The organism is Thermocatellispora tengchongensis, from assembly GCF_014202315.1.
In the GTDB taxonomy this organism is placed as follows: Bacteria; Actinomycetota; Actinomycetes; order Streptosporangiales; family Streptosporangiaceae; genus Thermocatellispora; species Thermocatellispora tengchongensis.
In genome coordinates this window covers 113,291-168,852 of sequence record NZ_JACHGN010000023.1, presented here as the reverse complement: position 1 = coordinate 168,852, position 55,562 = coordinate 113,291, and the positions used below count along the sequence as shown (strand labels likewise).

The window sequence follows — 55,562 nt, the reverse complement described above, 5'->3', positions numbered from 1 at the left end:
GCCGATGTTGGCCTTGTCGTGTTCGACGGTGACCCACCCGCTGAAGCCGTGGCGTCTCATCGCCCGCATCAGGCGGGGGAAGTCGACGAGCCCGCCGTCGGTGCCCATCTCGTAGAACCAGCGATCGGTCTGCGGCGCCATGAGCTCGGCGTCGGGGGCGTTGGCGTAGGCGCCGGTCGTGTCCACCTGCCGGGTGTCCTTGAAGTGGAAGCCGGTGCAGCGGTCGTGCAGGTCCTCGTACAGCGCGACGGGGTCGATGCCGGCGATGCAGTGCTGCGCGGTGTCGCAGAAGAAGCCGACGTAGCGCGGATCGGTCCACTCGTAGAACTTGCGGATGTCGTCCTCGGTGCGGATGGCGCAGAAGAACTCGTGATGGCACGTCGTGCGCACGCCGAACTCGGCGCTCATCTCACCGACCCGGTTCCAGCACTCGGCGGCCGCCTTGATCTTGTCGTCGGTGACCGGGGCGGCGTCGATGTACAGCCCGGCGGGCATGACGATCAGGCTCTCGATCTGGAGCCCTTCCCACATCCGCAGCATGCGGCGGGTGCTCTCGACGATCTCGTCGTGCGTCTCCCGGACGTGCGGGTCGGCGCGGCGGGGGTCGTACATGATCCCGCGGAACAGGTTGACGATCTTGGTGATCCCGCGTTCGCGCAGGAACTCCTGGTACTTCTCGATCGAGCCGAACATCTGGGTGAGGCCGTAGATCTGGAAGTCGAACATGTCCAGACCCTCGAAGCCGACCGCGCTGATCTGCTTGACGAAGTCGTCCATCCGGCGCGGGGAGGAGTACTGCGTCACGGGGCCGCGCGGGCTGTCCACCCGCCAGTGATCCATGTAACTCCAGCGGAGTGGGCTCATCCGTGATCAACTCCTGGTCGATGTCGAAGGACGACGGGATGGTCGGGGGATGGATGTGACATGACAGCTCGCTGTTGCCGTGGGAGTACCTGGCGGGACGTCATCGGGACCGGCATCCTGCCGCCACGCGTAGGAGACGCTCTCCGGCAGCTTTTCAGAATTGTAGTTTTGATTCTATATCTCGCCTGCGGCTCCCGGCAATAGAGCGGCGACGCTCCGTCGCCCGCGCCCTGGGCGTGGCGCGTCCGGCCCATGCGGAGGCCGGACGCGCCACGGCGATCGGGCCGCCGGTCCCGCTCAGGCGGGCGTCCTCGCCAGATGCGCCGGCAGCAGGTCACGCGCCTGGCGCGGGTCCGTGATCATGCGGGAGCCGGCCCGCTCCGCGGCGGAACGCTGCACGGCCTGCTCACCGGCCACCATGTCGAAGGCGTCGTCCCACGAGTTCCAGTGCCAGCCCTCGTACTCGCTGGAGACCGCGCCCGAGTACCCCGCGCCGACCAGCAGGGCGATGAGCTCGCGCACCGGAACCGACGGCTCCTCGCCGGTGCCGTCGATGCCGAAGAACTTGCCGTGCACGTGCCGCACCCAGGGCTGGATCTCGTGCCAGCCCGCCACCGGGGCCGGGCCGAACAGGCCGGTGCCGTTGACGGCCATGTCGACGCCGAGGTCCGGGCGGCCGTGCCGGGCGGCGAGCTCGATGAAGGCGCTGAAGCGGCCTCCATGCTCGGCCTCGCTGTACGGCGGGCCCTGACGCCGGTACTCCTCCCACAGCTCCACGACGGCGGAGAGGAGTCCGGGCGGGGCGCCGCGCCGCCGATAGGCCTCCAGCAGCGAGGGCGCGAAGCCCGACACGGTCGCGCCCCAGTCGGCGGTGAAGCCGAGCAGAGGAGAGCCCAGCTTGTCGTAGCGGTCGCGCAGCCGCAGGATCGCCGGTGCCTGGGCGTGCTGGTGGGCGTGCACCTCCAGGGCGAGCGTCACGCCGTACCGTTCCGCCACCGGCAGCAGCCGTTCCATGGTGTCGGGGGTGAGCCCGATCTGCACGCGGGCGATCGGGAAGCCGAGCCGGGCCGCGGCCTCGATCTGCCGGCGCATGTACTCGACCAGTTCCTCGTCCGTCATCAGACGGTCGCGCCGGATGCCGACGTCGGTGTTGACCGCCAGCGACGTCGGAACCAGCCCGGTCTCGGCGACGAGCGCCCGGAACCCGTCGATGGTGGCCTCGTCGAGGTGGGGGAAGCCGCGGAAGCTCGAAAAGCCGATGATCTCCAGGCCGGGGCCGAGACCGCGGGCCGCGACCTCGCGGACGAGCCCTTCCAGGTCGTAACGGCGGCCGTGGAAGGCCCGGGTGAAGCTGTAGAGGGTGACGCCCTGGATGGGCGTGCCGAGAGCCGCGCTCATCGCCGGACCTGCGCTTCCATGGTCTTGGTGTCGTGCTCCTCGATCCGCAGCACCCCGTGCGCGGTGACGATGTAGGGGATGTACAGGCGCAGTCCCACGCGCACGGTGTGCTCCCCTCCGGGGGCGAGCGCGAGCGCGCCGGTCACGACGGCGGAGTCGGCCGGGAACCACCACTCCTCGGTGTGCTCGGCGAGCTCGCCGATGCCGAAGGTGCGGCCGTTCATCGTCCAGGTCAGGCTCTCGGGCGGGGCGGTGACCCCGTCCACGGTGAACTCGACGCCGGCGATGCACGAGGCGGGCAGCGCGCGGTACCAGGGGATGCGCACCTCGACCGAGGACCGTGTTCCGTCGGTGGTGAGGGTGTCCTGTTCGATCAGCCGATCCGAGATCACCGGGTGCCTCCCGGTGCGGACGGCGGACGTGTGGTCGTCATCGTTGATGCCTCCTTCGGCCGGCCGGGACCGGCGCGGCGCGGCGCGGGCCCTCGCCGTTGGCAGGGGTGAACTTTGGTCATTTCTACGCCAACTTAGGTAGAAAGTGAACGTATCTTGGCCTCCCGTGCCTCCGGCTCCGGCGTTGACGCGGGCGTCGCGCCTGGTGGCAGACTTGTGCCGGAAAGGGGCAATCTTTCGATTAGAGTAGACATAAGAGAGATTGAGGTGGACGTGCACGTTCCCCCACACGACGACGCGCTCCGTCCGGCGCGGGCCGCCTCGGTCCCGCCCGGCGTCCCGTCCCGGCATCACCGTCCGGCGCCCGAGCCGTCGATCACCAAGCCGTCGATCACCAAGCGGTCGATCACCAAGCCATTGATCTGCAAGGAGCCGCCGGGCGGCGATACGGCGCTCGCTCTCCGCCCGTGCGCGCCCAGAGATGCGGCCGGCCACGCGCCCGGGGATGCGGCCGACATGCCCGGCCGCGCGGCATGATCGAGCAGGAGCCCCGGCAGGCGCCGCGGCTGCGCCTGCTGTTCTGGTCGCTGGTGGCGCTGACCTTCTGCTCGGCGCTCGACCAGACCATCGTCTCGACCGGCCTGCCGACGATCGTCGCGGAGCTCGGCGACGTGCACGCGATGTCGTGGATCCTGGTCAGCTACGTGTGCGCGATGACGATCGCGATGCCGGTCGCCGGGCGGCTGGGCGACCTGCACGGCCGTCGCCGGCTCTTTCTGGGCTGTGTCGTCGTCTACCTGCTGGGCGCCTTGCTGTGCGGCCTCACGCAGGAGGTGTGGCATCTGCTGGCGGCGCGCTTCCTCCAGGGCCTCGGCGGCGGCGGCGTCACGGTGCTGTCGCAGGCCGTGGTCGGCGACGCGCTGAGCCCGCGCGACCGGGGACGCTTCCTCGGCCCGATCGGTTCGGTCTTCGGCGTGGCGACCGTGATCGCGCCGATTGCCGGCGGCGCCGTGACCGACGCCCTCGGCTGGCGCTGGATCTTCTGGGTGAGCCTGCCGGTGGGCGTGGCCGGTCTGATCCTCGCCGCCATCGCGGTGCCGCGGGTGCGTCACCCGCGTCAAGGCGAGCGGTTCGACCATGCCGGGGCGGCGCTCGTCTCGGTCTTCCTGCTCGGCGTCGTCGCCGGCGTGGCGGTGGCCGGCGCCGGAGGGAGCCGGGCGGTCTGGATCCCGTTGCTCGCCGCGGCCGGTACGGCGTTCGCCGCCGCGCTGGTGTGGGAGAGCCGGGCCCCGCATCCCCTGCTCCCGCTGCGGATGTTCGCGAACAGGACCGTGGCGATATCGAGCACTCTCGCCTTCATCGTCGGCGCGGGGCTGTTCGGCCTCATCGGCTACCTGCCGGCCTACTTGCAGGCGACGCTCGGCCTCTCGGCCTCCGGCGCCGGCGTCATGATGCTCCCGTTGATCGCCGGCCTGATGGGCGCGGGCACCTTCGCCGGGGTGCGGATGTCGCGCCACGGCCGCTACCGGCGCTTCCCCGTGATCGGCTGCCTGCTCGCCGCCGGCGGGATGACGGCCCTGGCCCTCGCCGGGGTGTCGAGCCCGCCCGTGGTGTGCGCCGTGGTCGCCGTCATCGGCATCGGCGCCGGGTGCTTCATGCAGGTCCTGACCGTGGCCGTGCAGAACGCCGTGGGGTCACGCGCGCTCGGCACGGGGACGGCGGTCGTCGCGCTCGTACGGGAGATGGGCGTCACGCTCGGCGCGCTGGTCGTCGGATCGCTGCTCGCGAGCCGCCTGGTGGCCGAGTTCGGCTCGGCCGCACCCGTCCTCGCCCCGGACGGCGCCCCGGCCCGCGCCGCCGAGGTGGCCACCGGCTACGCGACCGCGATGGCGCCCATCCTGATCGGCATCGGGCTGCTGTTCGCCGTGGGCGCCGTCATCGCCCGGCTGCTGCCCGATGACCGCCTCCGGCCTTCCGCGACCGGAACCGCGCGGGCCGGCCGCTCCTCCGCCCGCTCCGATCCATCGCTCAACGCACCCGTCGAGTGACGCGAGACCAGAGAGAGAAGACCCCATGCAGCAACCCCGAGTGGTCGTCGTCGGCTCCGGCCCGATCGGAGCGACCTACGCCCGCCACATCATCGAGAACCACCCCACCGCCACGGTGCTGATGGTGGAGCTCGGCCCGCAGCTCACCCCGACCCCCGGCCTCAATGTGCGCAACATCGCCGACCCGGAGGAGAAGGCGCGCGCCCGCATGGCCTCGCAGGGCCCTCAGGCCCACTCGATCGAGGGCCGGTCGCCCCGGCTCGGGATTCCCGCCGGCACGGTGGTGGAGGGCACCTTCACCGCACGGCAGGGCACCCACCTGATCGACTTCGGCGGCCCGGGGTCCGGCCACGCGGCCGGATTCCCGGCCGCGGCGCTGTCCACCTGCGTCGGCGGCCAGGGAGCCCACTGGACCTGTGCCACCCCGCGTCCCGCGTTCAGCGAGAAGATCCCGTTCATCCCCGGCGGGGAATGGGACGGCCTCATCGAGGAGGCGGAGGCGCTGCTGCACACCACGCACAACGCCTTCAGCGGCTCGCAGGTCAGCGGCGCGATCCAGGCCCTGCTCGCCGAGGAGTTCGCCGGCGAACTGCCCGACGGCTTCGGGCCGCAGATCCTCCCGGTGGCCGGTGACGAGCCGGGCGACGGCACGATCAGGTGGACCGGCACCGATGTCGTGTTCGGCCCGCTGCTCGACGCCACCTCGCCGCTCGGCGCCCGCTTCGAGCTCCGCCCGCTCACCCTGGCGCGCGAGATCCTGCATGAGCGCGGCCGTGCCGTCGGAGTGCTCCTGGAGTCCAGGGAGAGCGGGCGGCGGGCGGTGGAGCCGGCGGATCTGGTGATCGTCGCCGCGGACGCCATCCGCACGCCGCAGTTGCTGTGGGCGTCCCGTATCCGGCCGCCGGCGCTCGGCCACTACCTGACCGAACACCCCGCGGTGCTCGGCACCATCGCGCTGCGGGCGGAGTCGATGCGGCGGTTCGCCGATGAGGACGCGCTGGCCGCGGAGCGGGCCCGCCGGGCGCTCACCCCGGGGGATCCCATCTCCGCGGTGAACCGCATCCCGTTCTCCGAGCCCGCGCATCCCTTCGCCGCCCAGATCATGTACACCGACACCCCGCCCATGCCGCTCCCCGCGGGCCACCCGGCGGCCGGCGGCACGTGGGGTTACGTGAACGCGGGCTGGGGCCTGCGCAAGTTCCCCCGCCACGAGGACGCCGTCACCTTCAGCGACGATGAGCTCGACTGGGCCGGGATGCCGGCGCCCAGCATCCGCTACGAGCTGACCGAGCGGGAACACGCGGAGATCGCACAGGCGACCGCGCTGCTGAAGCGCGCCGCCGGCGCCCTCGGCGAGTTCGTTCCGGGTGGGGAGCCCCGATTGATGCCGAACGGCTCCAGCCTGCACTACCAGGGCACGATCCGGATGGGGGAGAGCGACGACGGCACCTCGGTGTGCGACCCCTGGTCACGCGTCTGGGGGTTCCGGAACCTCTTCGTCGGCGGCAACGGCGTCATCCCCACCGCGACGGCGGTGAACCCCACCCTGTTCAGTGTGGCGCTCGCGCTGCGGGGCGCCCGCGAGTGCGTCCGGCGCCTCCGCGAATGATCGCGGACGGGCGGCGGGCCCGGGCGTGCCGCCCGGGCCGCGCGGCCGGCCACCGCTCGCCGTCCCGGACCGGGCGGCCCGCCTCCTCGTGGAAGGGGGCGGCCGCAGCTCAGTTCACGGTCTCCAGCGCGCTCAGCGACGGCTGCCCCTCCGCGAACCACCTGCCGAAGTGGATCTCGAACAGTTGCTCGCGGACCAGCTCGGCGCCCCCTCTGATCGGGTCGTCCTCGTCGTTGATGGATCGCACGAGTACGAGGTCGCGCGTGGCGAGGGGGAGCGACAGCTCGTACACGCGCTGGCGGACCTCGGCGAGGAAGATCTCGCCCGAGGCGCTGATCGCGCCGCCGACCACGATGACCGCGGGATTGAAGACGTTGACGAGGGTGGCCAGCGACTCGCCGACCAGCCGCGCCGAACGCTGCACGAGGCCGATGGAGACGGCGTCGCCGTTCTGCGCCGCGATCGAGATGTCGACCGGGGTGATCTCGCCCGTCCGTTCCCGCACGGCGGCAAGCGCCTGGCTCTCCCCGCGCTCCACCGCCTCCAGCGCGTCGCGTACCAGCGCCCAGCCGCCGGCCGATGCCTCCAGGCACCCGGTCTTGCCGCATCGGCACAGACGGCCCGCATCGTGTATCCGGACATGCCCGATGTCTCCGGCGGCTCCGTTCGCGCCGCGATGGAGATGGCCCTTGCTGAGCAGGCCGACGCCGATACCGCTGCCGACCTTGAAGTAGATCAGGTCGTCCTGGCCGGACTCGCGGCGCCGGCTGCGTTCGCTCAGCGCCAGCAGGTTGACGTCGTTGTCCACCCAGACCGGCGCCCCGAACCGCTCGATGAAGGGACGCCTGACGTCGAAGCCATTCCAGCCGGGCATTATGGGCGGAGCCACCGGTCGCCCGCTCTCGAACTCGACCGGGCCGGGAACGCCCACCCCCACACCCCATATCCGCGACCTCGCGTCCGCGTCGAGGATGTCGTCGAACATCCTCATCGCCATCGCGGTGGTCGCGTCCGGCCCGGAGGCGATGTCCCACACCCGGTGGGAGCGGGCCAGGATGCGGCCGTCCAGGTCGGTGACGCCGACCCGCAGGTGCAGGGCGCCCATGGCGCAGACGAGGATCCGGCCGCGCTCGGCACGGAAGCGCAGGGTGCGGGGCGCGCGGCCTCCGGACGACGGCCCGAAGTCGGCCTCCTCCAGGTACCCGAGGGTGATCGCCTGCTCGACACGCTGCGTGACGACGCCCCGGCCGAGCCCCGTCACCCGGCCGATGTCGGGCTTCGTCGTCGCCTCCCCCTTGCGTACGAGGTTGACGATGGCGAGGAGGCTGGTCGTCGCGTCGGTCTGGGCCGCGAAACGAACCGTCGATGTCGAACTGATCACGGGTCCCGCCACAGGTCGCTCACTTTCGTCAGTTCTATATTGACATATGTAGATTTTCGGCCATAGTGTGCGCGCATCGACTCGGTCGGCTCAGTTCTATCGTGCCGTACGAGCCGAAGGAGGATCATGAGTGTGCACCATGACGGCGGGACGCGCCTCCCGATCGGGAGGCCCGGCGGCCGATCTCTCCTCCGTGGTACGCCGTGCTGACGGGATCAGGCGTCACGCTCGGCGTGCCGGTGCACCGCACGTATGAAAGCGGCATTCCATACGGCGAATCGCCCGTGCGCTCATAAGCAACCCTCAGCACACCCGCGGCCCGCGCTGCCGGGTGTGTTCGGCGTGCACTGAGCCGACATTTGGCGAACATCGTCGTAACTTCTGTTTCTAACTAGTAAAACTTCTGTTGCATACCGACCAAACGACATGTAATAGTGGCCACGGTCGGGACCGGCATCCCGCGACCAACCGGCAGCCGAGGAGCATGCAAGAAAGGCTGACCATGATCCAGCACCGCAAAGCCTTCCGCCGCGGCGTCGTCCTCGCCCTCCCCGTCGCCGGCGTCCTCGCGCTGACCGCCTGCTCCGCGGCCGGCTCGGGGGATGGGGATGCCAACGGCTTCACCTTCACCTACCAGACGAGCAACAACCTGGAGAGCCCGTACGCCACGCTCGCCAAGGAGTACATGAAGTCGCACCCGGGCGTCACGATCACTCTCAACCCCCAGCCGAACGACCGCTACGGCCAGACCCTGCGCACCCAGCTCCAGGGCGGCAACGCCTCGGACCTGATCCAGACCGCGCCCGGCACCGGTCAGCCGCACTCGGCCCTCACCCTCGCCCAGGCCGGGTTCCTGGAGCCCCTCGGCAAGTCCGCGGCCTCCCTGATCCCCAAGGGGAGCGACTCGCTGTTCTACATCGGCGACAAGCTCTACGCCCAGCCGGTCGACTTCACCGTGAACGGCGTGGTGTACAACACCACCGCCGCCGCGAAGGCCGGCATCACGAAGTTCCCCGCCACGACCGAGGAGCTCGTGCAGAACTGCAAGACGCTCAGCGCGAAGGGCATGTCGTTCGTCGCCCTCGCCGGCGGCGCCCCGCCCAACCTGATCCAGATCACCCAGGTGATCTCGGCCACCCGCGTCTACGCCGAGAACCCCGACTGGAACCAGGACCGTTCCACCGGCTCGGTCACGTTCGCCAACACCCAGGGCTGGCGCGACACCCTCCAGACCATCGTGGACCTCAACAAGGCGGGCTGCTTCCAGGCCGGCGCGCAGGGCAGCGGCTTCGACGCCATCACCAACGGGCTGAGCCGGGGCACGGCGCTGGCGGGGTTCATCCCCGGCGGGTCGGCGAAGGAACTGATGAGCGCCGCTCCCGACCAGAAGATGGTCGTGCAGGCGTTCCCGCCCGCCCAGGGGGGCAAGACCTTCACCCTGGGCGGCTCCAACTACTCGCTGTCCGTGAACGCGGCGAGCACCAAGAAGAAGGCGATCCAGGACTTCCTGGACTGGCTCGCCCAGCCGCAGAACGCCAAGCGGTACGCCGAGATCTCCGGCGCCATCCCGGTGAGCGGGCTGGAGAGCGTCGATCTCGCCGGGTCGGCCTACCAGCCGGTCGAGCCGCTCCTGCGGTCCGGGTCGTACGCCCCGCTGCCCACCACGGTGTGGCCGAACGAGTCGGTGGCCGACGCGATCTCCAGCGGCGTCCAGGGCCTGCTGACCGGACAGAACACCATCGACCAGGTGCTCGCCAAGATGGACGCCGCCTGGGACCAGTGATCGTGTCCCGCACGGTTCCTCGCTCCACCCATCCCAAGGAACGACAATGACTGCGAGCACGCACCGCGGAGATCGCTCCCTCGCCGCGGGGCAGCGGCCTGCCACGCCGAGGGCCGGCACGCCCGGCCGGCCACCGCGCCCTCGGCGTCCCCGTCCGCTGATCGCCTTCGGCCACTGGTGGTGGGCGCTACCCGCGATCATCGCCGTCACGGCGATCCACTACGCCGCCACCGCGGCCGGCGGGTTCTTCGCCTTCACCGACTGGAGCGGCATCGGGTCCTTCGAGTTCATCGGGTGGGACAACTTCACCCGGATCCTCGCGGACCCCGTGCAGCTCGGCGCCCTCCGCAACACGCTCCTGATCGCGTTCGGCTCGGTCGTGCTGACCAACGTCATCGGCCTCGGCCTCGCGCTGGCGTTGAACCGGGGGCTCAAGACGCGCTATGTGCTGCGGGTCCTGCTGTTCATGCCCGTGGTGCTGAGCCCGCTGGCCGTCTCCTACATCTGGAAGTTCATCTTCGAGTACAACGGCCCGCTGAACCAGTTCCTCGGCGCCCTCGGGCTGACCTCGCTGCAGAAGGCGTGGCTCGCCGATCCGACCTGGTCGATCTGGGTGATCCTGGTCGTGGTCGTGTGGCAGAACACGGGCATCGCGATGGTGATCTACCTGGCCAACCTGGCCTCGGTCGATCCCGGGATCGAGGAGGCGGCGGCCCTCGACGGCGCCGGTGTGATGCAGCGTTTCCGCCACATCACGCTTCCCTCGATCCGGCCCGCGATCGCCATCTCCACCACACTCGGGCTGATCAACGGCTTCCGCGTCTTCGACCAGATCATGGCCCTCACCGGAGGAGGCCCGGCGGGCGCCACCGAGACCCTGGCCACCGAGGTCTACAAGGAGACCTTCTCCCTCGGCAACTTCGGTTACGGGGCCGCGCTCGCGCTCATGCTCACTGTGATCATCCTCGTCTTCGCGATCGTGCAGCAGCGCGTCACGCGGGACCGCTCGAAGGAAGGGCAGTAACGCCGTGTTCCACTACACGAGATGGACGGCGCTCAGAGAGGTGCTGCTCTGGATCGTCGCGCTCATCTTCCTGCTGCCCTTCTACTTCCTCATCAGCACCGCGCTCAAGTCGGACGCGGAGGTGTTCTCCACCAACCCCGTCGCGCCGCCGAGCGCGATGGAGCTGGGCAACTTCGCCGAGGTCTTCACCGCGACGGGGCAGTCCAACATCCTCCTCGGCCTGCTCAACAGCGTCATCATCACGGGCGGGAGCATCCTCGGCCTGGTCGTGCTGGGATCGCTCGCCGGATACGTGATCGCCCGGAGCACCCGGCGGTGGAGCAAGGTCGCGTACTACCTCTTCCTCGTCGCGATCACCCTCCCCACCCAGCTCGGCACCGTTCCCCTCTACATCGGGGCCCGCACCCTCGGCCTCACCGGCTCCCCCTGGGGCATGATCGTGCTCTACACCGGGATGCTGCTCCCGCTGTCGATCTTCCTGTACGCCGGCTTCTTCCGCGGTCTCGGCATCGCCTACGAGGAGGCGGCGGTGATGGACGGCGCGACGCCGACGCAGGTGTTCTTCCTGATCGTCCTTCCGCTCATGGCCCCCGCCACCGGCACGGTCGCCATCCTGGCGGGACTCATCGTGTGGAACGACTTCTTCACCCCGCTGATCTTCCTGGCGGGCTCGGGAGCGCAGACGCTCCCGGTGGCCATGTACTTCTACGTCGGCTCGCTGGTCTCGCAGTGGAACCAGATCTTCGCGATCGTGATCGTGTCCATGATCCCGATCATCGCGTTCTATCTGTTCGCGCAGAAGAAGTTCATGCAGGGGTTCGCCGGTGGCCTCAAGAACTGACGCAGGCCGTGAATCAGCGGGCCATCGGCCCACCGCAAAGGAGCTACCTTGGCGACGCACAACACACTTCTCGGCGACGACAGCCTGATCCCGCACCCGGACGGCTTCGCGGTCGCGCTGCGCATCCCGTGGTACCGGAGCCTGTGGCTGTCGGCCGTCAGCGAGATCCGGGTGAACGTGGACGGCGTGGAGATCGCGCAGGACCGCATGCACGCCGAGCTGAACGGGCGGTCGTTCCCCGTCCAGGCGCTGAAGGAGCAATGGGACACCCTGTGGTTCATGCAGGACCGGCTCCACGTCGTGGTCCACCGCGACCGGCCGCTCCGTCCCGGGGAACGCCTCGACGTGGACGTGACGATCTCGATGCGGATCCTCTACATGCAGATCGCGCCGATGACCTACGTCACCAACCGCGTGCACGGGCACCGCGAGCTGACCGCCCGCGCCGCGGCATGACGAACAGGAGACGACGATGACCCCGACCGGGACCCCCAGCAGGACCCCCGCCGGCACGGCCGAGGCCGCCCCCGCCGTCCCGGGGAGCGCGATCAAGCTCGGCACCACCCTCTACTCGCTCACCGCGGAGTGGGCCTTCGGCCTGTACGACCTGGACGGCCTCCTCGCGGCCGTCCAGCGGGCCGGCATCGGCCCCGGGATCGAACTCGTCGCCAGCCAGACGCTCCGCACCTACCCCCACGTCAGCGACGACTTCGTCCGGAACTGGCACGACACCCTCGACCGGTACGGCTTCGTGGCCGGCTCCTTCGCGGCCAACCTGGACATGGGCCGCCGCCACGACCGCGACATGACCCCCGACGAGGAGTACGAGTTCACGGAGGCGCTCTTCCGCAGCGCCCACGCCCTCGGGTTCCCCCTGGTGCGGGTCCAGAGCGCCAAGGAGGAGCTCATCCGGCGGCTCCTGCCGCTCGCCGAGGAGCTCGACATCGTGATGGGCTACGAGATCCACGCGCCGTACGGGCCGAACTCGCCGGAAATAGTCAGGATCCGCGAGCTCTACGATGAGATCGGGTCGCCGCGGCTCGGCTTCGTCGCCGACTTCAGCTCCACCATGCACGGCATGTCGCCCACCCTGCTCCGCACCCTGCGGCGGATGGGCCTGGACGACGCCGCGCTCGACGAGCTGCAGCGGGTGTGGGCCACCGACGGCTCCATCGGCGAACGCGCCGGAGCCTTCGCCGGCTACCTCGGGCGGCGCGGCATCGACGTCGCCTCTCTCGGGCCGTTCGCGCGCCTCGCGTTCAACATGCAGGGCCACGTCGATCCGCGGGAGTGGTCCGACATCATGCCGCGTATCGTCCACGTGCACGCCAAGTTCTACGACATCGACGAGCATGGCGAGGAGCCCTCGATCGACTACCGGACCATCGTCCGCGAGTTCGTCCGCGGCGGCTACTCCGGCTTCTTCTCCAGCGAATGGGAGGGCCACGCGTTCGCCGACCTCGGCGAGGCCGACCCGCTCGACCTCGTCGCCAGGCAGCACGAACTCATCCGCCGGAGCATCCGCGAAGCCCTCGCCGACGCCTGACATCCGCGGCCCGAGCGTGCACGACGCCTCCGGGGGCAGGGGGGGGAGCCACGCGTTGCCGGCGGCGATCACCCGGCGGGACGGCAGCAGGGCCGGCGCGCCACGCCGGTGCCCTCGCCCAGCGGCACCGAGACGGTGGGCACGGTGAGCTCGGCCATCTCGGCCAGGCGACGGGCGATCTCCCCGGCCGGCGCGCCCTCCTCCGCCGCCGCGGAGAGGTCCGCCCCGGGGGTGTCGATGACGCAGACCAGGGGCAGGCCCAGCTCCTGGGCGATGCGCATCCCGCGGCGGGCGCCGCACAGCGCGCGGCAGGCCGGCGGCCTTGTGCGCGACGACGGCCCGGCTGATCTCGGCCATCTGGACGAACGCCGGCCTGCCTCCTGCATCCGGGTGCCGCCCGAGGCGGGCGCGGCGATCGGCGGCAGCCGTTCGCGGGTGGTCCGCCGGACTGCGGCGACGATGCGCGCCGCCGTCGCCGAGCCGATGGAGCCGCCGAGGAAGCCGAACTCGCTGACGACGAGCGCCGCCGCGTGCCCGCGGATCAGTGCCCGGCCGGGTCATGCGGGGCGCACCCGGGCGTCGTTGCCGACGATCGGGTTGCGCAGCGTGCCGATTCGTTCGACCTCCACTTCGACGACATCGCCGGGGTGCAGCAGCCACGGCGGGGTGCGGGCGTAGCCGACCCCGGAGGGCGTGCCGGTGGCCAGCAGGTCGCCCGGCCGCAGCGTGAACGTGCGCGAGATGAGGGCGAGGGTGTCGCCGACGGTGTAGACCATCTCGTCGGTGCGCCCGTCCTGGACGACCTCGCCGTTGACCCGGGTCCGCACCCGCAGGCCGTCACGCAGGTCGCCGACCTCCGGCGCGGGCACCATCGGGCCGAGGGGCCCGGAGTTGTCGCCGTTCTTGCCGAGGGTCCACTGGCTGGTCAGCTTCTGCGCCTTGCGCGAGGTGATGTCGTTGAAGGCCGAGTAGCCGACGACGGCGGCCAGCGCCTCCTCCGGGCCGGCGTCCACCAGCGGCGCGCCGACGTACGCGACGACCTCGCCCTCCCAGTCCAGCCCCTCCTCGCCGGACGGCACCGGCACCGCCGCGCCGTCAACGGTCAGCGACTGCGTCCAGCGGGCGAACAGCGTCGGGTACGGCGGGACGCCGTCGCCGGCGAAGGAGCCCTCGGCGACGTGCTTGAGGTAGTTCAGCCCGATGCAGATCACGCGGGCCCCCGGCAGCACCGGCGGCACGAAGGCGACCTCCGCGGCCGGGAGCGTCTCCCCGCCCGGCTCCCGGGAGAGATGGCCCGCCGCGTCGGCCCAGAACCGCTCCAGCTCGGCCAGCACCGTGACCTCGGTGCCGTCGGGCGACAGCGACGCCACCTCGACCGGGCCGCCGTTCCGGCGGAACCCCACGATCCTCATCGGTCATCTCCTTCGGCGCTCGAACCAGCGAACCCTTCTAAAGGTTCGTAGGTTTATGCTTAGATGCGGACTATGCCGCAGAACTCCTCCTCCGGACAAGTCCTGGCGGGTGTGGGACGACAGAACGCGCGCACCCGTGCCGAGCAACTGGCCGCCGCGCTCGACGACCGGATCCGCTCGCGCGGGCTGGCGCCCGGAGAGCCGGTCGGGACACTGGAGTCGCTGCGCGCCGAGACCGGGCTCGCCTACGCCACCGTCAGCGAGGCCGTCCGGCTGCTGCGCGACCGGGGCGTCCTGGAGATCCGCCCGGGGCGTGGCGGAGGGCTGTTCGTCGCCGACCCCGGCCCGGTCGTGCGGCTGCGGCACACGTTGCTGAGCGTCGCGGAGGAGCCGGGGACGGTCGCCGACGCCATCGAGCTGCGCGACCACCTTGAGGAGCTGATCGACGTCGGCGCCGCCAGGTGCCGGACCGCCGAGGACGTCGCCGACCTGCGCGGCCTGCTGGAGCACCTGCGCACCGCCCCCGACTGGGACGCCTTCATGCGCGCCAACTGGGCGCTGCACGAACGGATCGCCGCGATCAGCCCGAACGCGATGGCGCGGGCCGTCTACATCGGCACCCTGGGCCACCTGGGGGCCGCGTCCTCCCGCTTCGACGACGACACGGCCGCGGCCGATTACCGCGCCGGGCGTTACCAGGTCCACGCCGACCTGGTCGAGGCGATAGCCGACGGCGACGAGGCCGCCGTGCGCGCGGCCGTCGCCCGGCACAACACCACCACCTGAGTCCGACCACCTGAGCGCCGAAGGGGCCCGTCATGCCCGGTGAGTTCCGCCAGTACCTGTTCCCGCACGACCACCCGAGGCTGGCCGAGGTGCGCGGGCTGGACCCCTACACCTACGGCGAGTTCGCCAAGAAGCCCGGCACGTTCACCGGCGGCCTGATCGAAGGCTGGGCGCCGCTGTACAACAACGACTTCCGCGGCGTCACCGAGGACGGCACCATCCGGGAGGGCCTCTACCCGCTGACACCCGCCGAGCCGGGCGAGGAGGCGCCGGTAGCGGCGATGGTGGCCGCCGCGCACGACCTGCTCGCCGTCCTGGACGACGAGGGACGCGAGCGGATCTCCTTCCCCGTCGATGCCGTGGAGTGGCAGACCTGGGCGAACCCGGAGTTCATGCAGTTCGACACCGGCCTGCGCCTGGACCAGCAGGCGCAGGCCGTACGCGAAAAGGCGCTCGCCCTGGTGCGGGCCTCGCTCTCGCCGGAGGGCTACGAGCTCGCGCACGCGATGATGCTGATCAACGGCTTCCTCGGCGAGGTCGTCGGCCTGGAGACCATCCTCAACGAGTACAGCTACAACATCGCCCTCTACGGCACCCCCGGCCTGCGGGCCCCGTGGGGCTGGCAGCTCTACGGCCACCACTGCGCGCTCAACTGCCTGGTCGTCGAGGGCCGCATGGCGCTGTCGCCGGTGTTCCTCGGCGCCGAGCCCGACGAGATCGACGCCGGCCCGCACGCCGGCCTGCGCGACCTGTTCGCCGACCGGGTGGACCTCGGGCTCCGGCTGATGGCCGCCCTTCCCGGCGAGCAGCGGCGGCAGGCCGTCGTCTACGAGCAGATGGTCGATCCCGCCATGCCCGAGGGCCGGGTCCACCCGGGCGACGAGCGGCACCTGGCCGGTGCGTTCCAGGACAACCGGGTCATCCCCTACGAGGGGGCGCGCGTCGCCGACATGCCCGCCGAGGCCCAGGGGCACGCCCTGGCCATCGCCGAGTCCTTCGTGAGGCTGCTGCCGCAGGGCCCCCGCGCCGCCCGGCTGCGGGAGATCGCCGCGCACCTCGACGAGACCTGGTTCTGCTGGATCGGCGGCCACCGGCCCGGCGACGTCTTCTACTACCGGCTGCAGTCCCCGGTGATCATCGCCGAGCTGGACCACCACTGCGGCGTCTTCCTGGACTACGACACCCCCAAGCCGTTCCACGTCCACACCGTGCTGCGCACCCCCCACGGCAACGACTACGGCCGCGCGTGGGTCCGGCAGTGGCAGGAGCGGCGGACGCGATGAGCCCGGACCTGCCGCCGGGCGCCGAGGCCCGGCACCGGATCGCCAACCTGCTGCACACCTACACCGACATCGCCGACCGCAAGGACGTCGAGGCCGCCGTCGCCCTGCTCGGCTCCGCGCGGGTCACGTTTCCCACGGGCGGTTTCGACCGTCCCGGACAGGCGGCCGGGTTCTTCGCCGGGCTGTGGGCCTCACCGCTGCCGCACCGCCACGACGTGTCCAACCTCGTGGTGGAGCCCGGCGAGACCCCGGGCACGTGGACGGCGCACGCCCACTACACCCGCTGGGTGTTCGACCCCGGGCCCGTCCTGCACACCCTCGGCGAGTACACGCTCGTGGTCCGCGAGCCCGGCTGGACGGTCACCGATCTGACGGTGACCAGGACCTGGACCACAATCTGAACCGTGACGGACATCGGCCGAGCCACCATCGTCCTCGACGCCATCGCCGAGAGCGGCGGGCCGCTGACGCTGACCGACCTGGCCGCGCGCACCCGGCTGCCCCGCTCCACCGTGCACCGGGTGATCAGGGCGCTGGAGGAGGAGCTGTACGTCGTCCGGGTGCCCGAGCGCCCCGGCTACGTGCTCGGCCCCGGCCTGCTGAAGTTCGGCATGAACGCGCACCTGCGGCTGCTGGCGGCCAACCGCGCCCGGCTGGCCTCGCTGGCCCGCGAGGTCAACGAGAACGTGGAGCTGGCCGTCTTCAGCGGCCGTGAGGTTCTCGTGGTCGATCAGATCGCCTCGCCGGAACGGCTCAAGGGCGTGACGAAGGTCGGCAGGAGCTTCTCCCTGCACGCGAGCTGCATCGGCATGGCGCTGCTGGCGCAACTACCCGGCGAACGCGTCGCCGAGCTGCTCCCGGCGGAGCTGGAACGGTTCACCCCGAACACCGTCACCGACCGAGGCGCGCTGATGGCCGAGCTGGCGGAGATCCGGCGCTCGCACGTCGCCGTGGACGTCGAGGAGCACGACATCGGGATCTGCGCGGTCGCCACCGGCATGTCCGGGCCGACGGGCGCGCTGCAGGCGGTCTCGGTGGTCATGCCGACCCGCCGGTTCCGGGCCAAGGCCGCCCTCGCGGTCGAGAGCCTGCAACTGGTCAACCCGTCCGTCGACCCCGACCTCGCGATCCAGCAGTACAAGCTGGGCTGAAACGCGCGCCGGCCGGCACCTCCCGGTGCCGGCCGGCGCGGTCAGGGGTCAGCGGCCCGCCATGGCGGGCTCGGCCGCCGGATGCCGGAAGGCGGCGTGGCTGGAGACGCGATCGGCGACGAACAGCGAGAACACCGCCGCGAAGCAGACCGCCGCCGCGACGCCGTACGCGCTGAACACGCCGTGCGCCCCGCCGGAGGCGATGGCCGCGCCGCCGAGCGTCGGGCCGAGGAAGGCCCCGATGAAGGAGGTGCTGTTGGACCAGCCGAGAGCGGCGGCGCGGACGGGCAGGGGGTAGATGTCCGCGGTCGTCGTGTGCACCAGGTTCATCGTGGAGTGGCCGCCGATGCCCATCAGGGCGACGCAGACCGCGGTCGCCGGGACCGAGACGGGCAGCACCAGCATTCCCACGAGGCCGAGCAGCGTGCACGCGCTGGTCGCGACGGCCAGCCGCGCCGAGCCGTACCGGTCGGCGGCCCAGCCGGAGGCGAAGGAGCCGAGCACGGCCGCGCCGGTGAGGGTGAAGGCGAACAGCAGCGCCGCGCTGAGCGAGTGCCCCAGCGAGACCATCGACTGGGTCGCCCAGACGTTGAGCCCCTGCCAGGCGACCATGTTGGCGACCGCGCACGCGGCCACGACCAGCGCCACGACCGCTCCCCGTCCGGTGAACAGCGCGGTCAGCTTCTGCCGCCCGGTCCACTCGCGGCCCGCGACCTCCTGCGGCGTGTCGGCCGGGATCGCCATCAGGACGACGGCCACCAGGATGGCCAGCGCGGCGCCCGCGCCGGTGAAGAACATCGGGCGCCACCCGAAGGCCGGCAGGATCGGGATGGCCAGCAGCGAGGCCACGACCCCGCCGAGCGGGATGCCCGCCATCGTGATCGTCACGACGATCGAGGCGTGCCGGGAGGCGGCGCTGTTGCGGGCCACCGTCATCGCGGTGGTGAGGGCGCCGCCGACGCCGAAGCCGGTCAGGAAGCGGGCCACGGCCAGCATCGGCATGCCGGCCGCCGCCCCGGTGAGGGCGGCCCCGAACGCGAACACGCCGATCGCCAGGATCAGGACGCGCTTGCGCCCCCAGCGCTCGGCCACCAGCGGGGCGAGCAGCGCGCCGAGGACGGCCCCGATGTAGACCAGGCCGCCGACGAACCCGGTCTGCTCGTCGGTGACCCCGAGCGAGGCGTCCTCCAGCAGCAGCGGGACGACGGAGCCGTAGACGATGAGGTTGAAGCCCTCGATCACCGTGACGATCATGCAGAGGACGATGACCGCGGGATGCGATCGCGTCTCCGCGGACTGCTGCGTCCCGGTGGATTCGGTCAGGTGCATGGCTTCTCCAGGGGGTCGGCGCCGGCGGCGCGGTGGTTGCGCTACAGGGTGGGGAAACCGTGTGACCTGCGGAACATCACCGTCCCGGAATCCGGGACAGTGACGGGTGACGGAGATCACTCCCCTCGCGACGCGGCGTCCCGCGCCGCGACGGGACCGGCGCGGTCTTCCGGGCACGTGCCGTCCCGGATTCCGGGACGGCGGGGTGGCACGGACGGCCTCCGGCATCGACCCTCGACCGTGTCCGCCGATGGTCAGCGACGCAGAACGGAAAACCCGCCGTGCACAACCTCAACGCCGCCCCGCCTTCCCTGAGCGCCGACGTGCTGATCGTCGGTTTCGGACCCGTAGGCAAGCTGCTGGCCATCCAGTTGGGCCGCCGGGGTCATGCCGTCGTCGTGGTGGACCGCCAGCACGCCGGCTACCCGCTGCCCCGCGCGGTGACCCACTGCTCGGACTTCGCCCGGATCCTGCAGTCGGCCGGGCTCGCCCCGGACACGATCCCCGAGATCACCCAGCCGTACGACGACATGTACGTCTGGCGCGACGGCGAGGGCCGGACGCTGGTCGAGGTCGACTGGAGCGGACGCGGCGAGTCGGGCTGGTACAACACCTACTTCTTCCACCAGCCCAGCTTGGAGAAGGCGCTCGACGAGGTCATCGGCGGGTTGCCCACGGTGCGGGTGATGCGCGGCTGGGAGGCCGTCCACCTGTCCCAGGACGCGGACACGGCCACCGCCGCCATCCGCGCCGCCGGCACCGGCGAGCAGCTCGGCGTCACCGCGCGCTGGGTGGTCGGCGCCGACGGCGCCAACAGCCAGATCCGCCGCTGGGCGGGCATCGAGTGGCACGACGAGGGCTACTTCTACGACTGGCTCGTCGTGGACGTGAAACCGGACCCGGAGCTGGAGTTCCCGCACGTGGCCGCGCAGAGCTGCGACGTCCGCCGGCCCTCCACGATGGTCCCCGGCGGCCCCGGCAGGCGGCGCTGGGAGTTCATGCGGCTGCCGCACGAGAGCAAGGACGAGCTCAACCGCCCCGGCAAGGCGTGGGAGCTGCTCGCGCCCTACGGGATCACCCCGGCCAACGCCGAGCTCGAACGGCACAGCGTCTACACCTTCCAGGCGGGCTGGGCCACCCGCTGGCGCGAGGGGCGGGTCCTGCTGGCCGGGGACGCGGCCCATCTGATGCCGCCCTTCGCCGGGCAGGGGCTCGGCGCGGGCGTCCGCGACGTGATGAACCTCGGCTGGAAGCTCGACGCGGTGCTCCGCGGCCTGGCCGGCGAACGGCTCCTCGACACCTACGACTCCGAGCGCCTGCGGCACGTGGTCGCCTTCGTCCGCTTCTCCATGGACCTGGGCAAGGTCATCTGCATCTCCGACCCGGAGGAGGCGGCCGCCCGAGACACCCGCATGATCGCCGAGTGGGCCGCCGGGATGAAGCCGCCCGCGCCGCCCCGGCCTCCTCTCGGCCCCGGCGTCCACACCGGCCCCGCTGGGGGACACCTCGCCCGCCAGGGCCGGGTGCGGATCCGCGGGCGCGCCCCCGCCCTGTTCGACGACGTGTTCGGCGGGCCCGGCGCCCTGATCGCCCGATCCGCGCCCTCCCTGACCGTACTGCCCGGCGAGACGCGGACCGCGCTGCAGGACCTGGGCATCGACCTGGTGGCGCTGTCGGGACCGGACGTCCCCGAGGTCACGGTCGCCGAGGACGTGGACGGGGTCTACGCCTCCTGGCTGGACGGGCTCGCCGCCGACGCCGTCCTGGTCCGGCCGGACTTCCACCTCTACGGCGCCGGCCGCGACGCCACCGAACTCGCCACCGGCTTCCTCACCCGCCTCGACGCACCCGAGCCCGTCACCGAGCGCACCGACGAGCGCATCGCCATCGCCTGAGCCCCCGACCTCAAGGACGACGCCGACCGCGAGGTGCCCACCGGCCTGCTGCGCCGGGCCGACGTGCTGATGAAGAACTTCCGGCCCGGCACGCTGACCTTGCTCGGATTCGGCACCGACGTCCTGGCCGAGCTCAACCCGCGGCGGGTCACCGGCCGCGGCCAGGTGGTGCGCACCTCGTTGCTCGCCGCGATCGTCGGCGTGCACGCCTTCCAGGGCACGGCGTGCACGGTCGTCGGCCAGGTCGGCCACGCGCAGGGCGACCACCACCCGTCGATCACGCCGTACGGGCAGTTCCGCTGCGAGGGCGGGGCGGTGCAGTTGTCGTGCGGCAGCGAGTCGCCGTGGCGGCGGCTGTGCGCCGAGTTCGGCCTGGACGCCGAGGCGCGGATGGCGACCAACGCCGACCGCGTGGCCAACCGCCGGCAGGTGATCGAGCTGGTCGAGGCGGCCTGCGCGGGCCACCCCGCCGAGGAACTGCCGGCCCGGCCGGTCGGGTACGCACGATCGACGAGGTCTGCACCGGGGAGCAGACCCTGTCACAGGGCCTGCTCGTGGACGTCGAGCACGCCACCCTCGGCCGGCTGCGCCTCCCCGGCCCCCCGCTGCGCTTCTTCACTCCCGGCCCGGCCGGCGAGACCGAGACCACCCACCGCGACCACACCGCGCCGCCGGTGCTCCACGCCGACAGGCCCGGCGATCCGCGCGGAACTGGCCGGCGGCACCAGCGCCGCGCCCCCACCGGCGGAGCCCGGCACCGAGGCCGCGCCGCCCCCGAGGTGAGGACGACGCCGTCCCGGGGGTCGGCGTCCACCGCGACGACGATCGTGCCACCACCGTGTCTCCCGGTCGCGTCCGGCCGGCCTCGGCCAGCGCGCCGTAGACGGTGAACGCCGGCATCCGCGCCCCGGCGCCGGTCGCCGCGTCGGCGTGGCCGGGGCGACGATGGATCAGCAGGATGCTGCCGCTGCCATGCCTGCGCGCTTGATTTCGAGAGCATACTCTCATAACCTAAGTTAGGTGAGGCAAACCTCAGGTGCGCCCGGGGCGCTCGGACGGCGAACCGATCGTGGTCCGGGCCGTCCGCCGGCGGTGGACCCCGATGTGATCGCGGAGGCGGTTCTGGCCGTCGGGTTCCGCGAGCTGACGTTCGCCGCTGTGGCCAAGCGTCTCGGTGTGGCGCAGGCGACGCTGTACCGCCATGCGGCGAACCGTGACGAGCTGGTGCGCCTCGGGGTGGACCTCGCGCTGCGCCGCACGGAGTGGCCGGACCTGGAGGGGCCGTGGCGGCCGCTTCTGGAACGGTGGGCGCTCGCGTCATGGCACGCGTGGGAGCGTTATCCGGGCGCGGTGGTCGAGGTGACGCGCGGAGTGATCCCGCCATCGATGATCGCCCTCTCCGACCGGGTCGGGGCCGCGCTGATGGAGCGGGGCTTCTCCGCGCGGAACGCCGTCCTCGCCGTGGACCTTGTCTTCGACCTGGCCGCGGACAACCGCCGCGGCGTCGAGACGTTCGACGCGGAGCCGGCTGCTCCTGAGCAGCCGGCGGTACGCGGGCTCATCGAGAGGCAATGTCTCAGCGCCCCCATCGCCGGCGACGCCGGCGCGGCGGGCGTAGAGCAGGAGATCCGCGCGGAGATGGTGCGGGCGATCCGGGCCGAGCCGATCGAGTGGTTCCGCGGGAAGCTGCGGGTCGTGCTCTCGGGCATCGAGCGGGAGCTCGCGCCCGCGCCGCAGGATGCGCGCACGAAAGAGACGCGATAGAGACGCGATGACGATCGGCGGGGCCGAGGGGCGAGGAGCAGGCGCCGCAGGCCGGGCCGCCCCAGGTCATGCGCCTTGTCCATCCCCCGAAGAAGGGCCAGACATGACATCGAACCCGCCCACGGTCGCACCGCGCGCCGAGACGGCGAGCCCGCAGATCCCTCTGCTGCTGAGCGCGGTGTTCCTCGCGTTCCTCGGGCAGATGACGCTCAACCCGATCATCGCCCCGCTCTCCCGCGAGGTCGGCCTGGCCGAATGGCAGATCGGCGTGACGATCAGCGTCGCCGCCGTCATGGTCGTGACCACCAGCCAGTTCTGGGGGCGCCGCTCGCAGTCCTGGGGCCGCAAGCCCGTGCTCGTCGCCGCGTTCGTTCTCGCCACGACCGCCATGGTGCTGTTCGCACTCCTCGCCCACCTGGGCATGAACGGTGTGATCAACGGTGTCCTGCTGTTCGCGCTGTTCGTGCTGTTACGCGGCGTCGGTTTCGGTACCGCCATCGCCGCGGTCCCGGCGACCGCGCAGGCGTACATCGCCGATGTGACGACCGACGAGCAGGCCCGGGTGAAGGGCATGGCCGGCGTCGGCGCGGTGCAGGGCGTCGCGATGATCGGCGGCGCCGTCGTCGGCGGGGTGCTGTCCGCGTTGGGGCTCATCGCGCCGCTCATCGCCGTGCCGATCCTCCTGGCGCTCGGGCTCGTGCTCGTCGCGTTCCGCCTGCGCCGCGAGACCGGCACCGAACTCATCGGCCGGCCCGCCAAGGTCCGCCCGACGGACCCGCGAGTATGGCCCTTCCTGCTCGCCGGGTTCGGGATGTTCACCGCGCTCGGGTTCATCCAGGTCATCACGGGGTTCATCGTCCAGGACCGCCTCGGTCTCGACCCTGAGACCACGGGCGTCGTCACCGGCGGCGCACTCCTGGCCGCAGGACTCGGCATGGTGCTCGCCCAGGCCGTCATCGTCCCGCGCAGCGGCTGGAGTCCCGCGACGCTCCTTCGCGCCAGGGGCTCGGTCGCCCTGATCGGCTTCGCGCTGCTCATCTTCGACGCCGGCGCCGTGCTGCTGTTCGCCGCGATCCTGCTCATCGGCCTCGGGCTCGGCATCGCGATGCCGGGCTACACCGCGGGGCCCACCCTTCTCGTCGGCCGCGACGAGCAGGGCGGCCTCGCCGGACTCACCGGCGCCACCACCGGGCTCACCTTCGTCATCGCCCCGACGGCGGGCACCGCCCTCTACGGCGCGTGGCAGCCGCTGCCGATCGTCGTCGGCACGGTCATCATGGCGACCGTCACCGTCTTCGTCATCGTCCACCCCCGATTCCGCCAGGTCAGGGCCGCCGTCTCGGATTCCGCGGCACGGTGACCGCCGCGTTCGCGACCCACCTGCCAGGGGTGCTCGGGCTCCGCCGAGGTGACGCCGGGGGCGCTCGCGCACCAGCCGCAACGGAGGCGGTACGGTCGCGGGCTTCACGACCGCCGACAACAACTTCAGCAACAACCGCTTCCAGGACGGATCCGGGGTCAACGACAGGATCTCCTCGATCAGCGCCACCTCCGGCTGTGACCCCGTCTTCTACGTCAACTCCTACTGGCGCGGCGACAGCCAGACCGTGTGGAGCAACGGACGCGTGTACAACGCCGTCTACGACAACCTCTACAGTTCCTTCCGCTTCAGCCTGACGAGCTGTCACTGACCGGCGGCGCGTAAGACGTACGAGGGCGCGGGCGCATCCCCCACGGCGAAGGGGGTGCGCCCGCGCCGCGCAGCGGCAGGCCGGCGGGCGGTGGGCTGAAACTTTCAGCAATTGTTGACATCGGGGCGGGCGCGGCGAATTCTGCGGGGGATCGTTCCCTGCATCCTGACTGCGAGGAGAACCACATGCGAAGGTCGTCCGCCGGGTTCGCCGTGGCCGCGCTCGTGGCCGGCGCCCTGGCCACCGCCGCCGCCGCCGCGCCCGCCCACGCCCTCACGGAGGCCGTCTCCGGCACCGCCTCCTGCTCGGCCACCTACATGCTGATCGGAGGCGGGGGCGGCTTCACCGCCCAGGCGCAGGTGACCGTGCGCAACACCGGGACCGAGCAGATCAAGGGGTGGGGGGTGGCCTGGATCTACCGCGACGCCCAGCGCGTGACGTACTACTACAACGCCGTCCCGCTGCCCACCATCGCCGTCGTCGGGGCGTACGCGTTCGGCAACACCACCTACAACGGCGCGCTCGCGCCGGGGCAGACCGTCACGTTCGGTCTCGGCGTCCAGGCGGCCAACGGCATACCGACGGTCCCCTCGCCCGTGAACTGCTCGCCGAACCCGTAGCGGGCGGCCCGTCACGGCCTCCGTGGCCGGGGGAGGGGGCACGTCCGGCGAGCCGGTCCGCGTGTGCCGATGTGCGAGGGGCCGATGTGCGTGCGGCCGATGTCAGAACATCAGCCCGCCACCGGTCACGTAGATGCACTCGCCGGTCACGTACGCCGCGTCGTCCGAGGCGAGGTACGCCACCGCCCCGGCCACGTCCTCGGGCGTGGCCATCCTGCGGAGCGGGATCTGGCCGACCCGCTTGCGGATCACCTCCTCCACCGGCACGCCCTCAAGCTCCGCGAGCTCGTTGTTGCTCCTGGCGAGGAGCTCGGTGTCCACCATGCCGGGGGCGACCGCGTTGACCCGGATCCCGTCGGGCGCCAGCGTCGCCCCGAACGACTTGACGAGGCTGAGCATCGCCGACTTCGCCGCGGCGTAGTGCGCCGCGGAGCGGCTGCCCTGAAGCACCGCGGCCGAGGACACGAGCACGATCGACCCCCGCCCCAGCGGCACCATCACCCGGGCGGCGGCCTGCATGGTGAACAGGGACCCCATCGCGTGGACGTCCATCATCTCCTGCCAGCCGCTCCTGGACAGGGTCAGCACGTCCTCCCGCCGCTGGATCCCGGCGTTGCACACCACGACGTCCGGCGGCGCCCCCAGGCCCTCGGCCACCAGCGACGGAATGGCGCGGGTGCGCTCCTCGTCCCGGACGTCGTGGCTCAGGCCCACGGCCGGCGCGCCGGTCTCCTCCCAGATCTCCTTGGCCGTGGCCGACGCCGCCTCCTCGGAGATGTCGGAGACGGCGACGTTCGCGCCCTCCTGGGCGAGCCGCAACGCGACCGCCCGGCCGATGCCCCGGGCGCCCCCGGTCACCAGCGCGGTCCGGCCTGTGAATCGGTTCATCGTTCCCACTCCTTCGCGGATCGCGCGCACCGTCGGCCGCGGGTCAGGCGCCGGCCTTCGCCGCCGCCACCACCGGGTTCGACAGCGTGCCGATCGACTCGATCGTTATCTCGACCACGTCTCCGTCCTTCAGGTAGCGGGGCGGGGTGCGCACCGCGCCGACGCCCTCCGGCGTGCCCGTCGCGATCAGGTCGCCCGGCACGAGCGTCATGAGCCGCGACAGATAGGAGATGATCTCGGCCACGGAGTGCACCATCGTCTCCGTGGACGCGTCCTGGTAGGTCGTCCCGCCGATCTGGAGCCGCAGGCGCAGGCGCTGCGGATCGGGGATCTCGTCCGGCGTGACGAGCCACGGGCCGACGGGGGCGAAGCCGTCCAACGCCTTGCCCGCCAGCCACTGCGAGGTGCGCATCTGGAGGTCCCGCGCGCTCACGTCGTGCACGATGGTGTAGCCGGCCACGTAGTCCAGCGCCTCGGCCGCGGTGACGTTGCGGGCCCGCCTGCCGATCACCACTCCCAGTTCCGCCTCGTAGTCCACCATGGTGGAGATCTCGGGCAGTACGATCGGCGCGTCGTGGCCGATGAGGGCGTTGCCGAACTTCGCGAACAGCTCGGGCTCGCCGGGAGTGTCCAGGCCCACCTCCTCCGCGTGCGCCACGTAGTTGCGGCCCACACAGATGATCTTCTCGGGGTTCGGGACGGGCGGGAGCAGCGTCACCTTGTCCAGGTGCACGGCGGCGTCCAGGGCCGCCAGCTCGCCGGCGGGCAGCGCACCGGCCCACTCCGCGATCCGGCGGGCCAGGGCGAGGCCGCTCTCGCCCGACTCCAGCAGCTCCCGCAAGGTGCCGGGCGGGACCTCGCCCCGTTCCCCCTCGGCCGGCAGGTCGTACGCCTTGTGCAGGTCGACGGCGAACTCCCCGGCGACGACGCCCAGGCGCGCCCCCTGGCCGTACTCATACGTCACGAATCTCATGACCAGCGCTTTCCTTCGGTGTAGGTGATCAGCCGGCCTCGGTGCCGGCCGGCATGTCGTTCTGGATCGCGGGCTGCGCGGACGTGGCCCGGCGGCGTCGGTGCGCCGCGTAGTAGGCGGCGAGGGTCACCAGGGAGAGCGCCGAGACGTACGCGGCGACGCCCCAGGGCGCGCCGTCGGCCGCGGCCACCAGTGCCGTGGCGATGAACGGGGCGGTCCCGGCGAAGGCGACACTCGATATCTCCCGGCAGAAGACGATGCCGGTGAACCGGTACTTCGTGTCGAACAGCTCGGCGAGGAACGCGCCCTGGGGGCCGAAGTTGACCGCGTAGGAGATCGCGAACGTCACGACGACGGTGAGCACGATCACCAAGGTGTCGCGGGTGCGCAGCAGCGCGAAGAACGGGAAGATGGCCAGCGCGGTGAACACCGTGCTCAGAACCAGTACGCGCAGCCTGCCGACCCGGTCGGACAGCCTGCCCGAGATGAGCAGCACGCCGATCGCCACGCAGTTGGCGATGAGAACCGCGAGCAGGCCGACATCGCTGCTCAGCCCGAGCGTCCGCTCGATGTAGCTCACCGAGAAGGTGGCGATCGTGTAGGACACCGCCGACGGCCCCACCATGCACCCCAGGCCGATCAGCGCCTCGGCCGGGCGGTTGCGGAGCAGGTCCAGGATGGGCAGGCGCCCCTGCGTACCGGCCTTCCGCTCCGCCTCGAAGTCGCCGGTCTCCGCCAGGCCCGTCCTGAGGAAGAAGGCGAACAGGAACAGCGCGCCGGCGCTGATGAACAGGGCCCGCCAGCCCCAGGTCAGCAGCACGTCCGAGGCGAAGGCGGACATCAGGTAGAACACCAGCGTCGCGAGGAACGCGCCGGCCATGGCACCCGCGGGGACCGCCGCGGTGAACAGGCCGCGGCGTGCGGAGGGAACGGACTCCGCGACGTACGTGACGGCCCCCGCGAACTCGGCTCCGGCTCCGAAGCCCTGCACGATGCGCAGGACGACGAGCAGGACCGGTGCGAGGACGCCCGCGGTCTCGTAGGTCGGCAGGCAGCCGATCAGCAGGGTGCTGACGCCCATCATGGAGATCGTGAAGATCATCGTGGGCTTGCGCCCGTACCTGTCGCCGAAGTGGGCGACCAGCAGGCCACCGAAGGGGCGTGCCGCGAACCCCACGCCGAAGGTCGCGAAAGAGGCCAGGGTGGCCACCGTCTCGGACTGGTTGGAGAAGAAGAGCGGGCCGAACACGATGGCCGAGGCGGCGGCGTAGAGCGCGAAGTCATACCATTCCAGGATGGTGCCGACCGTGCTCGCCACGACCGCCCGTCGGCCGGTCGCGGAAAGGGGTGCCGGTGACGGTGGTGAACCGGTGGTGGGGGGAGAAGACATCGTTACCTTACGCAACACGGTCTTGGGGGAATCGCGGGCGGGAGCCCTGTTCGCCGGGTGATCCGCCCGGCCGGCGCCGGCGGGTCAGCGCGAGCCGGGCGGCGGGCCGACGTACTTCAGGATCCACAGGCCCTGGTTCTTGTCGGTGATGTAGATGTGACCGCGCTTGTCCACCACCACGTCCTCGGTCTGCAGGACGGGCAGGGCGTCGGCGGGCTCGCCCTCACGGGCCAGGGGCAGCGGCCCGTAGCGCTTGCGGGGCTCCGGCGGGATGAAGTAGCCGACCTCGCGCGGCAGCCGCTTGTTGGTCACGTCGTAGACGCGCAGCCCGGCGTTGAAGTGGGCCATGTAGAACAGCCCGTTCATGGGCTGGACGTCGGGGCTGTAGAGGTGGTGGTTCATGTTGTGCGGGCCCGACCAGCCGCCACGGGTGGTGAAGTCGTCGTAGGGGGCGCCCCGGGGCGGGATGGGTTCCGGCAGCAGCGACAGCAGGAACGGGTTGGCCGGGTCGGAGATGTCGATGATCGAGGAGTGGTGGGCGGGGCCCCTGCCGTAGGAGATGTTCTCGGAGTTGGCGAAGGCGATGCCGCGCTCGGGGACGGGCAGCACGCCGTGGACGCCGAACTGGGCGTGGAACGGCGGGGAGAACTGCAGTTGCCCCACCTGGCGCGGGCGCGACACGTCGGAGATGTCGAGGATGATCAGCCCGGCGGCCCCGTAGGGCAGGTAGACCAGGTTCTCCACGGGGTACGGCGGGCCGTGCAGGTGGACGTGCGCGCCGTTGCCGCAGCAGAAGCCGTGGGTGTGCAGCGCGCCGCCGGGCGGCGGCGTGCTCTGGCCCGTCTCCTGGCCGGGCACCCACCAGCGGCCCGCGATCTTCGGGTTGCGGCGGTCGGAGATGTCGAGGATGACGTAGATGTTGCCGGTGAAGCCGGGCATGGCCGCCGACAGGTGGGCGTAGTCGCCGCCCGCGTAGAGGTTGCGGTGGGTGCCGGTGCCGCCGGTCTTCCAGTGGGCGAGCTGGACGGGGTGCTCAGGGCGCGAGATGTCCCAGATCAGCACCCCCTCCAGGTACGGCACGGTCGGATCGGAGCCCGGCGCGCCCTCCGGGAACACCTTCTCCATCGCGGTGATCATCGTGTCGCCGTGCAACGTGACCTGGTTGCCGATGGTGTTGCCCTGCGGTCCCGGGATCGGCGTGAAGCGCAGCACCTTCGCCGCGGCCGGATCGGTCACGTCCACGACGCTCCACCCGGCCTCCCAGAAGTGCCCCGTGTAGAGGTACCACCGGCCGTTCTTCTCCTTGATCGACATCTTGAAGGCGGGCCGCTCGTCGAGGTCGCAGTAGCCGAGCACCTCGACGTTGCGCGCGTAGGCGCCTTTGGGCGGGCGTACCCTGACGTCCCCCGGCTGAGCGTCGGCGTGGGCCGCGGACGCACCGCCGAGCGCGGCCGCGGCACCCGCTATCGCGGCGGAGGCGCGCAGCGTCTCTCTCCTGGACATGCGATGAGTGGACAAGAACCGCTCCCTGGATCTTTGTTCCTGGCCCAACAAGGGTTGACCGAGAACGAGTGATTCGTCCAATATTTGATTCGGTGTCGACTAATAGCGATCGCATATCAAGCGCGTCCGACCTGCGGCGCATGGAGTACTTCATCGCGGTCGCCGAGGAGCTCCACTTCGGCCGGGCCGCCCAGCGGCTGCACATGTCGCAGCCGCCGCTCAGCACGCAGATCCAGCGGCTTGAGCAGGAGGTCGGGGCCCGGCTGCTGCGCCGTACCAAGCGGAGCGTGGAGCTGACGGCGGCGGGAGAGGTGTTCCTCCAGGAGGCGCGGGCCACGGTGCGGCAGGCGGCCCGCGCCGCCGAGCGGGCCCGCGCGGCGGCGCGGGGCGAGCTGGGCAGGCTCGACCTCGGCGTGATCGACGCCGCGCTCTACGGCGTGGCCCCGCAGATCATCCGCCGGTTCACCGAGCGATATCCCGGGGTGGAGCTGACCGTGAGCGAGCGTCGCGGCGACGAGCAGGTGGCGCTCATCGCGGCGGGAAAGCTGCACGCGGGCTTCGTCCACCCGCCGGTCCGCCAGCCGGCCGTGGCCGTGGAGGTGCTGCACACCGAGCCGTTCGTGCTCGCGATGCCCGAAAGCCACCCGCTGGCCGCCCGGGAACGGGTGTCGCTGGCGCAGGTGTGCGCGCACCCGCTCATCCAGGCGCCCAGGTCGGTCAACCCCGAGGGGCACGACAGCATGATCGCGATCTGCCGGGAGCGGGGGCTGCGGCCGAACATCGCCAGGGAGGCCAGCCCCAAGCAGACGATCATCGCGCTCGTCGCCGCCGGGCTCGGCGCCTCGGTGGTGCCCGCCGTGCTGGCGCGCCACCCACACCCCGGGGTGGTCTACCGGCCGATCGAGGACGGCGGCTTCGGCATCAGCACCGCGCTGGCCTGGCGCCGGCAGAACCCGGAGCCGACGGTACTGGCCCTCTTGGACGTGGCCCGCGAGCTACGGGACGCCGCCACGCCATAGCCCCCGGCGTCCTGCACGGCGCGGCCGGCCACGAGGCGGTGGCGAAAAGGACCGCGTGCCGCGGTTGATTCTGGAGCGGCTCCAGCTCATCCGGGCGGGGCGGCGCCTGGGCCTCGGACTGCGCGAGCTCGGCGAGCTGCTGTCCGCGCTGACGAGAACGCGGACGTGCCGGTGGACCGCCTGCGCCGGCTGCTCGGCGACAGGCTGCGGACGGTGGATCACGAGCTCGACCGTCTGCGGCGACTGCGTGCCGCGCTGGCCGACGCCCTGGACGGCATGGACAAGGGCGAGTGCCCCGCGGCCGGCTCGCCCGACCCCATCGGCACGCTGCCCGGCTGCGCGGAGATCGCATGAACGCCGATCGGATCGGCGTGGGGGCGGGGGTCGCGACCGTCGTGTGCGGTTTGGTGCTCAGCGCCATCGCGTTCGCCAACCCCGGGCTGTATCTGCAGCCGAGCGGCTTCCCGATGCCGGTGGGGCGGTTCGTCCAGGCCACGAACACGGCACCCGACCTGGTGCTGGTGTCGTTCGCGATCGACATGGTGTACGTGATCGCCTACGTCGCGCTGTTCGTGGCGCTCCACGGCAGAACGGCACGGCGGCGGCGCGCGTTCGCCACCGTCGGCGCGGCCGGCGTCGGCCTGGTCGCGGTGGCCGACATGATCGAGAACGCGTTCTTCGTGACGTACGCGCTGCAGGCCAAGGCGGGCATCCCGCTCACCGACCCGCCCGCGGTGCTCCTTCACCTGATCACCCACGTCAAGATCTACGGCCTCGTTGTGGCGCTGGCCTTCCTGGCGCTCGCGCTCCCGCTGGACGGCAGGCTGCCCCGCGTCCTGGTCGCGCTGATGGCCGTGACGGTGCCGGCGAGCGTCCTCGGCATGGTGATGCCGTCGGCCGAACCGCTGCGCGTCATCCCGCAGACGGCCGTCGTGCTCTGCCTGATCGTCTACTTCCGGCGCGGCGCGCCCGCACGTGAGGCGCTCGGCGAGCCCCGGGTCGCGTAGCCGGTTCCCGGGCGCGGCGGTCGATGTGTACACTCGTACATATGTGCCCCGCCCAGCGGCGGTCCCGCCGCCATGACCCTGGGCGGCGGGACCGGCTCATCGACGCAGCCCTCACCGTCATCGCCCAGCGCGGCGTGGCGGGTACGACGCATCGGGAGATCGCCCGCGTCGCCGATGTGCCGCTGGGCTCGATGACCTACCACTTCGCGTCCCTGGACGAGGTGCTCGCCGAGGCGTTCACCCGGCACGCCGACTCGGTGGCCCGCGTCTTCGACGAGCGTCTGAGCGCGGCCCCCGACCGTGCCGCGGCCGCGGAGGCCGTCATCGCGCTGGTGGCCGACGACCTGCTCGGCTCACAGCACGACCTGGTCTTGACCGTGGAGCTGTACGTGGCGGCGGCGCGCAACCCCGCGCTGAGATCCGTCACCCAGGCGTGGATGCGTCGCAGCCGGCAGGCGCTGGAACGCCACTTCGACGCCACCACCGCCCGGGAGCTCGACGCGCTCATCGAGGGGCTGGTGCTGCACAGCGCCCTGTCGACCGACCCGATGACGCCCGAGCAGATCCGCCACGCCGTCCTCCGCTACCTGCGCTGAAGCCACCACCCGCACCGACAGGCCCACCCCTCGTCGCCACCGCGATCGGAATCACCATGCCCGCTGCCGTTCCCCTGACCGCGCCCGCCGCGCCCACGCGGCGGGCACGCCTGGCCCGCGCCGCCGTCGCCACGCTGTTCCTCACCAACGGCGCCCTGTTCGCCAACGTCGTACCGCGATACCCGCAGATCAAGGAAGATCTCGGCCTGAGCAACGCCGTCCTCGGCACCGCGCTGGCCGCGCTTCCGCTCGGCGCGCTGCTGGCCGGGCTCCTCGCGGGCGCCGCGATCCGCCGGTTCGGCTCCTCGCGCGTGGCGGCCATCGGGATCGTGCTGCTCGCCGCCGCGACGCTCGTCATCCCGTTCGCGCCGAACTGGATCGCCTTCGGCGCCGTGCTGTTCGCCGTGGGCGCCCTCGACGCCATCGTGGACGTCGCCCAGAACGCGCACGGCCTGCGGGTGCAGCGCCTCTACGGCCGGTCCATCGTCAACTCCTTCCACGGCGTGTGGAGCATCGGCGCCGTCCTGGGCGGCCTGATGGGCTCGGCCGCCGCCGGGCTGCGCACCCCACTCCCGGTGCACCTGGGCATCTCCGCGGCGCTGTTCGGCGCCGTCGCCCTCGTCGCCTACCGGTTCCTGCTGCCCGGCCCGGAGGACGCCGAACGCCCCGCCCAGGCCCAGGACCTCGCCGCCGCCGACGGCCACCCGGCCGCGCCGCCCGCACGTCGCGGGGGCCGGCGGGCCTTCACCGGCGCGACCGGCGCGGCGGTGCGCATGCTCGCCGCGCTCGGTGTGCTCGCCGCCTGCGGCGCGTTCGTGGAGGACGCCGGCGCGTCCTGGGGCGCCATCTACCTCAGCGGCGACCTGCGCACCAGCGCCGCCACCGCCGGCCTGGCCTTCGTGGCGCTCCAGGCCGCCATGACCGTCGGCCGCCTCACCGGCGACCGCGCCGTGGACCGCTTCGGCCAGCGCACCGTGGTCCGCGCCGGAGGGGCACTGGCCGCCGTCGGCATGGGCGCCGCACTCGCCGCGCCGTCCGTGGGAACCACACTGGCCGGCTTCGCCCTGGCCGGGCTCGGCGTCGCCACCCTCGTGCCGGCCGCCATGCACACCGCGGACGAACTCCCGGGACTGGCCAACGGCACCGGCCTGACCATCGTCAGTTGGCTGCTGCGTGGCGGATTCCTGCTGTCCCCACCCCTCGTCGGACTCGTCGCCGACCTCACCAGCCTGCGCGTCGGCCTGCTCGGCGTCGTGCTCGCCGGCGCCCTCACCGTCATCCTCGCCCGCGTCCTGGTGAACCGCACCTCCGGGTAGCCCTCCGGCCGGACGCGGCGTCCGGCCTCACTCGGCGTCCGGCGGCAACGGGACGTCGAAGGCGTTGAGCACCATCGAGATGCTGGAGTACTGAGCGATCAGGAAGACCAGCTCCGCCATGCCGAGCTCGCCGAAGGCGTCGATCGCGGCGAGGTAGAGCGCGCCCGGAAGCGGGGCGCCGGCGTAGAGGCGCGCCGCCACATCGTGGGCGACCGTCTCCTCCGGCGTCAGCTCCGCGGGCCGCTGGCCGGCGACCAGGCCCGCGACGACGCCGCTCGACAGCCCGATCTCCAGCGCGATCCTGCCGTGGGAGTACAGCTCGTACGCGGCGCCGTACCGCGATCCGATGGTGAGGATGGCGACCTCACGCACCCGCGCCGGAAGCACGCTGCCGCTGGTCACGGACGTGAACCAGTCCAGCAGCGGCCGGGCGAGATCGGGGAAGCGCAGCATCACGGGGAACGGCCCGATCAGCGCGCCGCTGTCGTCCATCGAGGTGAACGGGGTGCGCAGGCCGCTCATGATCTTCCGTACGTGATCGTCGAGCGGGCGTTGCTCCTCGGACAGTTCGGCTGGGGGGATGGGGGGCATTCTCACGGGTTCCTCCTGCCGGCCGTGATGAGCTCGATGAACCTCTCGGTGTCGATGTTGCCGCCCGAGGCGATGAGGCCGATCCGCTGCGGGGGGTCCTCGACGCGCCCGGCCATGAGGGCGGCCAGGGCGGTCGCGCCGCTGGGTTCGAGGACGATCTTCAGGCGCTCGAAGGCGAACCGCATCGCGTGGATGATCTCCTCCTCGCCGACGAGGACGACGGCGTCCACGAGCCGCTGGTTGACGGCGAAGGTGATCTCACCGGGAGTGGGCAGGGCCTGGCCGTCGGCGATGGTGCGGGGCACGGGGATGGTGACGCGCCGGCCGCTCTCCAGGGAGCGCTTGGTGTCGTCGCCGTTCTCCGGCTCGACCCCGATGACCCGGATCGCGGGGTGCAGGGCCTTGGCGGCGGTGGCGCTGCCGGCGATGAGCCCGCCGCCTCCGACGGGCACGACGAGGGCGCCGAGCTCGCCGGTCTCCTCCAGCAGTTCGAGGGCGGCGGTGCCCTGCCCGGCGATGACGTGGGGGTGGTCGTAGGGCGGGATGAGGGCCAGGCCGCGGTCTTCGGCGAGGGCCTGGCCGAGTGCGGTGCGGTCCTGGGTGTAGCGGTCGTAGGTGAGGACCTCCGCGCCGTATCCGGCGGTGGCCTCCATCTTGGAGCGGGGGGCGTCCTCGGGCATCAGGATGACCGCGCCGGTGCCCAGCTCCCGGGCGGCCAGGGCGGTGGCCTGGGCGTGGTTGCCGGAGGAGTAGGCGGCGACGCCCTTGGCGAGCTGCTCGGGGGAGAGCTGCGCGGCGGCGTTGTAGGCGCCGCGGAACTTGAAGGCGCCGACGCGCTGGAAGTTCTCGCACTTGATGAACACCTCGGCGCCGACGAGGGCGTTCAGGGTGCGGGAGGTGAGCACCGGGGTGCGGTGGGCGACGCCGTTCAGGCGGGCGGCGGCCTCGCGGACGTCGTCGAACGATACGGGCAAAGCGGTGGCCATGGTGTGTCCTTGCGGTGGAGGAAAACGCGGGGGGATGTCAGTCGAGGGCGGCGATGGCGTGCACCTCCACAGCGGCTCCGTAGTGCAGTTCCTTCACCCCGGCCACGGCCCGCTGGGGGCGGTGGGCTCCCATCCACAGCGCGTAGAGGCGGTCGAACTCCGGCCAGTCGGCGATGTCGGTCACGTACACGGTCACCGACAGCAGCCGGTGACGGCCGGTTCCGGCGGCGTCCAAGCACGCGTCGATGTTGCGCAGCACCTGCTCGGCCTGGACCCCGAACGGCTCGCGGCCGAGCTTCTCGCCCTCCGGCGTGACCGGAAGCTGGCCGGAGATGTAGGCGAGCCCGCGGTGCACCACGACGTGCGAGTAGTGGCCGGCGGGCGGCATCAGGTCCGGGCTGTCGATCAGGTACGGCGCCGGTGACGCGGCGGAGGGGACGGGATCGGCGGCCGATCCTGCGGCGGTCATGCGGGGCCCTTCACTTGGTGTAGTTGTAGACGGTCGCCCGGCTCACACCGAGCAGGTCCGCGATGGTCTGCGCGGCGTCACGCGAGTCGAAGTAGCCGTCCTGGTGCAACCGGCGTACCAGTGCCTTCTTGTCCTCCCGGCTGAGCGACCTCGGCGTGCCCGCGCGTTCCGCGGCCAGGGCTTCCACCACCTGGCGCAGCTCGCGCGCGTTGCGGTCGCGCAGCGTCTCAAGAGGCTGGTCGCGGTGCTCGGCGTCGGTGGCGACGAGGTTGGACAGGGCCAGCGTGACCGGCGAGAGCACGGAGACGTCGAGGTTCAGGCACAGGGCCGCGATGTACTCGCCCGCGGCGTTCTTGATGCCGATGGACGTGCTCTTGGCCGGGCGGCCGTCGGGGAACCGGTTGGGGTAGTTCTGGATGACGCTGGGGTACTCCGGGTCGGCGATGCGGGCCAGGCCCAGCTCCGTTGCCGAGTCTCCCACCTGGCGGCCGGAGAGGTTGTTCTCGATGACCCGGATCGCGTGCCGCGGGTTGCGCAGGTCGTGCAGGACCACTTCGCACAGGCCGGGGAACATCCGGCCCAGGGCGACGGCGATCTTCTCCGCCTCGCGGATGAGATGCTCGTCGGCCTCGTTCACCTCGTGCGCTTCGGCGGTGCCGCGGCGCTGGCTCCGCTCCGTGCCGTCGGTCACGTGGCCCATGGGACCTCCCTTCGACATATTTTCTAAATCTAGATAGTAGTCCTAAGTGGAGGTCGCCCGCCAGCGGCCCGGCGAGAAACGCGCGCCGTCCGCGGCCCCGGGACGCCGAAGGCGGCTGCGCCCCCGGCGCCGGGGGCGCAGCCGCCTGGCAGACCGAGCCGGTCACGCCGGCGGCATGCCCCAGGCCGGGTCGTGCAGCACCTCGTCGTGGCTGGCGTCGAGCCGCTCGCCGGTCCAGCGGATGGCGCCCGGCGTACGGCCGAACCGGGGTACGACGGCCGGCATGCGCATCGGCCCGCACTCCGGATCGTCCACCGCCTCGATCGAGCCCCTGGCGCGGTAGTGCGGGTCTGCGAAGATGTCGGCGATGTCGTACTCGACGCAGTAGGCGACGTCGTTGTCGTCGCAGATCTTCTTCAGCTCCTCCGCCGAGTGCCGCCCGACCCATCCGGCGAGGATCTCGTCGAGTTCCGCACGGTGCTCCAGCCGGGCCGCGTTGGTGGCGAAACGGGGATCCGCCGGCAGCCCGGGCCCGCCCACGGTGTGGAGAAGGCGCTCGGCGACGGGCTGGGTGCTGGCCGTCAGCGAGAACCACTTCCCGTCGGCGGTCCGCCAGGTGCCGACCGGCGAGACGTACGTGTTCGACGTCCCGTCGCGGCCGATGACCCTGGCCTCCTGGTCGTAGGTGGTGGTCATCAGCTCCATGACCCGGAAACACGCCTCGTACAACGCGAGGTCGATCTCCTGTCCCTGCCCGGACCGCAGGCGCTCCACGTACGCGGCGAGCACCGCGGCCGTGCCGGTCAGGGCGCCGAAATAGTCGCCCACCGGAATGCCGGGATGCACGGGCGGACGGTCGGGAAAGCCGTTGATCGAGGAGAAACCGCTGAACGACTGGGCGATCCGGCCGAACGCCCGGTGGTTCCGGTTGGGACCGGTCTGCCCGAAGCCGCTGACGCGCAGCATGATGAGGCCGGGATTGCCGTCCCGCAACGACGCGTAGTCCAGGCCCCAGCGCTCCATCGTGCCCGGCGTGAAGTTCTCGATGAGAATGTCGGCGGCCTTGACGAGACGGCGCAGGATGTCGCGGTCGCCGTCGTCGCGCAGGTCCAGCGCGACCGAACGCTTTCCGCGGCCGTTGACCTTCCACCACAGCGGGGCGCCGGAGTGCGAGCCGAGCTTGCGGATCGGGTCGCCGATCCCGGGCTGCTCGATCTTCACCACATCGGCGCCCCAGTCGGCGAGAAACGTACCGATCATCGGCCCGGCGACGAGCTGTCCGATGTCGAGCACCCGGATTCCCACGAGCGGCCCCTGCGGTGTGGGCCGCTTATTCTTCGCCGTCATGCATCCTCCACGGTCGCGTGCCCCGACGATACCGATGGGCCCTGCGTGGAAAATGGTGGTGTTTCCACCAGTCACGCGGCATTTCGATTTCGGGAGCACGCGGAATACTGGTTACGAGCGCACCACGTTGTTTCCCGGCCGCCGGCGTTAACGTGACCTCCGTGGGCGAAATGGATATCGGCAATACTCGGCGCGACGCCGCGGCGGTCGCCGGCGTCGGCCATACCGAGTACTCCAGGAATTCGGGCGTCACGACGCTCACGCTGGCCGTCCGCGCGATCCAGGCCGCGCTCGCCGACGCCGGCCTTTCGCGGCGTGACGTGGACGGCGTCGCCTGTCACCGCGTGGGCGACTCCGCCGATCCCGCGCTGGTGGCGCAGACACTCGGCGTCCGGGATCTGAGGTTCGTGCGGGACGTGTTCGGTGGCGGCAGTTCCTGCATCGCGCCGCTGGACGCGGCGGCGTCTGCGGTCGCGGCCGGGCAGGCCCGCTGCGTCGTCGTGTGGCGGGCGCTCAACGGCCGCTCGGGCGTGCGGATGGCCGGTGCGGCGTCGAATCCGGCGTTGTCGGCGGACGCGCAGTATTGGCTGCCGTATCGCCACATATCAGCGCCACAGCAGTTCGCGATGTTCGCCCGCATGTACCGGCACAAGTACGGTGTGACCGCCGAGGACCTGGGGCGGGTGGCCATCGCGCAGCGGGCCCACGCCGCGCTCAACCCCCGGGCCATGATGCGGCAGCCGATCACGATGGACGACTACCTCGGGTCGCGGTGGATCGCGGAACCTCTCCGGCTGCTCGACTGCTGCCTGGAGAGCGACGCCGCCGTCGCGCTGGTCGTGACCTCGGCGGCGCGTGCTCGCGACCTCAGGCGGACGCCGGTCACCATCACGGCCACGGCCTTCGGCGGGGGCAACCAACTGGCGTCCAATCACCACTCCGATCCGACGGTGCCGGGCGCCGCCATCATGGCCCCGCGGCTCTACGCCGCCGCCGGGCTCGGTCCTGACGACATCGACCTCGCCGAACTGTACGACGCGTTCACCCCCCTCGTGCCGCTGCAACTGGAGGCGTACGGCTTCTGCGAGCCGGGCGAGGCGGCCCACATGATCGCGGACGGCGCCACCCGCCTCGGCGGCGCCTTGCCGGTCAACACCCACGGCGGCCACCTTTCGGAGGGTTACGTGCACGGGCTCAACCATGTCGCCGAAGCGGTGCTCCAACTGCGTCACGAGTGCGGCGAACGCCAGGTGCCGGGCGCCGAGGTCGCGCTCTCGACGGCGCAACCCGGCGTGTACAGCGGCCTCACCGGCGCCGTGATCCTCAAGCGGGCCGCATGAGCGCGCGGCCGTATCCGGTGCCCGATCCGGACTCCGCTCCATGGTGGGAGGCGCTGCAGCGCCGCGAGTTCGTGCTGCAGGCGTGCGCGTCCTGTCAGCGGTTGCGCTGGCCGGCCAGGGCGATCTGCAACGACTGCGGTTCGGACAGGTGGACATGGGCGCCGGCCTCCGGGCGCGGCGCCATCGCGTCCTGGACGGTGACGCACCCGTCCAGGACGGCGGGCGGGCGGCCGTTCGTCGTCGTCCTGGTGCGGCTCGACGATCAGGACGACATTCTGGTGCCGGGCCATTACGACGGGCCCCCGGACGGCGCCGGACTCGCCATCGGGCTGCCCGTCGAGGCCGGCTTCGAGGATGTCGAGGCCGGCGACGACGGACGGCGTCTGGTTCTGCTGCGCTGGCGCCGGGCGGCTCAGGGGGGTTGAGCGCCGCGCTCAGCCGGTGAGGAGTTCGGACACGCGCTCCCGGGCCTCCTGGTCCTCCAGCATGTGCACCATGATCAGCAGGTTGGGATGGTCGAGCGGCCGGAGCTGAACGAGCCGAGCCCGGACGCTGCCGATGTCGGGGTGCTCGATCCTCTCCGTGTGGCCGTCGAAGCCCTGCACCTCGTGGCGCCGCCAGGTTCTCCGGAAGAAGTCGCTGTCCTCGTTGAGCTGGTCGATCACCTGGGTGAACCGCATGTCACCCGGGTACTTGGCGGCCTCGGCCCGGAACCGCGCGATGGCGAACTCCGTCTCCGTCTCCCAGTCGACCAGGCGTTCTCTGAGCTCGGGACACATGACCTGGATCCACAGCCCGTTGCGGTGCTCCTCGTCCAGCGTGGCCGGATCGACGAACAGGCGCGCGTACGCGCGGTTCCAGGTGACGAGGTCGGTGACCGGCCGCATCAGGTGCGCCGGATGCGGCAGCAGGCTGTCCACCAGCGCGACCAGGGTCTCACTGACCTCCGGACGGCCGCACTCCACGTTCCGGGGAGCTATCCCGGCGAGGCGGCGCAGGTAGCGGTGCCCGTTGTCGTCGAGCCGCAGCGCACGGGCCAGCGCCTCGATGACCTGCGGCGTCGTGCGGATGTCGCGGCCCTGTTCCAGCCAGGTGTACCACGTGACGCTCACCGCGGCGGTGTCCGCCACCTCGTGACGCCGCAGGCCCTTCACCCGCCGGCGGCCCCGGCGGGGGATGCCGAGGTCTTCTGGCTGGAGCGACTCGCGCCGCGTCCGCAGGAAGGCCGCGAGTTCCTCGCGTCGAGCCCGTTCTTCAGTGCTCCGTGACGTACGAACTAGTTCATTCATGCTGGTTCCACTGTTCTTCGCACCATGGCGGAGGCGAGAGGTGGTGCCGCCGGCTGTGACGTGGTCCGGGGATGGGGGTGAGCCGCGTTGGGAGCGTCTCGTGGCGGTTGACGCGGTCGAAGGCGCGGCGCCTGCTGCGGGACGAGACCCGCTGCGGCCGTGGCCGGTGCGCCGGATCAGGGGGGCCTGTCGTCCCGCAGGTGATCCGCAGGGGGCGGCGAGGGCGTCGAGGGCCTCGCGCGTGCTCCGTGTGATCGCTATCGCGTCGCCGGTTCGCTTTCGGTCGGTTCGGCGATCAGGTGGCCAGGGCGGAATCGGGACGGCCCCGGAGGCGAAGGACATCCGTGGTGGCCATGGCTCGCATGCCACGCTCCTTCCTGGTTGAGCATCGCTAACACTACACTGCACCGAGTAGTGCAGTTAAGCAAGAGTTCGGAAGGACACGAGATGACAGCGGTCGAGCAGGTGCGTCGCCGAGGGCGTTCCCCACACAAGCGCGCCGCCGTGCTCGACGCGGCACAGGCGCTGTTTCTCGCGGACGGCTACGAGCGGACCAGCGTCGATGCGATCGCAGCCCGCGCGGATGTGTCGAAGAGGACGGTGTACGACCACTTCGGCGACAAGGAGCGCATCTACTCCGCCGTGGTGGATCGGGTGACGGAGAAGCTCCTGGCCGCCGTGCGAGCGGCGGTGGAGGAAGAACTGCCGGAAGGCCGCGACCTGCGGGCGGGATTGCTCGCGTTCGCGCGCCGCGTCGCGACCGCCACGTTCCCGTCCTCCGACTACGTGCTGTTCCGGAAGCTCAGCAACGTGGGCCCGGCCAAGCGCCGGGTTCCCGGCTCGGTGCGGAACGCGTCGAAGGAGCTGTTCGTACGGCGCATGGCGTCGTTCGCCGAGGCCGGAGCCATCACCACGGACAACCCGTGGCGCGCCGCGGAGCATTTCATCGCGCTCACGTTCCTGCTCGCCCTCGACACGCTCGACCCCACGGAGCAGGGCGCATGGGATGAGGTGGACGAGATCCTCGTTGACGGCGTGGACACGTTCCTCCGCGCCTACACCTGAGCCTCCGCACCGCGGGTGGGCCCGCGCCCGGGCCCCGTTACCGCGGGGCCGGTCACTGCGGGGCCGGTCACTGGGGGGCCATGCGGATGGCGCCGTCGAGCCGGATCGTCTCGCCGTTGATCATCGGGTTCTCCAGCACGTGGAGCGCGAGCGCCGCGTACTCGTCGGGAGCGCCGAGCCTGCTGGGATGCGGCACCATCCGCCCGAGGGACTCGCGCACCTTCCCGGGCAGCCGGGCCAGGAGCGGGGTGTCGAAGATGCCCGGGGCGATCGTCACGACGCGGATCAGCCTCGACGCCAGATCACGCGCCGCGACCAGCGTCATCCCGACGACCCCCGCCTTCGACGACGCGTACGGGATCTGGCCGATCTGCCCTTCCCAGGCCGCCACGGAAGCGGTCAGCACGATCGCGCCGCGCTCGCCGCCGGCCGGATCGGTGGCCGCCATCCGGGCCGCCGCCAGCCGCAGGACGTTGAACGAGCCCACCAGGTTCAGCCTGACGACCGCGGCGTAGTCCTCCAGCGAGCCCGGGCTGCCGTCCTTGCCCAGGACGCGCATGGGGTGCCCGCGCCCCGCGCAGTGCACGACGGCCCGCAGCGGGCCGAGTCTCTCGGCGGCGTCCAGCGCGGGGGCGACCCCGTCCTGTGTCGTCACGTCACCGGGCACGAAGACGGCGCCGTCGCCGATCTCCGCGGCCGCGGTGGCGCCCGCGGAGGACTCCAGGTCGAGCAACACCACCCTGGCACCGGCCTTGACGAGGCGGCGCGCCGTCGCGAGGCCGAGCCCCGAGGCACCGCCCGTCACGACAGCCGAGATCCCTGAAGTGTCCAATGCGTCTCCTCGCACACTGACGGGACGGGCGGCGCGCCCGTCGAAACGCTGGTCGGCCGGCCCTCGATGGTGATCTAGCCCTCGATGGTGATCGCGGCCTTCGGGCAGGCCCGGGCGGCGTTCTCGACCTGGTCCCGCATGGCTTCCGGCGGGTTCTCGTCGAGCACGTACAGGAAGTCGTCGTCACGCACTTCGAAGACCTCCGGCGCGGCCGCCATGCACAGGGCGTTGCTCTCGCAGAGGTCGTAGTTCACGGAAATCTTCATGTCCTCATGGTGCCCCGGCCGTCGCGCGTGTGTGTGACGGAACGAATAGGAGCACCGTCGCCACCACCTTTCACAGGAGTTCGACGATGGTGGCGTTCGCGGTGCCGCCGCCCTCGCACATGGTCTGCAGGCCGTAGCGGATGCCCCTGTCCCGCATGTGATGCAGCATCCGGGTCATCAGGATGGTGCCGGACGCGCCGAGGGGGTGGCCCACGGCGATGGCCCCGCCGAGCGGGTTGAGGACCCTGTCGTCCACGCCGAGTTCGGCCTGCCACGCCAGCGGGACCGGGGCGAACGCCTCGTTCACCTCGAAGACCCCGATGTCCGAGACCGAGAGCCCGGCCTTCTTCAGCACCTTCTGCGTGGCCGGGATCGGTCCGGTGAGCATCATCAGCGGATCGGCGCCGGAGACCGCGCCGGCGTGGTAGCGGGCGATCGGGGTGAGCCCGAGCTCCCTCGCCCGCTCCGGGGTGGTGATCAGGGTGGCCGAGGCGCCGTCGGAGATCTGCGAGGCGTTGCCCGCGTGGATCACTCCGTCCTCGCGGAAGGCCGGCTTGAGCCTGGCCAGCTTCCCGGCCGTGGTCCCGCGGCGGACGCCCTCGTCCGCGGTGAAGTCGGGCTTGCCGGGGATCGGGACGAGCTGCCCGTCGAAGGCGCCCGCGTCGATCGCGGCGGCGGCGAGCTCGTGGGACCGTGCGGCGTACTCGTCGAGCCGGCGCCGGGACAAGCCCCACCGGCGGGCGATCCGCTCCGCCCCGATGCCCTGGTTGAAATCCTCGCCCGGGAACTCACCGCCGGTCAGGTCCGCCGCGTACCGGGCGCGGACCAGCGGGCCGTAGGGCCGGCCGAGGTCGCGGCCGGAGCCGAGCGGCACCCTGGTCATGGTCTCCACGCCGCCCGCGACCACGACGTCGTACTGCCCGGCCATCACCATGCCGGCGGCGAGATCGAAGGCCGACTGGCTCGACCCGCACGCCCGGTTCACCGTGACACCCGGGACGGTCTCCGGCCAGCCCGCGGCCAGGACGGCGTACCGGCCGATCTGCGCGGCCTGGTCGCCGACCTGGTTGACGCAGCCCCAGATGACGTCGTCGATCACCCCGGGGTCGATCCCGGTGCGCTCCCGCAGCGCCCGCAGCACGTACGCGGACAGGTCGGCCGGGTGGACGTCGGCGAGGGCCCCGCCGCGTTTCCCGACGGGGGTGCGGACGGCGTCCACGATGACGGCTTCGGGCATGGGTTTCCCTCCGGATGCGGTCGGGGCGATGTCCGCAACGGTACGACACCCGTCGGCGCGCGCCGGAGTGGCGAGGGTGGCAGTACCGCTGCTGGCATGAGCCGACTCTGTTCGCGGCCGGACCCACGCGCTGATACTCGGGGTCAGTTCCGACGGAGGGTCTGGTGATGAACGCCGGTAAATCAGATGTGCTGCTCGTCGAAGGCGACGGCCCGGTACGAACGGTGACGATGAACCGTCCCGCGCGGCGCAACGCCGTCAACGAGGAGTTGCACACGGCGCTGGCGGACGTATGGGGCCGGTTGCGCGAGGACGAGGAGGTCCGCGCCGTCGTTTTCACCGGCGCCGGAAAGGCGTTCGCGGCCGGGGGCGACATGGAATTCCTCACCCGTGTCGCCGGCGAGCCGGAATATCGCTATCGGACGATGGCGGAGGCCCGGCGCATCATCACCGAAATGCTGGCCTTTCCCAAACCGGTCATCGCCGCCGTCAACGGCCCGGCCGTCGGCCTGGGCTGCAGCCTGGCCGTGCTGTCGGACGTCGTCCTCATGAGCGATCAGGCGTTCCTGGCCGATCCGCACGTGAGCCTGGGCGTCGTCGCGGCCGACGGCGGCGTGCTGGCCTGGCCCCTCATGATGAGCGTGCTCCGCGCGAAGGAGTACCTGTTCACCGGTGACCGGATCGACGCCGTCACCGCGGAACGCATCGGGCTGGCGAACCACGTCGTGCCGGCCGACCAGGTCCTGCCCCGGGCGTACGAGCTGGCCGAGCGGCTGGCGCGGCAGCCGCAGCAGGCGCTCTGGGACACCAAACGCGCCATCAACATGCACATGAGCAGGGCGATCACGAGCGTGATCGACTTCGCGTTCGCCTCCGAAAGCGAGACGTTCGCGCTCCCGCGGTTCCGGGACTCGCTCATGGCCTACACCGCCCAGCGCGGCATCAGCGCCCCCGCCGCGGCGGCACCCACGTCGTGACGGAGGAGACGTCGTGACGAACGAGAGGAGACGGATCATGGATGTTTCGCTCGACTGGCTGGTCTCGGTGGACGACCACGTGCTCGAACCGCCGCATGTCTGGCAGGACCGGCTGCCGGCCAGGTTCCGGGAGGCCGGCCCGCGAATGGTGCGGGACGACCAGGGCGAGGCGTGGGTCTTCGAGGGCAAGCGGATGCCGACCACCGGGCTGTCCGCGGCGGCCGGCAAGAAGAGGGAGGAGTTCAGCCCTCTCCCCGTGACCTACGACGACATGCGGCCGGGGTGTTACGACCCCGTCGCGCGCATCGAGGACATGAACCGCGCCGGGGTGCTGGCCTCGTTGTCGTTCCCGTCGTTCCCGAGGTTCTGCGGCCAGGCGTTCACCGAGGCCGGTGACCGCGAACTCGGGCTGCTGTGCGTCAGGGCCTACAACGACTGGATGATCGAGGAGTGGTGCGGCACGGCTCCGGGCCGGCTGATCCCGATGATCATCCTCCCGCTGTGGGACCCGCGTCTCGCGGCCCAGGAGATCGAGCGCACCGCGGCGATGGGCGCGCGGGCCATCGCCTTCAGCGAGAACCCGTACCCGCTGGGCCTGCCGTCCATCCACGATCCGAGCCGTTTCTGGGAGCCGATGATCGCCGCGGCGGCCGAGACGGAGATGCCGATATGCATGCACCTCGGCTCGTCCTCGCAGCTCCCGGCCACTTCGCCGGACATGCCGATGGCGGCGGTCATCGCGCTGACGCCGGTCGCCAGCACGGCCGCCGCGTGCATCGACTGGCTCTTCAGCCCCTGGCTGCCGCGCTACCCCGACCTCAAGCTGTGCCTTTCCGAAGGCGGCATCGGCTGGATCCCGTACGTGCTGGAGCGCTGCGACCACGTGGTCGAGGTGCACCGGGGCTGGGCCGCCAAGGGCGACTTCGGCGGCGATCTCACCACCGGCTCCGTCGGCGGCCGCAGCGACCTGGGCGGCCTGGACATGTCCGTGCTGCCGTCGGAGCTGTTCCGCAAGCACATGTTCGGCTGCTTCATCGAGGACCCGTTCGGGGTCGGCGCCATCGACAAGATCGGCGTGGACAACGTCATGATCGAGACCGACTACCCGCACACCGACTCGACCTGGCCGAACTCCATCGAGGTGGCGCACAAGCAGCTCGCGGGCCTTTCGGACGACGTCAAGCGCAAGGTCCTGCAGACCAACGCCGCGCGGGTGTTCCGCCTGGAGCTGCCCGAGCCGCCCGCGACGCGTCAGTGACGGGGCGATGAAGGTCTGGCTCTCGCTGCCCTTCCTGCCCGCGGACGGTCTGCGGCGGCTGACGCTCGCGGCCGAGGAGGCCGGCGTCACCGGTGTCGCGCTCTCGGATCACCCCTGCGTGCCGATCGGCTTCTCCTCGCCGTACCCCTACGGCGGCGGGAAGCCGGCCGTCCTGCCGCCGGAGGCGGAACTGCCCGATCCGCTCGTCGCCGCCGCCGGGCTCGCCGGTGCGGCGGCCGGCCTCCGGTTCATGACCGCGGTCCTCATCGCGCCGCTGCGGCACCCGGTGCTGCTGGCCAAGCAGGTGGCGACGGTGTCGGCGATGAGCGGCGGGCGGTTCGACCTCGGCGTGGGCGTCGGCTGGCTCCGGGAGGAGTTCGAGGCGCTCGGCCAGGCGGACTTCGACCGGCGGGGATCGGTTCTGAACGAGATGCTGCCGCTGCTGCGGCGGCTCTGGACCGGCAAGCCGGTCGCTCACGACGGCGATCATTTCTGCTTCGAGGCCGTCGCCGTGAACCCGGCCCCGCGGGCGGCCGTCCCGATCTTCGTCGGTGGAACCTCGAACGTCGCACTCCGGCGCTGTGCCGCGTTCGGGGACGGCTGGGTGGGGGCGAACCACTCGGTGGAGGAGCTGACCGGGATCGTCGCCAGGCTCGCCGAGGCGCGTGCCGAGGCGGGCACGCAGGACCGGCCCTTCGAGATCCGGACCGGTATCCGGGGCACGGTGACGCGGGCCCGGATGGCCGCCCTCCGCGAGCTCGGAGTCGACTCCTTCCTGCTCGCGCCATGGCAGATCGGGGAGCGGCGTGAGTCGATCCACGACCTTCCCGTGCACGACATCGCCGGCGCGCTCCCCGAGCTCGTCGAGCTGATCCGGACGGCGTAGGAGCCACGTACCCGATGCGACGAACCGTTTTCGACGACGATCACGAACTCTTCCGGAAGTCGGTCCGCGCCTTCGTCGCGCGGGAGATCACGCCCCACTTCGAGGAGTGGGAGCGATCCGGCATCACCGACAAAGCCCTCTTCCGCAAGGCCGGGGAGGCCGGGATCCTGGCACTCGGCGTGCCCGGCGAGCTCGGCGGAGCCGGTCGGCTCGACTTCCGTTTCAACGCCGTCGTCATGGAGGAGGTGTGCCGGGCCGGCGTGATGAACGCCGGTCTCGGGATCTCCACGCACGCCGACGTCGTCGTGCCGTACTACGTCCGCTACGGCACGCGGGCGCAACACGAACGCTGGTTGCCCGGCCTGTGCTCGGGCGAACTCGTCGGCGCCGTCGCGATGACCGAGCCGGACACCGGCTCGGATCTGGCGGCGATCTCGACGCGGGCCGTGCGGGACGGCGACAGCTACGTCATCAGGGGCAGCAAGCTGTTCATCTCCAACGGCATCCACTGCGATCTGGTGATCCTCGTGTGCCGCACCGGGACCGGCGAGGTGGCGCAGCGGAACCTCAGCCTCATCGTGGTCGAGAGCGGCCGGGCGGGCTTCAGCCGGGGACGCAATCTCGACAAGGTCGGTCAGCACGCGGCCGACACGGCCGAGCTGTTCTTCGACGATGTGGTGGTCCCGGCCGAGAACCTGCTCGGCGAGGAGGGCCGCGGGTTCTACCACCTGGTGGCGATGCTCCCTCAGGAGCGCCTGGCCATCGCGGTGATGGCGTTGGCGCACGCGCGGGCCGCCTTCGAGCAGACGCTGGCCTACTGCAAGGAGCGCCACGCCTTCGGGCGGCCCATCGGCTCCTTCCAGAACTCCCGTTTCCAGCTCGCCACCATGCGCACCGAGCTGGACGTCGCCCAGGCATTCGTGGACGCGCAACTCCTGGCGCACGTCGCGGGCGAGCTGTCCGCGGAGGAGGCGGCGCAGGCCAAGTGGTGGTGTGCGGAGCTGAACTCCCGTGTGCTGACGACGTGCGTCCAGTTGCACGGCGCGTACGGCTACATGGAGGAGTGCGCGGTCGGGCGGGCCTGGCGGGACGGTCGGGCGATGTCGATCTACGGCGGCACCAACGAAATCATGAAGGAGATCATCGGACGCCGGATGCTGGGGGTCTGATGGACCTCGGCACACCGAACCTGCGATTCGAGCGGCGTGTCCCGATCGGCTGGTGCACAGTGGACAACCCCGCGCAGCGCAACGCGTTGTCGATGGCGATGTACCGGGGGCTCGGCCGGGCGATACGCGGTGTCGCCGGCGACCCCCGGCTTGAGGCGCTCGTCATCACCGGTGTCGGCGACGTCTTCATCGTCGGTGGCGACCCGGCCGCGCACGGCCCCGGCGACGCGCCGCCGGCCGAGGAGGACCTGCCGTTCCCGGCGCTGCACGGGGGCGAGGTCCCCGTCGTCGCCGCGATCAACGGTCACTGCCAGGCGAGCGGCCTGTGGCTCGCCGTCCTCGCCGACGTCGCGGTCGTGAGCGAGCGGGCCCGGTTCCGGCTCCCGGAACTGCGGCTCGGCGTGGCCGCGCCCTGGAGCTCGGCGTTGCTGCCCCCGGTGATCGGGCTCGCCCGCGCCAAGGAGCTGGCGTTGACGTCGCGGCCGTTCGGCGCCGCGGAGGCGCATGCGATGGGCCTCGTGGCCCGGGTGGTCCCGCATGACGATCTTCACGATGAGGCCGAGCGTGCCGCGTACGAGCTGCTCGAGGCCGGCCCGGCGGCGCGCGCGGCGTGGAAGCGGGCGGCGCACGCGCACCTGCCACCGGTCGACGAGCGAGCCGTCACGGCCTCGATCGGCACGGCCGAGGCACGGGAGGGGTTCGCCGCCTTCGCCGAGCGGCGGCCTCCGTCGTGGTCGCGGGTGCCCGGACGAGGTGAGGACAGGAGGAGCAATGGGAGAGTGGGGGACCGCCTCGACGGAGGGGCTGACGGCCGTCGGACTCCTGCGTGACTGCGCCGAGGAGGCCGGCGACCGGCCGTTCCTGGACTTCGGCGGCGAGTGGTACACCTACCGTCAGTTGTGGCGGCGCGCGACCTCGTACGCCGCCGGGTTGCGTAAGGCAGGGCTCCAACCGGACCAGACCGTCGTCACGATGCTCGACAACAACGTGGACGCGGTCTCGCTGTGGTTCGCGGCGAACCTTCCCGGCGGCATCTGGGTGCCCATCAACACCGCACTGAAAGGCGGCTTCCTCTCGCACGTCGTCGCCGACGCCGGCGCACGCGTGGTGGTGTGCGAGGCCGATTTCGTGGACCGGTTCCGGGCGGAGATCGATCGTATGCCGAACGTCGAACGCATCCTCGTCCGCGGGCTCGACGTGGCGGACCGGATCGGCGACGTCGCCGTGGAACCGCTCGCGGACTACCTCCTGGACGGCGGTGACCAGATCTGGGCCGACCGAGGCTCCGACGACACCGCTCTGATCATCTACACCGGCGGGACCACCGGCCCGTCCAAGGGCTGCGTCATCTCCAACGGCTACGTGTTCAGCTCGGCCCGGGGCTTCCTGGTCCAGAGCGGACGCACGGAGGACGAGCTGAACTGGAGCCCGCTGCCGATCTACCACTTCAACCTGGTGAGCGGGACCATCCTCGGCACCATGCTGCTGCGCGGCTCGGCGTCGATCGCCCCCCGCTTCTCGGTGTCGGGGTTCTGGCCCGACATCGAGCGCACCGGCGCGGCGATGGTCAACCTGCTCGGCTCCATGGGGTCGCTGATCGCGCAGATGGACGAGACACCGGAGATGACCCGCTGCCACGGGCGGATCCGCGTCGTCCACGGCGCGCCGTTCCCGCCGGAGCTGCAGGAGGTGTGGCGCACCCGGTTCGGGGTGCGGCGAGTGGGCGGCAACACCTACGGGCTCACGGAGTGCTTCCCCCTCACGACGCTGGAGGTCGGCGCCTGGTCCCCTCCGGGCAGCTCGGGGAAGGCGAACGCGGCGGACTTCGACGTCAGGATCTTCGACGACGACGACCGCGAGGTGCCGGTGGGCGAGGTCGGCGAGGTCGTGTGCCGGCCCCGGCGGCCGGACGTGATGTTCCAGGGGTACTGGCGGCGCCCGGAGGCGTTCGCCGCGGTCACCCGCAACCTGTGGTTCCACACCGGAGACCTCGGCCGCTTCGACGAGGACGGGTTCTTCTACTTCGTGGACCGGAAGAAGGACTACCTCAGACGCCGCGGCGAGAACATCTCCAGCCAGGAGGTGGAGCAGGCGATGCTCGCCCATCCGGCGCTGGCCGAGGTGGCCGTGCACGCGGTGCCGTCCGAGCACACCGAGGACGACCTCAAGGTCACCGCGGTCCTGGTGCCCGGTGCCGGGCTGTCGGAGCGGGAGCTGTTCGAATGGGCGAAGGACCGCATCCCCTACTTCGCCCTGCCCCGGTACATCGAGTTCCGCGACGCGCTGCCCACCAGCCCGCTCGGCCGGGTGCACAAGTACAGGCTGCGCGACGAGGGGTGCACCCCGGCCACCTGGGACCGGGAGAAGGCCGGCGTCCAGTGGGACCGGCGCTGAGCGGTGTCCGCAGAGCGGTTAAGGAGGATCATGACGCAGCGATCGTTCGTCGTCGGCGTCGGCATGACCAAGTTCGAGAAGCCGGGGTCACGTCCCGGCTGGGACTACCCGGACATCGGACGGGAGGCGGCCACGAACGCCCTCACCGACGCGGGCATCCCGTACCAGGACGTCGAGCACGCGTTCCTGGCGTACTGCTACGGCGATTCGACCTCCGGACAGCGGGCCCTGTACGAAGTGGGGCTGAGCGGCATTCCGATGGTGAACGTCAACAACAACTGCGCCACGGGGTCGTCGGCGCTGTACCTCGCCAACCAGTACGTACGGGCGGGGCTCGCCGAATGCGTGCTGGCCCTCGGCTTCGAGAAGATGGAACGGGGGAGTCTGCGGGAGCACTGGAGCGACCGCGTCGCGCCCACCGGACGGCACACCGACGCGATGGCCGCGCGGCGCGGCCTCACGCAGGCTCCGCTCGCGGCGCAGCTCTTCGGCAACGCCGGCCGCGAGTACATGGAGCGGTACGGCGTCAGCCGGGAGACCATCGCCAAGATCGCCGAGAAGAACCACCGCCACTCGGTGCACAATCCGTACGCGCAGTTCCGGAAGGAATACTCCCTCGCCGAGATTCTCGCCTCGCCCACGGTGCATGACCCGCTCACCAAGCTGCAGTGCTGCCCGACCTCCGACGGCGGCGCCGCCGCCGTGGTGGCGAGCGAGTCCTTCGTCGAGAGCCACGGCCTGTGGGGCCGGGCCGTCGAGATCGTCGGACAGGCGCTCACGACCGACACCGGGTCCACGTTCGACGGCAGCGACGCCGGCCTCGTCGGCTACCACATGACCAGGAGCGCCGCACAAGCGGTGTACGAACAGGCGGGCGTCGGCCCCGAGGGCGTACAGGTGATCGAGCTGCACGACTGTTTCAGCACCAATGAGCTCATCACGTACGAAGCCCTGGGGCTGTGCCCGGCCGGCGGCGCCGGCGACCTGATCGCGGAAGGCGCCGTGGACTACGGCGGGACATGGGTGGTCAACCCGTCCGGCGGGCTGATCTCGAAGGGCCACCCGCTGGGTGCGACGGGCCTGGCGCAGTGCGCGGAGCTGTGCTGGCAGCTCCGCGGCGAGGCGGAGGCACGGCAGGTCGCGGGCGCGACCGCCGCGCTCCAGCACAACCTCGGCATCGGCGGCGCCGCGGTCGTCACGATGTACCGCACGCCGGCACGATGAGCCGCCGCCGGCTCCGGGGCCTTCCCCCGGAGCCGGCGCCGGCGGGCGTCAGTGGGGGATGGGCGTACGCGGATCGGTCTTCACGTCGATGACGACGGGCCCGCGGCGGTGCTCGATCGCCTCCGCGATGAGCGGCAGGTCGTCCGCCCGTGCGACGGTCAGGCCCGAGGCGCCCATCGAGCGGGCGATGGCGGCGAAGTCGGTGCCGGGCAGCCTGGAGATGTCGTGCGCTTTGCCGAGCAGGTCGGTGATGGCCACCTCCGCTCCGTACGCGCTGTCGTTGTACACCACGAGCACGAGGTCCAGCCCGTATCTGACGGCGGTGAGCAGCTCCGGCAGCTCCATGGCCAGTCCGCCGTCACCCGCGGTGAGCAGGACGGGCCGGTCGGGCCGTCCCACGGCCGCGCCGATCGCCGTGGCGAGCCCGAGCCCGATGGAACCGAAGTCCACCGTCTCGATGAAGGCGGAGGGTTCGGGCACGTGCAGCCAGGCGAATCCCGGAAGCATGAACCGGCCGGAGTCGGAGACGTACGTCCGGTCGTGGGGGAACACCTGGTCCAGGAGCAGCGTCAGCTCCCGGCTGTCGATGGGACCGCCGGCGTAGGGCGCGAACTCCGATCGCGGGTCGAACTCGGCGAGCCGGGTCCGCAGCTCCTCGGTGCACAGCGTGCCCGCGTGCCGGAGATCGAGCTCGCCGAGCCGGTCCAGCAGGGTGACGGCGGCACGCTCGGCGTCGGCCTGGACGGCGACCGTGACCTCGGTCCGCAGGCCCAGGCGGGCGGGGTCCAGGTCGATGTGCACGATCCGCTTTCCGGCGACGAGCGACCCGTCCGCCGTGGTGTCCGGATTGAGGCCGGCGCCGAAGACCACGAGGCAGTCGGCGGCGAGGATCGTCTCCGAGGCCGGGCCGTGCGACAGCGTGCCGCAGATCCCGAGATCGAACGGTTCCCCTCGGAACAGGTCCTTGGCGCGCAGCGTCGTGCTCACCGGAGCGCCGATGTGCTCGGCGAGGGCGAGGATGGACTTCTTGGCGCCGGCCAGAGCGGCGCCCCGCCCGGCGAGGATGACCGGGCGCCGCGCCGCGGCGATCACCCCGGCGGCCCGGTCGAGCGCGTCGGCGTCCGGCGCGACCGCCTGGGGCGCGGGCAGGTTCACCCTCGACGGCGAGTAGGCCACCGTGCCGTGCTGGAGATCCACCGGCGCGTTGAGCACGATCGGGCGCCGCTCCGCCCGCGCCCGGCCGACCGCCCGCGCGACGTCGTCCACGGCCGTGGCGGGCGAGGCGATCGGCTGGAAGCCCGCTCCGGTCGGCGCCACCAGGGCCGCCTGGTCGATCCGCTGGCGACCGTACGGGAGCGCGGGGTCCGTGTCGCCGGCGAGCACCACGACCGGCAGCCCGCTCCGGGCGGCCTGGGTGAGCGCGGTCATGGTGTTGGTCAGGCCGGGGCCGTGGGTCACGGTCGCGAAACCCACCTCACCGGTCACCGAGGCGTATCCGGTCGCCATGAGGACGGCGCCGTCTTCGCGCGCCGCCTTCACATAGCGGACCCGGTGGTCCTCGACGAGATGGGCGATCACGTGAATATTGCCTTCTCCCACGACACCGAAGAGCGTGGTCATGCCCTGGTCGGCGAGTGCCCTGGCGATTGCCACATGAACGGAAATCTCGGAACTGGACATCGTGCGCATTGAATCACGCTTCCGAGCCCATACCGGGTTTCACAGGTGGTTCAAGAAATAACAGCATGAGTAGTCCCTTGTACCGGTCTGCGGGATGACGGAACATCGCCTTCGAAACGGCCCGGAGGAGGAATTCGTGACCGCAATCGTGGATGTGGACAGCCATGAGATGGCGCCGCTGGAGCTTTGGGGCGAGGTGTTCGGCGAGGAGATCGCCCGCCGAGTGAACGAGGTCGGCTTCGAGATCCATACCAGAGCCCGCGCGAACTCGCTGTCGGTCCCCGGCCTGACCGGCGACACCACGCCCATCACTCAGGAGACGGTGTGGCGGCTCAAGGGCGCGACCGCCCCGTCCGCCATCGATCTCCGCCGGCGTCCGGACGTCCTCGACGAAATGGGCATCACCCGTCAGTTGGTCTTCCCGACCTTCGGGCTGTTCGCCCTGCTCCTCGTCAACGACCCGAACGCGCACGTCTGGCTGGGATTCGACCCCAGCCGGGTGGACGCCGGGGAACTCGGCCGCATGGGCGTCGCCGCGCACAACGACTGGGCGGCCGGCATCACGAAGTCGACCTCGGATCGGATCCGCCCGGTCGGGATCGTGCTGACCGACACCTCGGTGGAGTCGATGGTGGAGCAGGCCCGCTCGGCCATCGAGCGCGGAATCCGGGCTCTGATGATCCCGGCGAACATCGCACCGGCGGGCACGTCGCCGGCCAACCCGGAACTCGATCCGTTCTGGAGCCTCGTGGCCGAGGCCGACGTGCCGGTCACGATCCACCTCGGGACCGACTTCGGCTTCCTCTCCTCGTCGGCGTGGTCGAAGGGGGTGGAGGTGTTCCACCCCTCGGACAAGTCCAGCATCGAGTTGCCCATCGAGCCCTACCGGGCCACGACGATCCATTTCTGCGCCGAGAACATGATCTCCACGATGGTGCTCGGCGGCGTCTTCGAGCGTCACCCGGCGCTTCGGTTCGGCGCCATCGAGTTCGCCGCGGGCTGGATGGGCCCGCTGGCCGAGCGGCTGGACTGCTGGGCGGAGAGCCAGTTCCGGTCCAGGCTGGCCGGCACGCTGAGCATGCGGCCCTCGGAGTACATCGCGCGCAACGTCCGGGTGACGCCCTTCTACTTCGAGCCGATCGCCCGCTACTTCGAGCGTCACCGCGACCTGTGGTCCGTGTACTGCTACGCCACCGACTACCCGCACGTGGAAGGCGGTAAGGACTCGCGAGCCGTCATGGAGGCCGCGCTCGCGTCGCTGCCGGGCAGTGCCCGCGAGCAGTTCTTCGCCCGCAACGGGGAACTGCTGCTCCCCGAGTGATCCGAGACGGATACGAGCGGGCCGGCTGCGAACGCGGGAGGCCGGCACCGCGTTCTCCAGGGGCGCCGTGCCCTCTGTCCCCCCGGTAGTCGAGAAATCGAGGCGTTCCAATGCCACAGTACTTTCGTTTCACCGATCCCGGTTACTTCGACGCGATGACTCCGCCCGAGATGAGATGGTCCGGGGCCGCGACCCGGGAGGTGATGCCCGGGTGGGATCTCGGCAGCGTGTACATGGGCGATGACCTGAGCGACCCGGAGGTTCCCGTCGCGTCGCTGTTGCAGATCGCCCCCGGCGACACACTGCACCGGCACGCCCACGACTGCTTCCGGGTCGAGGTCGTCGTGCGCGGCTCGATCACGGTGCCCGGCGGGCAGACGCTCGTCCCCGGCGACGTGATGGTGTCGCGGCCGGGCGAGTTCTACGGGCCGCACATCGCCGGACCGGACGGGTGCCTGTCGGTCGAGATCTTCTCGGCGGCCCGCGGCGTCCACCCGATCGGCGACCCGGACGCGGAGGACGCGCGTTCGATCGAGACGGCGAAGCGGGTCAACGAGGTGATCGCGCGGCTGCGGGCAGATCAGGCCGGGCGATGACCCCGCTCGTCCACCCTCAGGAGGTCTCCGTGCCCGGCCCGGCCGCTGCCGAAGGACGATCCGCCGCACCGGGCGGGGCCGGCATCCGGTTCGCCGGCGTCGGCCGGTCCTTCGCGATGCCGGACGGGGTGGTCGACGCGGTGACCGGCATCGATCTCGCCATCGCGGCAGGGGAGTTCGTCGCGCTCGTCGGCCCTTCGGGATGCGGCAAGACGACGCTGCTCAACATGGTCGCCGGCCTGATTCGGCCGACGGAGGGGACCGTGACGCTCGACGGCCACCCGGTCACCGGGCCGTCGCGCGAGGTCGCGTACATGCCGGCGAGGGACGCGCTGTTCCCGTGGCGCACGGCCGTGGAGAACGTCGAGCTGGGCCTGGAGGTGCGGGGCGTCCGCAAGAGCGAGCGGCGCGCACTGGCCCTGGACT

General features: G+C 71.4%; 55 protein-coding genes and 1 pseudogene (2 of these 56 running past the window's edge). 35 read left to right on the top strand and 21 right to left on the bottom strand.

The genetic code is table 11. From position 1 onward, the window contains the following. From HNP84_RS40410 to HNP84_RS56475, 3 genes are all read right to left on the bottom strand, one after another. On the bottom strand, positions 1–864 hold the 5' portion of the coding sequence (locus HNP84_RS40410; protein WP_185055352.1) for a sugar phosphate isomerase/epimerase family protein. Its footprint begins 72 nt before the window's first position; the window shows 864 of its 936 coding nt (coding positions 1–864); its start codon is at positions 862–864; its stop codon lies beyond the left edge, outside the window. Between the two features lie 297 nt (positions 865–1,161). Continuing rightward, entirely contained in the window at positions 1,162–2,262 is a 1,101-nt protein-coding gene (locus tag HNP84_RS40405) for a sugar phosphate isomerase/epimerase family protein (protein ID WP_185055351.1), read from the bottom strand. Continuing rightward, positions 2,259–2,654 (bottom strand): C-glycoside deglycosidase beta subunit domain-containing protein, encoded by a 396-nt coding sequence (locus tag HNP84_RS56475; protein WP_185055350.1) that lies wholly within the window; start codon positions 2,652–2,654, stop codon positions 2,259–2,261. Before HNP84_RS56475 ends, HNP84_RS40405 begins: the two co-directional genes overlap by 4 nt. Before the next feature lie 533 nt (positions 2,655–3,187). Between HNP84_RS56475 and HNP84_RS40395 the strand changes: the two genes are divergently transcribed. Beyond that, positions 3,188–4,702 carry an MFS transporter gene (locus tag HNP84_RS40395; protein ID WP_185055349.1) on the top strand — a complete coding sequence of 505 codons (1,515 nt, stop codon included), beginning with the start codon at positions 3,188–3,190 and terminating at the stop codon, positions 4,700–4,702. A 25-nt stretch (positions 4,703–4,727) separates the two neighbouring features. After that, the gene (locus tag HNP84_RS40390) at positions 4,728–6,311 is read left to right on the top strand and encodes a GMC oxidoreductase (RefSeq protein WP_185055348.1); all 1,584 of its coding nucleotides are present in this window, start codon (positions 4,728–4,730) and stop codon (positions 6,309–6,311) included. Between the two features lie 109 nt (positions 6,312–6,420). On the opposite strand, the gene HNP84_RS40385 is transcribed toward HNP84_RS40390, so the two are convergent. Next, on the bottom strand, positions 6,421–7,692 hold the full coding sequence (locus tag HNP84_RS40385) for an ROK family protein (protein ID WP_221337362.1): 1,272 nt from the start codon (positions 7,690–7,692) through the stop codon (positions 6,421–6,423). A gap of 484 nt (positions 7,693–8,176) precedes the next feature. Between HNP84_RS40385 and HNP84_RS40380 the strand changes: the two genes are divergently transcribed. From HNP84_RS40380 to HNP84_RS40360, 5 genes are read left to right on the top strand one after another with little or no spacing between them, the layout of a single operon-like run. Then, complete coding sequence (locus HNP84_RS40380) at positions 8,177–9,475, top strand: ABC transporter substrate-binding protein (protein ID WP_221337361.1); 1,299 nt, start codon at positions 8,177–8,179, stop codon at positions 9,473–9,475. Positions 9,476–9,521: 46 nt separating this feature from the next. Further along, complete coding sequence (locus HNP84_RS40375) at positions 9,522–10,499, top strand: carbohydrate ABC transporter permease (protein ID WP_185055347.1); 978 nt, start codon at positions 9,522–9,524, stop codon at positions 10,497–10,499. 4 nt (positions 10,500–10,503) lie between these two features. After that, complete coding sequence (locus tag HNP84_RS40370) at positions 10,504–11,340, top strand: carbohydrate ABC transporter permease (protein ID WP_185055346.1); 837 nt, start codon at positions 10,504–10,506, stop codon at positions 11,338–11,340. Between the two features lie 48 nt (positions 11,341–11,388). Next, positions 11,389–11,796 carry a C-glycoside deglycosidase beta subunit domain-containing protein gene (locus tag HNP84_RS40365; RefSeq protein WP_185055345.1) on the top strand — a complete coding sequence of 136 codons (408 nt, stop codon included), beginning with the start codon at positions 11,389–11,391 and terminating at the stop codon, positions 11,794–11,796. Between the two features lie 16 nt (positions 11,797–11,812). Beyond that, complete coding sequence (locus HNP84_RS40360; protein WP_185055344.1) at positions 11,813–12,886, top strand: sugar phosphate isomerase/epimerase family protein; 1,074 nt, start codon at positions 11,813–11,815, stop codon at positions 12,884–12,886. A 68-nt stretch (positions 12,887–12,954) separates the two neighbouring features. Here the strand turns inward: HNP84_RS40360 and HNP84_RS56470 are convergent, their stop codons facing one another. Together HNP84_RS56470 and HNP84_RS40350 are read right to left on the bottom strand one after the other, a co-directional pair. Beyond that, positions 12,955–13,167, bottom strand: coding sequence for a carboxyl transferase domain-containing protein (locus tag HNP84_RS56470; RefSeq protein ID WP_312926833.1), 213 nt, complete (start codon positions 13,165–13,167; stop codon positions 12,955–12,957). 276 nt (positions 13,168–13,443) lie between these two features. Further along, entirely contained in the window at positions 13,444–14,298 is an 855-nt protein-coding gene (locus tag HNP84_RS40350; protein WP_185055343.1) for a fumarylacetoacetate hydrolase family protein, read from the bottom strand. Between the two features lie 111 nt (positions 14,299–14,409). On the opposite strand from HNP84_RS40350, the gene HNP84_RS40345 reads away from it, so the two are divergent. The 4 genes from HNP84_RS40345 to HNP84_RS40330 are packed head-to-tail and all read left to right on the top strand — an operon-like array spanning position 14,410 to position 17,518. After that, positions 14,410–15,084: a FadR/GntR family transcriptional regulator gene (locus tag HNP84_RS40345; RefSeq protein WP_312926832.1), complete on the top strand. Its 675-nt coding sequence runs from the start codon at positions 14,410–14,412 to the stop codon at positions 15,082–15,084. A gap of 32 nt (positions 15,085–15,116) precedes the next feature. After that, on the top strand, positions 15,117–16,367 hold the full coding sequence (locus HNP84_RS40340) for a DUF3500 domain-containing protein (protein WP_185055341.1): 1,251 nt from the start codon (positions 15,117–15,119) through the stop codon (positions 16,365–16,367). Beyond that, positions 16,364–16,768: a nuclear transport factor 2 family protein gene (locus HNP84_RS40335; protein WP_185055340.1), complete on the top strand. Its 405-nt coding sequence runs from the start codon at positions 16,364–16,366 to the stop codon at positions 16,766–16,768. The genes HNP84_RS40340 and HNP84_RS40335 overlap by 4 nt, the downstream gene beginning before the upstream one ends. 3 nt (positions 16,769–16,771) lie before the next feature. Next, entirely contained in the window at positions 16,772–17,518 is a 747-nt protein-coding gene (locus tag HNP84_RS40330; RefSeq protein WP_185055339.1) for an IclR family transcriptional regulator, read from the top strand. 48 nt (positions 17,519–17,566) lie between these two features. Here HNP84_RS40330 and HNP84_RS40325 read toward each other — a convergent pair whose 3' ends face one another. Next, complete coding sequence (locus tag HNP84_RS40325) at positions 17,567–18,772, bottom strand: MFS transporter (protein WP_221337360.1); 1,206 nt, start codon at positions 18,770–18,772, stop codon at positions 17,567–17,569. 356 nt (positions 18,773–19,128) lie between these two features. Here HNP84_RS40325 and mhpA point away from each other — a divergent pair, with 356 nt between their 5' ends. From mhpA to HNP84_RS40300, 6 genes and pseudogenes are all read left to right on the top strand, one after another. After that, complete coding sequence (gene mhpA, locus HNP84_RS40320; RefSeq protein WP_185055337.1) at positions 19,129–20,742, top strand: bifunctional 3-(3-hydroxy-phenyl)propionate/3-hydroxycinnamic acid hydroxylase MhpA; 1,614 nt, start codon at positions 19,129–19,131, stop codon at positions 20,740–20,742. 18 nt (positions 20,743–20,760) lie between these two features. Next, positions 20,761–20,874, top strand: a pseudogene (locus tag HNP84_RS56925) (CoA transferase); the annotation flags it as partial. Then, positions 20,866–21,525 carry a CoA transferase gene (locus HNP84_RS40315; RefSeq protein ID WP_376772032.1) on the top strand — a complete coding sequence of 220 codons (660 nt, stop codon included), beginning with the start codon at positions 20,866–20,868 and terminating at the stop codon, positions 21,523–21,525. The pseudogene HNP84_RS56925 and the gene HNP84_RS40315, both read left to right, overlap by 9 nt. Positions 21,526–21,846: 321 nt before the next feature. Further along, entirely contained in the window at positions 21,847–22,506 is a 660-nt protein-coding gene (locus HNP84_RS40310) for a helix-turn-helix domain-containing protein (protein ID WP_185055336.1), read from the top strand. Positions 22,507–22,609: 103 nt separating this feature from the next. Next, on the top strand, positions 22,610–23,866 hold the full coding sequence (locus tag HNP84_RS40305) for an MFS transporter (RefSeq protein ID WP_185055335.1): 1,257 nt from the start codon (positions 22,610–22,612) through the stop codon (positions 23,864–23,866). Positions 23,867–24,382: 516 nt separating this feature from the next. After that, positions 24,383–24,817: a cellulose binding domain-containing protein gene (locus tag HNP84_RS40300; protein WP_185055333.1), complete on the top strand. Its 435-nt coding sequence runs from the start codon at positions 24,383–24,385 to the stop codon at positions 24,815–24,817. A gap of 102 nt (positions 24,818–24,919) precedes the next feature. Here HNP84_RS40300 and HNP84_RS40295 read toward each other — a convergent pair whose 3' ends face one another. From HNP84_RS40295 to HNP84_RS40280, 4 genes are all read right to left on the bottom strand, one after another. Continuing rightward, positions 24,920–25,705: an SDR family NAD(P)-dependent oxidoreductase gene (locus HNP84_RS40295; protein ID WP_185055331.1), complete on the bottom strand. Its 786-nt coding sequence runs from the start codon at positions 25,703–25,705 to the stop codon at positions 24,920–24,922. Positions 25,706–25,748: 43 nt separating this feature from the next. After that, complete coding sequence (locus HNP84_RS40290; RefSeq protein ID WP_185055329.1) at positions 25,749–26,678, bottom strand: fumarylacetoacetate hydrolase family protein; 930 nt, start codon at positions 26,676–26,678, stop codon at positions 25,749–25,751. A 28-nt stretch (positions 26,679–26,706) separates the two neighbouring features. Beyond that, entirely contained in the window at positions 26,707–27,996 is a 1,290-nt protein-coding gene (locus HNP84_RS40285; RefSeq protein ID WP_185055327.1) for an MFS transporter, read from the bottom strand. Between the two features lie 156 nt (positions 27,997–28,152). After that, positions 28,153–29,571, bottom strand: coding sequence for an LVIVD repeat-containing protein (locus HNP84_RS40280; protein ID WP_185055326.1), 1,419 nt, complete (start codon positions 29,569–29,571; stop codon positions 28,153–28,155). 92 nt (positions 29,572–29,663) lie between these two features. On the opposite strand from HNP84_RS40280, the gene HNP84_RS52150 reads away from it, so the two are divergent. The 5 genes from HNP84_RS52150 (at position 29,664) to HNP84_RS40265 (ending at position 33,509) form a co-directional block, all read left to right on the top strand. Next, on the top strand, positions 29,664–30,590 hold the full coding sequence (locus tag HNP84_RS52150; protein ID WP_221337359.1) for a LysR family transcriptional regulator: 927 nt from the start codon (positions 29,664–29,666) through the stop codon (positions 30,588–30,590). Positions 30,591–30,755: 165 nt separating this feature from the next. Then, on the top strand, positions 30,756–30,944 hold the full coding sequence (locus HNP84_RS52145) for a hypothetical protein (protein ID WP_221337358.1): 189 nt from the start codon (positions 30,756–30,758) through the stop codon (positions 30,942–30,944). After that, positions 30,941–31,597, top strand: coding sequence for a hypothetical protein (locus tag HNP84_RS52140; RefSeq protein ID WP_221337357.1), 657 nt, complete (start codon positions 30,941–30,943; stop codon positions 31,595–31,597). The genes HNP84_RS52145 and HNP84_RS52140 overlap by 4 nt, the downstream gene beginning before the upstream one ends. Positions 31,598–31,638: 41 nt before the next feature. Further along, positions 31,639–32,193 carry a TetR/AcrR family transcriptional regulator gene (locus HNP84_RS40270; protein WP_185055324.1) on the top strand — a complete coding sequence of 185 codons (555 nt, stop codon included), beginning with the start codon at positions 31,639–31,641 and terminating at the stop codon, positions 32,191–32,193. Positions 32,194–32,249: 56 nt separating this feature from the next. Then, positions 32,250–33,509: an MFS transporter gene (locus tag HNP84_RS40265; RefSeq protein ID WP_185055323.1), complete on the top strand. Its 1,260-nt coding sequence runs from the start codon at positions 32,250–32,252 to the stop codon at positions 33,507–33,509. Between the two features lie 27 nt (positions 33,510–33,536). On the opposite strand, the gene HNP84_RS40260 is transcribed toward HNP84_RS40265, so the two are convergent. From HNP84_RS40260 to HNP84_RS40240, 5 genes are all read right to left on the bottom strand, one after another. After that, positions 33,537–34,106: a carboxymuconolactone decarboxylase family protein gene (locus tag HNP84_RS40260; RefSeq protein ID WP_185055322.1), complete on the bottom strand. Its 570-nt coding sequence runs from the start codon at positions 34,104–34,106 to the stop codon at positions 33,537–33,539. Then, a complete protein-coding gene (locus tag HNP84_RS40255) occupies positions 34,103–35,086 on the bottom strand; it encodes a threo-3-hydroxy-L-aspartate ammonia-lyase (RefSeq protein WP_185055321.1) in 984 nt (327 codons plus the stop codon). Before HNP84_RS40255 ends, HNP84_RS40260 begins: the two co-directional genes overlap by 4 nt. 37 nt (positions 35,087–35,123) lie before the next feature. Further along, positions 35,124–35,555: a RidA family protein gene (locus tag HNP84_RS40250; RefSeq protein WP_185055320.1), complete on the bottom strand. Its 432-nt coding sequence runs from the start codon at positions 35,553–35,555 to the stop codon at positions 35,124–35,126. 10 nt (positions 35,556–35,565) lie between these two features. Then, positions 35,566–36,246, bottom strand: a complete 681-nt coding sequence (locus HNP84_RS40245; protein WP_312926829.1) for a helix-turn-helix transcriptional regulator — start codon at positions 36,244–36,246, stop codon at positions 35,566–35,568. A 171-nt stretch (positions 36,247–36,417) separates the two neighbouring features. Next, on the bottom strand, positions 36,418–37,602 hold the full coding sequence (locus tag HNP84_RS40240; RefSeq protein WP_185055318.1) for a CaiB/BaiF CoA transferase family protein: 1,185 nt from the start codon (positions 37,600–37,602) through the stop codon (positions 36,418–36,420). Positions 37,603–37,772: 170 nt separating this feature from the next. On the opposite strand from HNP84_RS40240, the gene HNP84_RS40235 reads away from it, so the two are divergent. Continuing rightward, entirely contained in the window at positions 37,773–38,942 is a 1,170-nt protein-coding gene (locus tag HNP84_RS40235; protein WP_185055380.1) for a thiolase C-terminal domain-containing protein, read from the top strand. Beyond that, positions 38,939–39,367 carry a Zn-ribbon domain-containing OB-fold protein gene (locus HNP84_RS40230; protein ID WP_185055317.1) on the top strand — a complete coding sequence of 143 codons (429 nt, stop codon included), beginning with the start codon at positions 38,939–38,941 and terminating at the stop codon, positions 39,365–39,367. Before HNP84_RS40235 ends, HNP84_RS40230 begins: the two co-directional genes overlap by 4 nt. Positions 39,368–39,376: 9 nt before the next feature. Here the strand turns inward: HNP84_RS40230 and HNP84_RS40225 are convergent, their stop codons facing one another. Then, a complete protein-coding gene (locus HNP84_RS40225) occupies positions 39,377–40,231 on the bottom strand; it encodes a helix-turn-helix transcriptional regulator (RefSeq protein ID WP_185055316.1) in 855 nt (284 codons plus the stop codon). Positions 40,232–40,678: 447 nt separating this feature from the next. Between HNP84_RS40225 and HNP84_RS40220 the strand changes: the two genes are divergently transcribed. Then, positions 40,679–41,296, top strand: a complete 618-nt coding sequence (locus HNP84_RS40220) for a TetR/AcrR family transcriptional regulator (RefSeq protein ID WP_185055315.1) — start codon at positions 40,679–40,681, stop codon at positions 41,294–41,296. Between the two features lie 67 nt (positions 41,297–41,363). Here the strand turns inward: HNP84_RS40220 and HNP84_RS40215 are convergent, their stop codons facing one another. The 3 genes from HNP84_RS40215 to HNP84_RS40205 all read right to left on the bottom strand — a co-directional run bounded on the left by HNP84_RS40215 (position 41,364) and on the right by HNP84_RS40205 (position 43,631). After that, positions 41,364–42,128 (bottom strand): SDR family NAD(P)-dependent oxidoreductase, encoded by a 765-nt coding sequence (locus tag HNP84_RS40215; RefSeq protein ID WP_185055314.1) that lies wholly within the window; start codon positions 42,126–42,128, stop codon positions 41,364–41,366. Positions 42,129–42,202: 74 nt separating this feature from the next. Continuing rightward, complete coding sequence (locus HNP84_RS40210) at positions 42,203–42,394, bottom strand: ferredoxin (RefSeq protein ID WP_185055313.1); 192 nt, start codon at positions 42,392–42,394, stop codon at positions 42,203–42,205. Positions 42,395–42,464: 70 nt separating this feature from the next. Beyond that, positions 42,465–43,631 (bottom strand): thiolase family protein, encoded by a 1,167-nt coding sequence (locus tag HNP84_RS40205; RefSeq protein WP_185055312.1) that lies wholly within the window; start codon positions 43,629–43,631, stop codon positions 42,465–42,467. Between the two features lie 167 nt (positions 43,632–43,798). Between HNP84_RS40205 and HNP84_RS40200 the strand changes: the two genes are divergently transcribed. Genes HNP84_RS40200 through HNP84_RS40170 form a run of 7 tightly spaced genes read left to right on the top strand, consistent with a single transcriptional unit; the run spans position 43,799 to position 51,539 of the window. Continuing rightward, positions 43,799–44,608: an enoyl-CoA hydratase/isomerase family protein gene (locus HNP84_RS40200; protein ID WP_185055311.1), complete on the top strand. Its 810-nt coding sequence runs from the start codon at positions 43,799–43,801 to the stop codon at positions 44,606–44,608. Positions 44,609–44,645: 37 nt separating this feature from the next. Further along, positions 44,646–45,866 carry an amidohydrolase family protein gene (locus tag HNP84_RS40195; protein WP_185055310.1) on the top strand — a complete coding sequence of 407 codons (1,221 nt, stop codon included), beginning with the start codon at positions 44,646–44,648 and terminating at the stop codon, positions 45,864–45,866. Between the two features lie 7 nt (positions 45,867–45,873). Further along, positions 45,874–46,752 (top strand): TIGR03619 family F420-dependent LLM class oxidoreductase, encoded by an 879-nt coding sequence (locus HNP84_RS40190; RefSeq protein WP_185055309.1) that lies wholly within the window; start codon positions 45,874–45,876, stop codon positions 46,750–46,752. Between the two features lie 14 nt (positions 46,753–46,766). Next, positions 46,767–47,921 carry an acyl-CoA dehydrogenase family protein gene (locus HNP84_RS40185; RefSeq protein ID WP_185055308.1) on the top strand — a complete coding sequence of 385 codons (1,155 nt, stop codon included), beginning with the start codon at positions 46,767–46,769 and terminating at the stop codon, positions 47,919–47,921. Beyond that, on the top strand, positions 47,921–48,751 hold the full coding sequence (locus HNP84_RS40180) for an enoyl-CoA hydratase/isomerase family protein (protein WP_185055307.1): 831 nt from the start codon (positions 47,921–47,923) through the stop codon (positions 48,749–48,751). Before HNP84_RS40185 ends, HNP84_RS40180 begins: the two co-directional genes overlap by 1 nt. Next, positions 48,693–50,315 (top strand): AMP-binding protein, encoded by a 1,623-nt coding sequence (locus HNP84_RS40175; protein WP_185055306.1) that lies wholly within the window; start codon positions 48,693–48,695, stop codon positions 50,313–50,315. Before HNP84_RS40180 ends, HNP84_RS40175 begins: the two co-directional genes overlap by 59 nt. Positions 50,316–50,345: 30 nt before the next feature. Further along, positions 50,346–51,539 carry a lipid-transfer protein gene (locus HNP84_RS40170; protein WP_185055305.1) on the top strand — a complete coding sequence of 398 codons (1,194 nt, stop codon included), beginning with the start codon at positions 50,346–50,348 and terminating at the stop codon, positions 51,537–51,539. Between the two features lie 48 nt (positions 51,540–51,587). Here the strand turns inward: HNP84_RS40170 and HNP84_RS40165 are convergent, their stop codons facing one another. Next, the gene (locus HNP84_RS40165) at positions 51,588–53,192 is read right to left on the bottom strand and encodes a thiamine pyrophosphate-binding protein (RefSeq protein ID WP_185055304.1); all 1,605 of its coding nucleotides are present in this window, start codon (positions 53,190–53,192) and stop codon (positions 51,588–51,590) included. A 163-nt stretch (positions 53,193–53,355) separates the two neighbouring features. Here HNP84_RS40165 and HNP84_RS40160 point away from each other — a divergent pair, with 163 nt between their 5' ends. The 3 genes from HNP84_RS40160 to HNP84_RS40150 form a co-directional block, all read left to right on the top strand. Next, positions 53,356–54,540, top strand: a complete 1,185-nt coding sequence (locus HNP84_RS40160; RefSeq protein ID WP_221337355.1) for an amidohydrolase family protein — start codon at positions 53,356–53,358, stop codon at positions 54,538–54,540. A 110-nt stretch (positions 54,541–54,650) separates the two neighbouring features. Then, positions 54,651–55,136 carry a hypothetical protein gene (locus HNP84_RS40155; RefSeq protein WP_185055302.1) on the top strand — a complete coding sequence of 162 codons (486 nt, stop codon included), beginning with the start codon at positions 54,651–54,653 and terminating at the stop codon, positions 55,134–55,136. Beyond that, positions 55,133–55,562: the beginning of an ABC transporter ATP-binding protein gene (locus HNP84_RS40150; protein WP_185055301.1), read on the top strand. 473 nt of this gene lie beyond the right edge of the window; the window shows 430 of its 903 coding nt (coding positions 1–430); its start codon is at positions 55,133–55,135; its stop codon lies beyond the right edge, outside the window. The genes HNP84_RS40155 and HNP84_RS40150 overlap by 4 nt, the downstream gene beginning before the upstream one ends.

Excerpts from the sequence above, each read along its gene's own strand:
- HNP84_RS40405 (WP_185055351.1), bottom strand. The coding sequence starts at position 2,262 with ATGAGCGCGGCTCTCGGCACGCCCATCCAGGGCGTCACCCTCTACAGC.
- HNP84_RS40395 (WP_185055349.1), top strand. The coding sequence starts at position 3,188 with ATGATCGAGCAGGAGCCCCGGCAGGCGCCGCGGCTGCGCCTGCTGTTC.
- HNP84_RS40390 (WP_185055348.1), top strand. The coding sequence starts at position 4,728 with ATGCAGCAACCCCGAGTGGTCGTCGTCGGCTCCGGCCCGATCGGAGCG.
- HNP84_RS40380 (WP_221337361.1), top strand. The coding sequence starts at position 8,177 with ATGCAAGAAAGGCTGACCATGATCCAGCACCGCAAAGCCTTCCGCCGC.
- HNP84_RS40375 (WP_185055347.1), top strand. The coding sequence starts at position 9,522 with ATGACTGCGAGCACGCACCGCGGAGATCGCTCCCTCGCCGCGGGGCAG.
- HNP84_RS40360 (WP_185055344.1), top strand. The coding sequence starts at position 11,813 with ATGACCCCGACCGGGACCCCCAGCAGGACCCCCGCCGGCACGGCCGAG.
- HNP84_RS56470 (WP_312926833.1), bottom strand. The coding sequence starts at position 13,167 with ATGCGCATCGCCCAGGAGCTGGGCCTGCCCCTGGTCTGCGTCATCGAC.
- HNP84_RS40350 (WP_185055343.1), bottom strand. The coding sequence starts at position 14,298 with ATGAGGATCGTGGGGTTCCGCCGGAACGGCGGCCCGGTCGAGGTGGCG.
- HNP84_RS40340 (WP_185055341.1), top strand. The coding sequence starts at position 15,117 with ATGCCCGGTGAGTTCCGCCAGTACCTGTTCCCGCACGACCACCCGAGG.
- HNP84_RS40335 (WP_185055340.1), top strand. The coding sequence starts at position 16,364 with ATGAGCCCGGACCTGCCGCCGGGCGCCGAGGCCCGGCACCGGATCGCC.
- HNP84_RS40325 (WP_221337360.1), bottom strand. The coding sequence starts at position 18,772 with ATGATCGTCACGGTGATCGAGGGCTTCAACCTCATCGTCTACGGCTCC.
- HNP84_RS40305 (WP_185055335.1), top strand. The coding sequence starts at position 22,610 with ATGACATCGAACCCGCCCACGGTCGCACCGCGCGCCGAGACGGCGAGC.
- HNP84_RS40300 (WP_185055333.1), top strand. The coding sequence starts at position 24,383 with ATGCGAAGGTCGTCCGCCGGGTTCGCCGTGGCCGCGCTCGTGGCCGGC.
- HNP84_RS40295 (WP_185055331.1), bottom strand. The coding sequence starts at position 25,705 with ATGAACCGATTCACAGGCCGGACCGCGCTGGTGACCGGGGGCGCCCGG.
- HNP84_RS40290 (WP_185055329.1), bottom strand. The coding sequence starts at position 26,678 with ATGAGATTCGTGACGTATGAGTACGGCCAGGGGGCGCGCCTGGGCGTC.
- HNP84_RS40280 (WP_185055326.1), bottom strand. The coding sequence starts at position 29,571 with ATGTCCAGGAGAGAGACGCTGCGCGCCTCCGCCGCGATAGCGGGTGCC.
- HNP84_RS52140 (WP_221337357.1), top strand. The coding sequence starts at position 30,941 with ATGAACGCCGATCGGATCGGCGTGGGGGCGGGGGTCGCGACCGTCGTG.
- HNP84_RS40270 (WP_185055324.1), top strand. The coding sequence starts at position 31,639 with ATGTGCCCCGCCCAGCGGCGGTCCCGCCGCCATGACCCTGGGCGGCGG.
- HNP84_RS40265 (WP_185055323.1), top strand. The coding sequence starts at position 32,250 with ATGCCCGCTGCCGTTCCCCTGACCGCGCCCGCCGCGCCCACGCGGCGG.
- HNP84_RS40255 (WP_185055321.1), bottom strand. The coding sequence starts at position 35,086 with ATGGCCACCGCTTTGCCCGTATCGTTCGACGACGTCCGCGAGGCCGCC.
- HNP84_RS40250 (WP_185055320.1), bottom strand. The coding sequence starts at position 35,555 with ATGACCGCCGCAGGATCGGCCGCCGATCCCGTCCCCTCCGCCGCGTCA.
- HNP84_RS40240 (WP_185055318.1), bottom strand. The coding sequence starts at position 37,602 with ATGACGGCGAAGAATAAGCGGCCCACACCGCAGGGGCCGCTCGTGGGA.
- HNP84_RS40235 (WP_185055380.1), top strand. The coding sequence starts at position 37,773 with ATGGATATCGGCAATACTCGGCGCGACGCCGCGGCGGTCGCCGGCGTC.
- HNP84_RS40230 (WP_185055317.1), top strand. The coding sequence starts at position 38,939 with ATGAGCGCGCGGCCGTATCCGGTGCCCGATCCGGACTCCGCTCCATGG.
- HNP84_RS40225 (WP_185055316.1), bottom strand. The coding sequence starts at position 40,231 with ATGAATGAACTAGTTCGTACGTCACGGAGCACTGAAGAACGGGCTCGA.
- HNP84_RS40220 (WP_185055315.1), top strand. The coding sequence starts at position 40,679 with ATGACAGCGGTCGAGCAGGTGCGTCGCCGAGGGCGTTCCCCACACAAG.
- HNP84_RS40210 (WP_185055313.1), bottom strand. The coding sequence starts at position 42,394 with ATGAAGATTTCCGTGAACTACGACCTCTGCGAGAGCAACGCCCTGTGC.
- HNP84_RS40205 (WP_185055312.1), bottom strand. The coding sequence starts at position 43,631 with ATGCCCGAAGCCGTCATCGTGGACGCCGTCCGCACCCCCGTCGGGAAA.
- HNP84_RS40200 (WP_185055311.1), top strand. The coding sequence starts at position 43,799 with ATGAACGCCGGTAAATCAGATGTGCTGCTCGTCGAAGGCGACGGCCCG.
- HNP84_RS40195 (WP_185055310.1), top strand. The coding sequence starts at position 44,646 with ATGGATGTTTCGCTCGACTGGCTGGTCTCGGTGGACGACCACGTGCTC.
- HNP84_RS40190 (WP_185055309.1), top strand. The coding sequence starts at position 45,874 with ATGAAGGTCTGGCTCTCGCTGCCCTTCCTGCCCGCGGACGGTCTGCGG.
- HNP84_RS40185 (WP_185055308.1), top strand. The coding sequence starts at position 46,767 with ATGCGACGAACCGTTTTCGACGACGATCACGAACTCTTCCGGAAGTCG.
- HNP84_RS40180 (WP_185055307.1), top strand. The coding sequence starts at position 47,921 with ATGGACCTCGGCACACCGAACCTGCGATTCGAGCGGCGTGTCCCGATC.
- HNP84_RS40175 (WP_185055306.1), top strand. The coding sequence starts at position 48,693 with ATGGGAGAGTGGGGGACCGCCTCGACGGAGGGGCTGACGGCCGTCGGA.
- HNP84_RS40170 (WP_185055305.1), top strand. The coding sequence starts at position 50,346 with ATGACGCAGCGATCGTTCGTCGTCGGCGTCGGCATGACCAAGTTCGAG.
- HNP84_RS40155 (WP_185055302.1), top strand. The coding sequence starts at position 54,651 with ATGCCACAGTACTTTCGTTTCACCGATCCCGGTTACTTCGACGCGATG.